Annotated in this window: 36 protein-coding genes (2 of these 36 cut by a window edge); 24 read left to right on the top strand and 12 right to left on the bottom strand. The window is 43.8% G+C overall.

Annotated features, from left to right (window positions below; translation table 11 throughout):
- From H8S64_RS08970 to H8S64_RS08930, 9 genes are all read left to right on the top strand, one after another.
- On the top strand, nucleotides 1-2,641 hold the 3' portion of the coding sequence (locus tag H8S64_RS08970) for a SusC/RagA family TonB-linked outer membrane protein (RefSeq protein WP_227215572.1). The gene continues 941 nt to the left of window position 1, outside the view; only the last 2,641 of its 3,582 coding nucleotides appear in the window; its start codon lies beyond the left edge, outside the window; the stop codon is at nucleotides 2,639-2,641.
- Between the two features lie 12 nt (nucleotides 2,642-2,653).
- Nucleotides 2,654-4,273 (top strand): RagB/SusD family nutrient uptake outer membrane protein, encoded by a 1,620-nt coding sequence (locus H8S64_RS08965; protein WP_186975788.1) that lies wholly within the window; start codon nucleotides 2,654-2,656, stop codon nucleotides 4,271-4,273.
- Nucleotides 4,274-4,288: 15 nt separating this feature from the next.
- Nucleotides 4,289-5,236, top strand: coding sequence for a hypothetical protein (locus H8S64_RS08960; protein ID WP_099293071.1), 948 nt, complete (start codon nucleotides 4,289-4,291; stop codon nucleotides 5,234-5,236).
- A gap of 136 nt (nucleotides 5,237-5,372) precedes the next feature.
- The gene (locus H8S64_RS08955) at nucleotides 5,373-7,892 is read left to right on the top strand and encodes a zinc-dependent metalloprotease (RefSeq protein ID WP_186975787.1); all 2,520 of its coding nucleotides are present in this window, start codon (nucleotides 5,373-5,375) and stop codon (nucleotides 7,890-7,892) included.
- A 25-nt stretch (nucleotides 7,893-7,917) separates the two neighbouring features.
- Nucleotides 7,918-10,308, top strand: coding sequence for a zinc-dependent metalloprotease (locus H8S64_RS08950; RefSeq protein WP_186975786.1), 2,391 nt, complete (start codon nucleotides 7,918-7,920; stop codon nucleotides 10,306-10,308).
- A 27-nt stretch (nucleotides 10,309-10,335) separates the two neighbouring features.
- On the top strand, nucleotides 10,336-11,658 hold the full coding sequence (locus H8S64_RS08945; RefSeq protein WP_186975785.1) for a TlpA family protein disulfide reductase: 1,323 nt from the start codon (nucleotides 10,336-10,338) through the stop codon (nucleotides 11,656-11,658).
- A gap of 19 nt (nucleotides 11,659-11,677) precedes the next feature.
- Nucleotides 11,678-12,847, top strand: coding sequence for a thioredoxin family protein (locus H8S64_RS08940; protein ID WP_186975784.1), 1,170 nt, complete (start codon nucleotides 11,678-11,680; stop codon nucleotides 12,845-12,847).
- Nucleotides 12,848-12,865: 18 nt separating this feature from the next.
- Nucleotides 12,866-15,190, top strand: a complete 2,325-nt coding sequence (locus H8S64_RS08935) for a S9 family peptidase (RefSeq protein WP_186975783.1) — start codon at nucleotides 12,866-12,868, stop codon at nucleotides 15,188-15,190.
- 12 nt (nucleotides 15,191-15,202) lie between these two features.
- Nucleotides 15,203-16,513 carry a redoxin family protein gene (locus H8S64_RS08930; protein ID WP_186975782.1) on the top strand — a complete coding sequence of 437 codons (1,311 nt, stop codon included), beginning with the start codon at nucleotides 15,203-15,205 and terminating at the stop codon, nucleotides 16,511-16,513.
- Between the two features lie 347 nt (nucleotides 16,514-16,860).
- Here H8S64_RS08930 and H8S64_RS08925 read toward each other — a convergent pair whose 3' ends face one another.
- The 5 genes from H8S64_RS08925 to H8S64_RS08905 all read right to left on the bottom strand — a co-directional run bounded on the left by H8S64_RS08925 (nucleotide 16,861) and on the right by H8S64_RS08905 (nucleotide 23,773).
- Nucleotides 16,861-18,171 (bottom strand): DEAD/DEAH box helicase, encoded by a 1,311-nt coding sequence (locus H8S64_RS08925; RefSeq protein ID WP_186975781.1) that lies wholly within the window; start codon nucleotides 18,169-18,171, stop codon nucleotides 16,861-16,863.
- A gap of 10 nt (nucleotides 18,172-18,181) precedes the next feature.
- Nucleotides 18,182-18,973, bottom strand: coding sequence for a patatin-like phospholipase family protein (locus H8S64_RS08920; protein ID WP_186975780.1), 792 nt, complete (start codon nucleotides 18,971-18,973; stop codon nucleotides 18,182-18,184).
- A 121-nt stretch (nucleotides 18,974-19,094) separates the two neighbouring features.
- A complete protein-coding gene (gap, locus tag H8S64_RS08915; RefSeq protein WP_118715487.1) occupies nucleotides 19,095-20,099 on the bottom strand; it encodes a type I glyceraldehyde-3-phosphate dehydrogenase in 1,005 nt (334 codons plus the stop codon).
- A 397-nt stretch (nucleotides 20,100-20,496) separates the two neighbouring features.
- Complete coding sequence (tilS, locus tag H8S64_RS08910; protein ID WP_255469484.1) at nucleotides 20,497-21,906, bottom strand: tRNA lysidine(34) synthetase TilS; 1,410 nt, start codon at nucleotides 21,904-21,906, stop codon at nucleotides 20,497-20,499.
- Between the two features lie 10 nt (nucleotides 21,907-21,916).
- Nucleotides 21,917-23,773, bottom strand: a complete 1,857-nt coding sequence (locus H8S64_RS08905) for a hypothetical protein (RefSeq protein WP_186975779.1) — start codon at nucleotides 23,771-23,773, stop codon at nucleotides 21,917-21,919.
- 279 nt (nucleotides 23,774-24,052) lie between these two features.
- Here H8S64_RS08905 and H8S64_RS08900 point away from each other — a divergent pair, with 279 nt between their 5' ends.
- The 7 genes from H8S64_RS08900 to H8S64_RS08870 all read left to right on the top strand — a co-directional run bounded on the left by H8S64_RS08900 (nucleotide 24,053) and on the right by H8S64_RS08870 (nucleotide 37,374).
- On the top strand, nucleotides 24,053-24,523 hold the full coding sequence (locus H8S64_RS08900; RefSeq protein ID WP_186975778.1) for an RNA polymerase sigma factor: 471 nt from the start codon (nucleotides 24,053-24,055) through the stop codon (nucleotides 24,521-24,523).
- Between the two features lie 93 nt (nucleotides 24,524-24,616).
- Nucleotides 24,617-27,403, top strand: a complete 2,787-nt coding sequence (locus H8S64_RS22765) for a sensor histidine kinase (RefSeq protein ID WP_186975777.1) — start codon at nucleotides 24,617-24,619, stop codon at nucleotides 27,401-27,403.
- Between the two features lie 231 nt (nucleotides 27,404-27,634).
- A complete protein-coding gene (locus tag H8S64_RS08890) occupies nucleotides 27,635-28,741 on the top strand; it encodes a FecR family protein (RefSeq protein WP_186975776.1) in 1,107 nt (368 codons plus the stop codon).
- 80 nt (nucleotides 28,742-28,821) lie between these two features.
- Entirely contained in the window at nucleotides 28,822-32,415 is a 3,594-nt protein-coding gene (locus tag H8S64_RS08885; RefSeq protein ID WP_186975775.1) for a SusC/RagA family TonB-linked outer membrane protein, read from the top strand.
- A 12-nt stretch (nucleotides 32,416-32,427) separates the two neighbouring features.
- Nucleotides 32,428-33,867, top strand: coding sequence for a RagB/SusD family nutrient uptake outer membrane protein (locus tag H8S64_RS08880; protein WP_186975774.1), 1,440 nt, complete (start codon nucleotides 32,428-32,430; stop codon nucleotides 33,865-33,867).
- A 10-nt stretch (nucleotides 33,868-33,877) separates the two neighbouring features.
- Nucleotides 33,878-34,786 (top strand): hypothetical protein, encoded by a 909-nt coding sequence (locus tag H8S64_RS08875; protein ID WP_186975773.1) that lies wholly within the window; start codon nucleotides 33,878-33,880, stop codon nucleotides 34,784-34,786.
- Nucleotides 34,787-34,818: 32 nt separating this feature from the next.
- Nucleotides 34,819-37,374: a zinc-dependent metalloprotease gene (locus H8S64_RS08870; protein ID WP_186975772.1), complete on the top strand. Its 2,556-nt coding sequence runs from the start codon at nucleotides 34,819-34,821 to the stop codon at nucleotides 37,372-37,374.
- Between the two features lie 60 nt (nucleotides 37,375-37,434).
- Here the strand turns inward: H8S64_RS08870 and H8S64_RS08865 are convergent, their stop codons facing one another.
- The 6 genes from H8S64_RS08865 to H8S64_RS08840 all read right to left on the bottom strand — a co-directional run bounded on the left by H8S64_RS08865 (nucleotide 37,435) and on the right by H8S64_RS08840 (nucleotide 47,981).
- Complete coding sequence (locus tag H8S64_RS08865) at nucleotides 37,435-40,098, bottom strand: zinc-dependent metalloprotease (RefSeq protein ID WP_186975771.1); 2,664 nt, start codon at nucleotides 40,096-40,098, stop codon at nucleotides 37,435-37,437.
- A 40-nt stretch (nucleotides 40,099-40,138) separates the two neighbouring features.
- Entirely contained in the window at nucleotides 40,139-41,023 is an 885-nt protein-coding gene (locus H8S64_RS08860; RefSeq protein ID WP_186975770.1) for a hypothetical protein, read from the bottom strand.
- Between the two features lie 15 nt (nucleotides 41,024-41,038).
- A complete protein-coding gene (locus H8S64_RS08855) occupies nucleotides 41,039-42,496 on the bottom strand; it encodes a RagB/SusD family nutrient uptake outer membrane protein (RefSeq protein ID WP_186975769.1) in 1,458 nt (485 codons plus the stop codon).
- Nucleotides 42,497-42,507: 11 nt separating this feature from the next.
- Nucleotides 42,508-46,125, bottom strand: a complete 3,618-nt coding sequence (locus tag H8S64_RS08850; protein WP_186975768.1) for a SusC/RagA family TonB-linked outer membrane protein — start codon at nucleotides 46,123-46,125, stop codon at nucleotides 42,508-42,510.
- Between the two features lie 112 nt (nucleotides 46,126-46,237).
- Nucleotides 46,238-47,305: a FecR family protein gene (locus tag H8S64_RS08845; protein ID WP_186975767.1), complete on the bottom strand. Its 1,068-nt coding sequence runs from the start codon at nucleotides 47,303-47,305 to the stop codon at nucleotides 46,238-46,240.
- An 85-nt stretch (nucleotides 47,306-47,390) separates the two neighbouring features.
- Nucleotides 47,391-47,981, bottom strand: coding sequence for an RNA polymerase sigma-70 factor (locus tag H8S64_RS08840; RefSeq protein ID WP_186975766.1), 591 nt, complete (start codon nucleotides 47,979-47,981; stop codon nucleotides 47,391-47,393).
- A gap of 498 nt (nucleotides 47,982-48,479) precedes the next feature.
- Here H8S64_RS08840 and ettA point away from each other — a divergent pair, with 498 nt between their 5' ends.
- The 8 genes from ettA to rbp all read left to right on the top strand — a co-directional run bounded on the left by ettA (nucleotide 48,480) and on the right by rbp (nucleotide 57,420).
- The gene (gene ettA, locus H8S64_RS08835) at nucleotides 48,480-50,153 is read left to right on the top strand and encodes an energy-dependent translational throttle protein EttA (protein ID WP_099293021.1); all 1,674 of its coding nucleotides are present in this window, start codon (nucleotides 48,480-48,482) and stop codon (nucleotides 50,151-50,153) included.
- Between the two features lie 12 nt (nucleotides 50,154-50,165).
- Nucleotides 50,166-50,984 carry a hypothetical protein gene (locus H8S64_RS08830; RefSeq protein WP_141560976.1) on the top strand — a complete coding sequence of 273 codons (819 nt, stop codon included), beginning with the start codon at nucleotides 50,166-50,168 and terminating at the stop codon, nucleotides 50,982-50,984.
- A gap of 454 nt (nucleotides 50,985-51,438) precedes the next feature.
- Nucleotides 51,439-52,206, top strand: coding sequence for a polysaccharide biosynthesis/export family protein (locus H8S64_RS08825; RefSeq protein ID WP_186975765.1), 768 nt, complete (start codon nucleotides 51,439-51,441; stop codon nucleotides 52,204-52,206).
- A 56-nt stretch (nucleotides 52,207-52,262) separates the two neighbouring features.
- On the top strand, nucleotides 52,263-54,581 hold the full coding sequence (locus tag H8S64_RS08820; RefSeq protein WP_186975764.1) for a GumC family protein: 2,319 nt from the start codon (nucleotides 52,263-52,265) through the stop codon (nucleotides 54,579-54,581).
- 2 nt (nucleotides 54,582-54,583) lie between these two features.
- Entirely contained in the window at nucleotides 54,584-55,267 is a 684-nt protein-coding gene (locus H8S64_RS08815) for a tyrosine-protein phosphatase (RefSeq protein ID WP_186975763.1), read from the top strand.
- A gap of 408 nt (nucleotides 55,268-55,675) precedes the next feature.
- Entirely contained in the window at nucleotides 55,676-56,503 is an 828-nt protein-coding gene (locus H8S64_RS08810) for a leucine-rich repeat domain-containing protein (protein ID WP_186975762.1), read from the top strand.
- A gap of 84 nt (nucleotides 56,504-56,587) precedes the next feature.
- The gene (locus H8S64_RS08805; protein ID WP_099293009.1) at nucleotides 56,588-56,776 is read left to right on the top strand and encodes a hypothetical protein; all 189 of its coding nucleotides are present in this window, start codon (nucleotides 56,588-56,590) and stop codon (nucleotides 56,774-56,776) included.
- A gap of 293 nt (nucleotides 56,777-57,069) precedes the next feature.
- Nucleotides 57,070-57,420, top strand: coding sequence for an RNA-binding regulator (gene rbp, locus H8S64_RS08800; RefSeq protein WP_099293007.1), 351 nt, complete (start codon nucleotides 57,070-57,072; stop codon nucleotides 57,418-57,420).
- A 241-nt stretch (nucleotides 57,421-57,661) separates the two neighbouring features.
- Here the strand turns inward: rbp and pgl are convergent, their stop codons facing one another.
- Nucleotides 57,662-57,671 carry the final stretch of a 6-phosphogluconolactonase gene (pgl, locus tag H8S64_RS08795; protein ID WP_099293005.1) on the bottom strand. It continues 692 nt past the right edge of the window, so the window shows 10 of its 702 coding nt (coding positions 693-702); its start codon lies beyond the right edge, outside the window; it ends in the stop codon at nucleotides 57,662-57,664.

The following is a 57,671-nucleotide window of genomic DNA, read 5'->3' as shown; positions in this document are numbered from 1 at the left end:
TGCTGCCACGGCTATTTACGGTACACGTGCCGCTAACGGTGTAATTGTGATTACGACGAAAAAAGGTAAAGTGGGACCTCCCTCTGTTACGTATTCTATTTCAGGAACTTTGAACCGTCGTCCCTATTATTCCGATCGGGAAATCAACTTGATGAACTCTCAAGAGCGTATTGATGTATCGCGGGAGATGTTCCACCGGGGAATGGAGTTTAAGAATGTTTCCAACTGGGTTGGGTACGAGGCGGCATATCTTGATTATAAAGCGGGAATACTATCGTTTGACCAATTCCAAGAAAAGGCGAATTATTACGAGCGGGTGAATACGGATTGGTTTGATATTTTGTGTGAAAACAGTTTTTCCAACAAACATACGTTGAGCGTGACGGGTGGTTCTCCGAATATTCGTTACTATGCTTCTGTCGGTTACAATGACGAGCGTGGGGTAATCAAAAAGGAAAAGAATCAGACTTACACGGCTAATTTGAAATTGAACGGGAATTTTGAGAAAGTGGATTTCCAGTTCGGTATTATCGGGAACGTGAATGAACGTAGGTATACTCCCACGAGTGTAACTCAATACGCGTACGAAATGAGTCGTGCCATACCGGCTTACAATCCGGACGGGTCACGGTGGTTTTATATGAGAGGATCAACTCGTGATCTTTCTTATCCTTTCAACATTGAAAATGAAATGGAAACTACCTACCAGACGATGAACACGCATTCCGTGACGTTCACGGGTAATTTGAAATACCGGGTTTTGCCTTATTTGAACGTGGAGGGAACGGCTTCTTACACTTTTGGACGCAATACACAGGAAACGGTGTACGAGGAAGATTCTTGGTATGTGGCAAAATTACGTAAAAAGGGGAGTGATGATACATCTTCCGAATGTCCGCTAGGGGGAGAATTGAAGGAGAGTAGTACGGATAGCCGGAATTGGTTGGTGCGTTTGCAATTTAATTACAATCAGATGTTTAAGGATATCCATCAATTGAATGTCGCATTGGGAGGGGAGATGTCTTCCAAACGGTATAATAGTTATGCGGCGACACACCGGGGATACTATCCGGAACGGGGGAAGACTTTTGCTTCCATTGATGGAACTTTCCTGTATAAATACGGTCAATATCGGGATTGGATGGCCAAGAATAAACCGTCGATTTCGGAAACGCTGACGAATTTAACTTCGGCTTATTTGGCGATTACCTATACGTATGATAATCGTTATACCTTGAATTTCAATACCCGTATAGACGGTTCTAACCAGTTTGGTAGCCGGAGTAACGAGAAGTTGTTGCCTATTTGGTCTATTTCTGGACGTTGGGATGTGAAAGAGGATTTGTTGAAAAACAGTAATGCAGTCAATCGTTTGGCTTTGAAGTTCTCTTACGGTCACCAAGGGAATATGTTGGATAACCAGACTTCCAAGATGATTATCGAGAAGGGAGATTTGAACAGTTGGTATAACGAGTTTTCATCCACGATAAAGTATTATCCTAATCCGGATTTGAAGTGGGAGTTGACTTCTTCTTACAATATTGATTTGGAATTCAGTTTGTGGAAGGATAAAATCAGCGGTTCTATCGGTTATTACTACAAGCACACGAAAGATGCTTTCTTGAGTAAGAGTGTATCGGAAATCAACGGGGTATCGAGTTATGTGGTGAACAAGGGAGAGATTTCAAATCAAGGAGTGGAAGTGAGTTTGAGCTTTACCCCGATTAATCAGAAGGTGGATGCTTCCGGTAAGCGGGGATTCGTGTGGCGTTTTGACCCGCAGATTGGTCAGGTGGTGAATAGTTTAATCAGTAAGGCCATCAATAATAAGGACCGGACAGTGCAGGATAAAATCAAATTCTCGGACTATTTGAGGGGCTCGGTCGAATTGAAAGGCAAGCCGTTGCAGACCTTTTACTCTTATCGTTTCAAAGGTTTGAGTTCGGTGGACGGTCGCCCGATTTTCTATGGTACGGAGGAAGAACAAGCTGATGCGTTGTACGAGAAGTATTGCAATATGACGGACGAAGAGGTTTGGGATGCGGTATTGGTGGAATCGGGAACTCGTGTGCCCACGTTGCAGGGGGGGATCAACAACTATTTCGGTTATCGCCAGTTCGGTCTTTCCATGAATTTTGCGTATAGTTTTGGAAATAAGGTGCGTTTGTTGAAATTGTGTGAAGAGAATAATATCACTCCTTATCCGGAACGGAATATGCGGAAAGAGTTTGTGAATCGTTGGCAGCGTCCGGGGGACGAGAACAAGACCAATATTCCGGGGGTGAAGGTTTCCGAGGCTTTAACTTTGCCGTGGTGGGGACAAAGCAAGTACACCAGTAATGGTAAGATGACCAAGTTTGCCGATAATGACATTTACGCGATGTATGATTTGTCGGATTTACGCGTGGTGAGCGGTAACTATTTGAAATTGCAATCCGTGACATTCCGTTACAATGTGCATGATAAATTCTGTAAAAAATTGGGAATCAATTCGGCTTACTTGAGCTTGACGGGTACTAATCTATTCACGATTACCAATAAGAAATTGAAAGGGCAGGACGTGACTCAATCGGGAGCCGCTCCGACCATAAACATGTCTTTGCGCCCGAATTATTCGTTTACGTTAAATGTAACATTTTAAATGCAGTAGGATATGAAGAGTAGAATATTATATATTTGTCTGATGAGTTGCTTGCCGGTATTGTTTACTGCTTGCGGGGATTTCCTTGAGGAGAAATCGCAGAATCTTGCCTACGTGGAGAAAGTGGCGGATTTGAACGAGTTGTTGATTGGTGAAGGATATTTAAGTGGAGGAAATTCAATAGATACCCTGAATGCCGCTAGTGTGAACAAGTGGGGTAGTATATGGAATATGAATGCGGTAACGGGTAAAATGCCTGTAAATAATTTCCCTTATATTCATTTGATGGATGATGATGCGACCGAATATTTGCTCTGTGAAAAAAGTATCGTGAACACGGAAAAGAATTATATTCGCATGAAAGCCATTAATTTACATCATTGGCAACCGGATCCTTTTTATGATTCGGAAAATGCGGAGATTAATGATGGGAATTGGCAGAATATGTGGAAACGTATTGCTGCGATGAATTCTGTTATCTATCAGGTCAATGAAATGCGCGGTAAAGAAGATGATAAAGTGTTGTGTAATAAGGTTGAAGGAGAAGCTCGTTTTTTGCGTGCGCAGTACTATTTCTATATGGCGAATTTATACGGCAAGCCTTATCGGAAGGCATCTGCTTCTATTGATCCGTGTATTCCTTTGAAGACATCGGAAGAGATTGAAGATAAATATTTCAGTCGGGCAACGTGTGAGGAGGTATATCGTCAAGTTGTGAAAGATCTGGAACAAGCTACCGTGTTGCTTCAGGGAATAGAGCAAACGACTAAGTACCGGACAAACCAGACAGCCGCTTTCGCTTTGTTGAGCCGCGTACATCTTTTTATGGAGAATTACGAGGCTGCCGTTGCGGCTGCCGACAGTGTTATCGGGAATCCGGATTATTACCTGCGGGATTTGAAGGCTTACCAGCGCGGTAGTGCCGTGTACGTGACTTCCCCCGAGGTGATTTTCACGCATGGACCGAATATCATGGCAGTGGTTCATGCTCCGGTTGTGGTGTCTGGTAGTGGTGTGAATCAACAACGAATAAGTTCTGGTTACACGACTTCGGAAGATTTGTTGGCTTGTTATGGTGAGAATGATAATGATATGCGTTTGAAAGCGTTTTTCATCGAGCGTCCGGCACCCGGAAACGGTTGGCGATGCGTGAAAACTCAATTTAATGCGGAAGAGGTTTCCGATATTATGGCTATTCGCGTGCCGGAGGTTTACTTGAACAAGGCGGAAGCGTTGGCATTGTTGGGGCGTGATGCAGAGGCTATCGAAGTGTTAAATGAATTGAGAGAAAAACGTTTGAAAGTGGCGGGAGCGGTAACGGAAAGTGGTGAAGGGTTGGTAAACTTTATCCGTGATGAGCGTAGACGGGAATTGTGTTTCGAGGGACACCGCTGGTTTGATTTGCGTCGTTATGCCGTGAACAGTGTGTATCCTTACGAGAAGGAGATTCGCCATATTTCTTACGATTTTCTGGAAGGAAGCGGTGTATACCGGGTGGGTACTTACGTGTTGAAGCCTTATTCTCAGGATGCTGCTGCTTATATGTTGCCTATCCCGAGATACGCTATCGAGTTCAACGAGGGAACGTTGACTAACGAGGTACGTCCTTCAAGAGAAATAGTTGTAGAATAATAAAATTGTACGGAGATGAGAAAATATATATGGCTTATAGGTTTGTTTGCCTTGTTGGCATGGGCTTGCGGGGACAATGATGATGATTTTAAACCTTTCGGGGGCGAGCGCAATTGGCTTGTGGTGGAGGATAGCGATGACCCGATCGACGCTCAGCGGTATAGGATATTCCGGAATACCGGAGTTCCCGTGTATTACAATGACACGATTGGTAGCGAAATGCGTTATACTTTGGCAACGGGAGAACCTTACACCTATTACGAGGTATTGCAGGTATTTTACAGTCCGGGTAGTGTGACTCCCGGTAAATTGCAGGCAAACTATACCTTGGTGCGTGATCGGGATAAGGTGAAACCTGTTCTGGATTTTTTGGAAACCGATGCTTTGCCCCGGGTTCCGGAGTCGGTGTACGTGCCGAGTATTCTTTTGGTGGATTCATTGAAAACGCCCTCGGGAGATACGATTGCTTACAAGGGATTGAATACAATCGTGTTGAGTAAGGTGAAGGATTTCGATAAAGTGGACCAAAAGTTGTACAGGGGAGTTTTCCTTGCAACTTTGGTGGCAAATACGCTGGCCATTTCCGATGGCGAGTGGCTGGAAGATTATTTTTACGCGATAACTTATCGGGTAAATCCGGGAAATAAGAGTAAAATGTATTCAACGGGGACGACTTCGATTGGAACTTATGTATATACTGCCTATTCGGGACTTACCGTTCCCGCTGCCGAGCAGACGTTGGGGGGACTGGGTTTTGTCGGGACTTATACGAAACCGACCGGAACTTCAGAAAGAATGTGGCAAATACCGAGTAAGAGCCAAGACGTAAGGCAATATTGTATAGAGATATTTGCCAGTACGGAAGCTGAATTTATTGCAAAACATGGTCAGTATCCGGTGGTGATGGAGAAATACGAGGTGATGAAGCGGAAATTGGAAACATACGGTTTTACGTTCGAATAATCTTTGAGTTTATAGTTATAGAGTGTTTTTAGTTTATAAGGTTTATAGAGTGCGTGTAAAAATGCACTTTATACTCCTTATGTCTTTCAAAAACATGAGATTTGATTGTATATATGTTTGTAAATCAATGTAATGTATGAAAAGTATGAGTATTAGTATGAGATTTTTAGCGTTATTGCTCTGTCTTGTGATGGTGGGACAGGTATCGGAAGGCGCAGAGCGGAAAAAAGACAAGAAGAAAAAGGGGCAGCCTGTTGCTGCTGTCGACAGCACGAAGGTGAAACCCAAAGGCATTCCGGCTATCAAAGATTTTATCAAAGCCAATGCCGTGAAGCATGCGGGAATGTTCAACGTGTACGAGCAAGCAGACCGTTACTTCATGGAGATTCCGGACGAATTACTGGGACGGGATGTATTCGTGTTTGTTTCCTTGATTAAAGGCTCCGCTAAAGCACAAAGAAGTAACATGGATATGATGGGATATGGTGGTGATGCGTTATACAGCAAAGTTATCCGTTTTGAAAAAGGACCGAAAGACAGAATGTATCTGCACGAGCCTCTGTTCACAACCGTGATGCCGGATACCGCGAATGCCTTGTACGGGGCTATTGAGGCTTCCAATTTGATGCCGATTGTAAACGGGTTGGATATAAAGGCTAAATCGGAAAACTCTTCTTTGATTGATATCACGGATCTGTACAAGTCCGATCACTATTATTTCTCATTGAAAGGTGCTGCCGAGATGTTGAATTTGGGAGCTTATCAGGCAGACCAGTCATACACGACTACAATCAGCAGCTACCCGAATAACATCATATTCCGTTCCGTGCGGAGTTACGCCCCGGGGAAGGCGCCGAAAGTGCGTCCGGGAATGCAGGCTCCGAAAATGGATCCGACCACGTGGGAAATGGCGGCTTCGTGGTATTTGTTGCCGGAGGAGCCGATGCGGCCCCGTTATTTCGATAACCGAGTAGGATATTTTGCTTATCCCATGATGGATTATGCGAAAAATCCGTTAAAGGCGGAAGTCATCGGAATGGTAAGCCGTTGGAGATTGGAGCCGAAACCGGAAGACATGAAGAAGTATGAGGCGGGGGAGCTGGTGGAACCGGCGAAACCAATCGTATTCTACGTGGATTACAACACGCCGAAATATCTGCAACCTTACGTGATTGCCGCTGTAAATGAATGGCAACCCGTGTTCGAGAAAGTTGGTTTCAAAAATGCCATCGTGGGTAAAATGATGCCGCGCCCGGAGGAAGACTCTACCTTCTCGCCGGAGGACGCCCGTTATTCTATTATATCTTACAAGGCTTCCCCGATTCCGAATGCTTACGGTCCGCATGTTGCCGACCCTCGTTCTGGGGAGATTATCTGTTCGCACGTGGGATTGTTCCACAATGTATTGAGTTTGGCTCAAACTTGGTATTTCGCTCAAACGGCAGGTGTGAACCCGTTGGCACGTAAGTTCCCGTATGACGAGGAATTGATGGGTACACTGGTGCAATACATCGTGGTTCACGAGATTGGGCACACGTTAGGATTGCGTCACAATTTTGCCGGTAGCTGGGTGTATTCATTGGATGAGATTCGCGACCGGGAGTTCGTGAAGAAACATGGGCACGGTTCCTCGGTGATGGACTATATGCGTTTCAATTATGCTGCGCAACCGGAAGATAATATCGACCCGGAGGATTTAATCCCGAGAATCGGTGAGTATGACGAATTCGCTATTGATTGGGGGTATCGCTATTTCCCGCGATTCAAAACGGTAAAGGAAGAGGAGAAATATTTGAAGGATTGGGTGACCGCACAACGGAAAGCCAACCCGCGATTGTTGTTCGGTACGGAAATTGACCGGGAAGACCCGCGCCTGCAAGCGGAGGATTTGAGTGATAATACGATTCAAGCCAATATTCTTGGTATCAAGAATTTGAAATATATCATGAAACATATCGAAGAGTGGACTGCCGCTGCCGACGACGAGGATTACTCCGTGCTGAAAAGCCAGTATAAGGCGGTGGTAAGGCAATACGGAATGTTTATGATGCATGCCGTGAAATACATGGGCGGGCGTTACCAAGATGCAGCCTTACGTTCCGAAAAATTGCACACCTACACTCCGGTGCCGAAGGAAACACAACAGGAGGCGATGAAGTTCTTGAAGGACTATTACTTCACGAATCAGGCTTGGTTGTTTGACAATCATGTCGGAACGGTGACTTCTGTCGGCGGGGATGTTTATAAAGAACGGTTGTTGCAATTTACGATTGGTTCTTTGCTTGCGCAAGGTCCTAATTTCGTCAAACACGAGGGATTGATTGGTGATAAGGCTTATACCTTGAAAAATATGGCAGATGACTTGTATGATGCCGTCTGGAACGATTTATACGCCTCTAAATCTACTTTGGGAACTTTCGAGCGGATGAAACAGACGACTTATTTGACCATGATATTCCAATTCTTGGATAAAGCCCCGTTGGAAAAACATCCGGAGCATATCGCGATTTTCGTTGCCCAATTGGATAAGATTTCCGCTCAGGCGAAGAAAAAATTGGCATCGGCGGGAGATGATTTGACGAAGAACCATTTGTCCGGAATCGTTCGGATGATTGATATGTGGTTGAAGGGTGAAAAAGATGCTTTGTTGAAATAAGTTGATGAATTTAAGAAAGAGTACGATGAATAGATTTTATTACATACTTCTGTTGCTTTGTTTGCCGTGGATGGCATTTGCCCAAGAGAAGGCTACACCGGCTCCGGCGGCTAAAAGCAAGGCACCCGTGACATACGAGGCTTTCTTCAAGAACGGGATGAGAAAGATAGAGGGTACGTTTCCTGTTTACCAGTCAGACAAGAAATGTTATCTGGAAATTCCTGCCGAATTGTTAGGGAAAGACTTGATGTCGAGCGGTATTATCTCGAAAGGTCCTTGGAATGGGACGGCATCTGCGAAAACGGATCTGCTGGTTTTCACCTTGGGGCGTAATGACCGCTTGGAGGTTCGGAAACAACTTTGTAGGGAGCGCGCCGAGGGGGCGATGGCGGGAGCCGTGGAGGCGTCCGCTTTGGAACCGGTGGATTATTTTTATCCTATCGCTGCTTACGGTAAGGACAAGAAAAGTTATATCATTGATATTACCGCGGACGTCAATGCCACGGGCAAATTGTTCGCTTTTCCTAACTTGCAATGGGTAAACCGTCCCACAGCCGAACGTTCGGGATTGGATAGCGTGTACGTGATTGATAACGGTATGAAGTTCATGAGTTTGCATACGCAGACGGACTATATGCCTCCCATGATGCCCGGGCAAATGGGATATGACAAGCACAATTCCGTGATAATCGAGTGGACGTTGCAGGCGTTGCCCGAGCGTCAGGTGTGCGACCGGGAGGCAGATGCCCGTGTAGGGTATCTCTCTCTTTCTTTTAACGATTTTGATAGGAACCCGTATAAAGCGGAAGCGGTGTACGTTGTGCGTCGTTGGAATCTGGAAATCAGACCGGAAGACACGGAAAGATACAAACGGGGTGAATTGGTGGAACCGAAGATGCCGATTGCCGTTTATTTTGACCGTTCTGTTGACCCGGCTTTGCGGGTTGCCGTGGTTCGGGCTATTGAAGAGTGGAACGGTTGCTTCGAACAAGCAGGGTTCAAGAATGTGTTGCAAGTGAGAGAGGGAGAGCCGGAGGCTTATTTCGCTTATCATCAGATTAGTTTTTCGCGGGCATTGTTCACGAGAAAAGTAAATACGGTAACCAATCCTCGCACGGGAGAGATATTGTGTGCCAATATCAGTATCGGAAATTCTGATATACGGGATTATCTGTTGCGTGCTTTCGTCGGGTTGGGAGCGTATGAACCCGCCGTGTTCACGGATTCCTTGCCCGTGGTGCAGGGGGAGGTTGCTCGTTACGTGACTTCTAAATACTTGGGTGAAATATTGGGCTTGGTACCTAATATGGCAGGAAGCATGGCATACACGACAGCACAATTGCGGGATGCCGTTTGGGTGAAGGAGCATGGTATTTCGGCTTCCGTGACCGATGGATGCGGGGTGAATTATGCCGTGCAACCGGGGGATAATATTCCGTTGCGGGATTTGTTCTCCAAGGCTTCCGATTATGACCGTTGGGCTATTGAGTGGGGGTATCGTCAATATCCCGGCTTGGATGTCCAAGCGGAAAAGAAAGCATTGAAGGCTTTGGCGGGAAAGGCGAAAGATAATACTGCGTTGTGTTTTATGCCTGAAGGTCGGAAAGGTTATAAGACCAACAAGTTCGATTTGGCGCAGGATAAACTGGTGGCTGCCGAAATGGGTATCAAGAATCTGAAATTGCTGTTGCCTGCCATGGAAAGTATTGCGGAGCGTTTGGACAGAGATGATTCTTGGCAAACGTACGGTGACTTGACTATGATGATTTATGCGGCATACATGAATCATGTGGCGCTGGCATTGGATTATATCGGTAGTGTTACCCCGGAAGCTATCATTGCCGGGTATAACGAGCAACCGTTGAATTTTGCTTCCAAGGCACAGCAGGAGGAGGCGATGCGTTTTATCGGGAAATACGTGTTCGCGGGAGCTCCTGCATGGATGAACAATCCTTTGATGGAACAAGTGTCCGGGTTTACAGGAAGAGAACTGATGACGAATGTCTTGGAGAGGGTATTCGGTAAATTGAATAATCCCGAAGTACTCGCGTATTTGTTGTTGACCGAAAGAAAATTAGGTAACAAGGGATACACTTACGGGGACATGATGAACATGATTGACCGGGATGTATTTTTGAATTTCAGCGCGGGCAGGAAAGTGACTTCCTACGCGGCTTTAATGCAGACGGAATACTTGAAGAGCTTTATGAAGTTGTACACGGGAGCTAAGGTTGAAAAGTATCCGGGTGACCTTTCTTATTATTTGATAGAGAGAATGAGTCAATTGTTGAAATCAATAGAGCGATTGGGACGCACGCACGGTGATGCCGCTACCCGCCAACATTACCGTGGTTTGGGTATCTATTTGAAACGGGCGTTGTTGCCGAAAGAACAACCGGGAATACCGATGAAATAAGTTGTATTCTTTCTTGAATTGAAAGTTATGAAGAATATTATACTGACTTTATTTTTGGCGTTGTTTTTTATCGCTTGCACTAAGGATGAAAAGACAACGATTCGGTTCGATATCCGGGATTATGACGGGACTTACCCCCGGATTAATATTGGTTTTAAGTATCAAGAAATAAGAATTGATTCTGCCACCGGGAAAGGATACATCGAGTTGGAGCTACAAGAGCCTGCTTATGCGAAAATTACCGTGCGGCAACACGATTCGAAGTTGTGTTTTCTTGAGCCGGGAAACGAATTGACCTTGACGTATAGCCAGAAAAAAGGAGAGAAAGAAATCGTGTACAGGGGAACCTTGGGTGAGGAAAATCAATTCTTGAATCAAGTGAAGTTTTATGACGTGGTGCGCGTTGATTATAAAAATCCCAATATACAGGTAATTGCCCGGAGAGCGGATTCGGTATTGGCTGTCAACAAAGCGAAACTGGAAAAAACCTCCTATTCAGCCACGTTTAAAGCGTGGGAAGGAAAGCGTTTGCAAGTGGAAACGTGGTTTCCCGTATTGCGTACGCGGGAATTGGATACTGCCGTGTATTTACAGACTATACGTCAATGTTTCGTGGAGGATTCGACTTATTTGTCTTTACCGAATTACCGGGAGTTCTTGGAGCAATACCTCCGGACGTTGGTGCGGTTGGGGCACGGAACGAAGTCAACCTTGGAAGGGGAGGATTTGGCGGATGCCCGCTTGAAAATGATTTTCGATAATTTCCAAGAACCGGCTATCGTGGGCTACTTGGTGGATGCCACCTTGTTTCACTTTGCCGAGCGGGGTATCGAGCGTTATGAAAAGATTTATAATCAGCACGTGAAAGATGCGGCTCGTCTGGCACTTTATGCCGAGGCATGCAAGAAGGCAGACCGGATTGCTCCCGGGCAACCTTGTCCCGATTTCAGTTTTGCGGACAACACGGGGAAGATGGTGACTTTAGCTGACTTGAAAGGGAAATTCGTCTATATCGATATGTGGGCAACGTGGTGCGGACCGTGTAAAGGAGAGATGCCCAGCCTGTTGGAATTGGAGAAGCGTTTCGAGGGGAAAGATATTCTATTCGTGAGTCTTTCCATCGACAAGAATAAAGATATTGAATTGTGGAAACAGACCATCGAGAACATGGGATTGGGCGGTATCCAGTTGCACTTGGGAGAGAATTGGGATTGGTTGAAGATATTTATGCCGGCTTCGATGTCTGTACCCCGTTTCGTCTTGTTAGACCGGGAGGGGAAATTCATTGATGCCAATATGACTCGTCCTTCCGATAAAGCGACGGCAGAGAGATTGGAAGCATTATTATAAACCGATAAAATCAATGTATATGAAAAAGATTTTATGGATGCTGTTATTAGCGGTAAGTTGCACGGGATTCGTTCGTGCGCAAGAGAGTGAAGGGATTCAATTTTTTCACGGGACTTGGGAAGAAGCCTTGCAACAGGCGAAGAAAGAGGGAAAGATGATATTCATCGATTGCTATGCCGATTGGTGTGGACCGTGTGCCAATATGGTGAAGACCATTTTCCCGTTGAAAGAGGTGGGCGATTATTTCAATCGTCATTTTATCAACTTGAAATGCAACATGGAGAAAGGGGAAGAGGGTATAGCATTGAAAAAACGTTTTGATGTGGTTGCCTATCCGACGTTCCTGTTTGTCACGAGTGAAGGATACGTGGCTCATCGGAGCTTGGGGGCAATGAAAGCGGATGCTTTTATCGCTCGGGCTGAAAAGGCGGTAGCTATCGGTCACAACGGTTACGAGGAACGCTTTGCCAAGGGTGAGCGGGACGAGGCTTTTCTGAAAGAATATGTGAATGAAATGCTTGCCTTGCATAGTGCTGATGGCGTGGAAAATCTGTTGAACACACTTTACAAGGAACAAGGAAGTAAGGTGCTGCGGGATAAAGATTACTGGGATGCTTTTGTTTGTTGTGCGGCGGATATCAATGCTCCTTTGTCACTCGCTTTCGTGAAAGAATACAAGAAATTATATAAGGTACATGGAGAATATGCGGTACTTCAAAAAATCCGTAACCTGTACGCTAGTATAGGGTGCGCGTTGACGCTGTACGATACTCAAGGGCGGAAAGAGGTGGTAAACGAGGAGAGAAAACAAGCCTATTTCGACCTGATGAAAGAACGTAAATTGCCGGATTACAAAGTGTTGCAACAGGAGGTGGATTATATCATCCTGCTTCGTGCCGGTAAATATGAAGAGGCTTACGCGTTGGGCGAGCAGAGTCTGGCAAAGGCGGATGCCCGTGAATTATGTAATTGGGCGACCTTGGGCGAACGCATGGTACGAAAAAATAAAGCGATACGCGAGAAAATGGCCGTTTGGGTAAAGCGGGCTTTGGAATTACAGCCTAATGCCGAGATTGAAGAGGAGGGAAAAAGCGTATTACACGATTTGGAAACATCGGATATGCCGTTTAACGGTGGGAAAGGTAGTAAAGGAAGAAGTACAATACCCATGCGGGGATATCGTCGATAGAATCTAAAATCATTGAAAATGAGGTTATACAATCTATTGATAGGCTCGTTTTGCTTTCTGTTGTCCGGCACGGTACTCGGGCAACAGAAAGCAAATTATAAACTGGCGGACAAGTACTTGGTTTCCAAGATGGGAGGCGTCGTTTTCTCCCGGGAGGTGAAACCGAATTACCTGCCGGATAGCGAGCAATTCTGGTACTCGTACAAAACGAGTCGGGGAAATAATTATTACATCGTGAACCCGAAAAGCAAGAAACAACAATTGTTGTTCGACAGCGAGGATATGGCTGCCCGGGTCAGTGAAATCACGAACAAGACATTTAACACGAGAGATTTGAATATCACGCCGAACTTTGCCGAGGATGGTAAGAGTTTTTCTTTCATGGTTCAAGGCGTCACTATCAAGTATGACCGGGCAACGGGACAATGTTCCGAGCTTCCTCGTCCCGAGGTGAAAGCGACTGATAGAAAGGTGTACAATCGCTTGGCATTGATGTATTCATATGCCCCGGACAGCTCGTACGCGGTGTTTTCCCGGGGACATAACATCTGGTTGCGGAAAGGCGATGAACCGGATTCCTTGGCTCGGCGTATCACGGATGACGGGATGGAGAATTTCTCTTACTCGGACAATGAAGTGGGGGAGGGCGTGGATATTTTCACCACGAAAGCCCGTTGGCTGAAAGGTACTCGCCGTTTGTTCGTGATACGGGAAGACAACCGGGGTATTGGTACTTTGCTTGTGGTTTCTTCCGCGGGGGGAGGACGCCCTCGTCTTGTGACACCTGTCAGCGGTAGCGGAAAATACACGATGCCGGGTGACAAGAAGGTGACACAATACGAGCTTTCCTTGATAGATGCGGAAACGGGAAAGGTCACGAAAGTAGCTCTAGAGAAGTGGAAAGACCAGAAAGTGAAATTATTATACGTTTCCAAAGATAGCCGCTACCTGTACATGCAGCGCACACGCCGGACGTGCGACGAGTTGGATATTTGCAAGGTGAACACGCAAACGGGAGAGGTAACCGTGGTGCTGAACGAGGTGTGCAAACCTTATTTCAGCGACCGCTGTCAATCGATTACCTTCCTGAACGGTGACCGGGAATTTATCTGGTGGTCGGAGCGTACCGGGTGGGGACACTATTACTTGTACTCTGCTGACGGACAGTACCGCGGGGCAATTACTTCCGGCAACTGGATGGCGGAGAAAATCGTCCGCCTCGACACGAATCGCCGGGAGCTTTATGTCACGGGACACGGGCGGGAGAAAGACATGAATCCTTATTACGCTTGTCTTTATAAAGCCGCTTTAGACGGAAACGGTCGGGTGGAGCTGTTGACACCGGAGGACGCTAACCATAACGTGGTCATGAGTCCGTCCGGGAATTACTTCGTGGACAATTATTCAAGGGTGGATTTGGCACCTCGTTCCGTGTTGCGGGATAAAAACGGTAAATTGATTTGCGATTTGGCGGAAGCGGATTTGAGTGCGCTCTATGCCATGGGATGGAAAATGCCGGAGCGATTCACGGTGAAAGCCGCCGATGGCGTGACGGACCTTTACGGGGTGATGTGGAAGCCTTTCGATTTTGATTCCACCCGTCAGTACCCGATTATCTCGTACGTTTATCCCGGTCCCCAGCAGGAGGCAATGGATTTGAATTTCACGGCAACGGGTAATCACAACGCGGCATTGGCGCAAGTCGGTTTCATCGTCGTGAACATGGGACACCGGGGGGGAAGTCCCCTGCGGGACAAGTATTACCGTACTTACGGGTACGGGAATCTTCGGGATTACGCGTTGGCAGACGACAAGCACGGGTTGGAGCAACTGGCTGCCCGCTACTCGTTTATTGATATCAATCGGGTGGGCATATTCGGTCATTCCGGCGGTGGCTTTATGTCCGCCGCGGCGATTTGCACTTATCCCGAGTTTTACAAGGCGGCGGTAGCCTCTTCCGGTAATCACGACAACAACATGTACAATCAGGCGTGGGGAGAAACTTTCCACGGGGTAACCCAGACCGTGAAAGGGAAAGATACCGTGTTTACTTGTAAAGTACCGACCAACATGGAATTGGTCAAAAATCTGAAAGGGCATCTCTTGGTGGTAACGGGGGACGAGGACGACAACGTGCATCCCGGTCATACCTTGCGTCTGGTAGATGCTTTATTGAAAGCCGGAAAGAATTTCGATATGTACGTCTTGCCCGGGCAGAAACACTTGTACCGGGGAGCGGCGGACCTCTTCTGGCGCCGTAAAATATGGTTCCATTTTGCGAAACACCTTTTGGGGGATTACTCTTCCGAGAATTTTACCGAGATGGACGGGTATAACCAGTAAAATAGCAACGAGATGATTAATAAAACTGTTTTTATGTTTGTGTTTACGATGCTTCTGGTGGGATGTCAATCCCGCCGGACCGTCGTATCCTTCACTTCTCCGGACATGGAATTGCCGGAAACATTATTAAGTATTGGAAATCAGGAATGGAAGGCGGTGCGTGATACCGCGAATACCATTCGGTTCGAGTTGGAGGATGTGCCCTCGGGGTACGCGTTGCTGCGATTCGGGCGCACCGGTAAAATGATATTCGTGGAACGGGGGCAAGATTTGACCGTCCGTTTTACCCGTCATGTGCAACCCGGAGTTTCCCGTTATTCATTCGAGGGCGGGTGTGCACGGGAAAATCAGTATATGGAAGAACAGACAAGACCTAATATGCGTGTTATGAATGACTTGTCTGAAGATGACGAGGTTATTCGCTTGTTGGACGACACGGTACGTCAGCGGGTGGAGGCTTTACGGGCTCTTGCCCTTTCTCCCGATTTTACCCGGTTGGAGAGCGAGCGTCAGCGTTATAATGTCCTGCGTTCCTTTTCTGTTTACAAGAAATGGGGGAATGCTCTTTATCCTTATTTGAAAGAGCAATTAAAGGAAAACCCGGATCTTCTCGTGACCGAGGATTATCAAGCCTTTTTATTGGATGGTTTGTATGCTATCGGTGGTGAAGGACAAACTACCCCCTACGGCTATGCTAAAGGACAGTTGGAATATATCGTGCAAAATATTCAAGATACGGCGGTAGCCGATTTTGCGCTAAATTCCGTTTTATCGAGATACATGGAAAGAAGAGGGGTGGAATCGATAGACGGGTTAATGGACATGTTCCGGCAGAAGGTACATTCTCCCCGGGTAAGGCAAGCCGTCGAGGAGTTATACGTGAAATGGAATCGGGTGGCGAAAGGACAATCCATACCCGAGTTTACTTTTCTGGATATTGATGATAAGGAAGTTGCGCTATCAGAATTCAAGGGCAAGTACGTGTATATCGATTGTTGGGCAACGTGGTGCGGTCCTTGCAAGCAACAATTGCCGGCATTGAAACAGTTGGAACACAAGTATAAAGGAAAAGACATCGTTTTTGTCAGCATATCCAGCGATAGCGATAGTAATAAATGGAAAAACATGGTGAAAGAACAAAAGCTCGGTGGTGTACAGCTCATCAAGACAGTTCCCACGTATTCCGAGTTTTCCGACCTTTTCATGATAAACGCCATTCCTCGCTTTATTATCCTTGATAAAGAGGGTAAAGTGTTTGACGCGAACGTTACCCGACCTTCCGACCCCGCCACGGTGGAATTGTTGGACGGCTTGTTGTTGTAAGAATAACGGTTATATGGAAGGAGCATTTCTGCTGAAATAGGCTCCTTCACTCGTTTTTCTCTCGTTGTTCAGACGCTGTTGAGATACTGCCGATAGAGTGAACAACGGTAGTGTGAGAATTGTAGGACATTACACGGGGAGGTATCAAACCTAAATGGTTACGCTATTCTAGAGTTACTCTTGCTTAACCTTAAAAGTACAACACTTTCGCCTCACGAACGTATCATAAACGCACGTCGTCGTCCATGATACGTTCATGCTTCGAAGATGATACGTTCATGGTCTGGGGAAGCGTGGGAGAAGGTTCCCTGTAAAGGGTGCGCGGGAGTAGCCCGATGGCGTCTTCTTTATCTCGCGATGTCGATTTTGGTCTTCATGTTTTTGATTTTTTCGTTTCGGACGCGGGAGAGTAGTTGACGGATATTGCCTCGCCGTACGGCGACAAAGGCGTGATAATCTTTGACTTCGATTTTACCGATGTCCTCTTTTTTAAGTTGTCCTTTCTGGCAGAGGAAACCCACGATATCCATTTTGTTCACTTTGTCTTTTTTGCCTTTCCCGATGTACAGGGTTGTCCAGCGGGGAGTTGCGGGGGAAGAGTTTTTCCTTGTCAGGGAGAATGTTTCCGGTGCTTCCGTCAGGTATTCCGGTAGTTCGTCTTCGTCGTCAAACAGGAGGAAGGCGGTACCGGAGGCGTTCATGCGTGCCGTTCTGCCGTTGCGATGTATGAAAGCGTCCTCTTTTTTGGGCAGGTGGTAGTGGATAATGTATTTTATTTCCGGGATATCCAAGCCGCGGGATGCCAAATCGGTGGATATGAATATGTTCGTGCTTCCGTTGCGGAATTTGCATAGAGCCCGTTCCCGTTCGTCCTGTTCCATTCCCCCGTGAAAGAATTGATTGTCCACTTCCCGCTCCCACAAGTAATCGCTGACTTCCTCTGCCCGTTCCCGGAAGTTACAAAATATAAGAACGGGTGCTTCGTCCAGTTCGCAGAGTAATTTGTATAGCGTGTCGAGTTTGCTCTCTCCTCGCGAATAGACTGATTTGACAGTCAAATCGGGAGCCGCGTTATGTTGGAAATCTAACGTGCAAGGAGAAACGACTCCCGTGAAAGCCGGAATGTCGACCACGTTTGTGGCGGAAGTGAGAACCCGTTTATGAAGATTCGGGAGGTATGAGAATATACGTTCCATTTCACCGAGGAAACCGAACTCCAACGATTTGTCAAATTCATCCAGTATGATGGTGGAAACGGTACTGATATTTATTGTTCCGTGTTCGATGTGGTCGAGAATACGCCCCGGGGTTCCGATAAGTAAAGCGGGAGCGTGGGCAAGACTTCTGGTTTCCACGTTGATGTCATGACCGCCATAGCAACAAACCACTCTTAGACCGCTTTTTAAGGAGCGGAAAACGTTTTCTATCTGCATGGCGAGTTCCCGTGCCGGGGTGAGAATCAAGGCTTGTATATCGTTTTTTTCAGTGTCTAATGACTCTATCAAGGGGAGTAGAAACGCGAGCGTTTTACCCGAGCCGGTAGGAGAGAGCAGGATGATATTATCTGATTGCTTGTAGGCTCTCAAGGATGCTTCCTGCATCTCGTTCAAAGAGGTGATTCCGATATTTTCGAGCGCTAAGCGTAAATCGTAAATCATAAATCGTAAATTAGTTTATTTTCAATTTCTTCTTGACTCTTGGACGGTCGAAGACTATTTTGGCTTGTTTGTAGCCTTCTTCCATGATGTCCTCGACGTTGTTGAGGTCGAACATGCTGAAACGGCTGATATGCCGGGGAACGATGACGATATCACAGAGTTGGGTGTCGATACTCATGTTAGACAGGATACCCATGTGAAACGAACGTTCGGCAAGATGCACGATGCTTTTGATATGGTTGCTGGGTTCCAACGGGTCGATATGCACCCCGATGACGATGTCGCAAAGGTCACGAATAGGGCGTACGGGAAAATTCATGAAAACACCCCCGTCGGAATACTGGTGGTTGTCAATATTGACGGGTACGAACACGATAGGTATGGAACAGGATGCCAATACACGGGGTACAAGCTCGCCGCTGTTGAAGTGCGTGGGTATTCCCAAGTTCATGTTCGTGGCCGTGACGACCAGCGGTATTTGCAGGTCTTCAAATGTTTTTGCTTGAATAAATTCGGATAATCGTTTTCCCATTCCGTTCATGTTCATTATCCCGGTTTTAGACACGAGAGGACGGGCAAAGTCGAGAAGTTTTTTCCCCTTGAAAAAATCCACGCCTTCCTCTGCCGTGTGCCCGGAAGCGAACATGACGCCCGCTATTGCTCCCGCGCTGGTTCCGGATATGATGTCCGGTTTGATTCCTAACTCCTGCATTGCCTTGAATACTCCCAGATGGGCGAATCCTCGGGCTCCTCCTCCGCTTAATGCCAAACCGATATGGAATGGACGTTTTTCTTGATTCATTGAGTTTGTAAAGTTTATAAGGTTTATAAAGTTCATAAGGTGATGGGATTCCATAAACTTTATAAACCTTATGAACCTTATAAACTTTATGAACTAAAAAAGGGGCGATAGCCCCTTTTTATTATTTTACAGTAGCCATGTGAGCGATTAACTCGAGTACTTTGTTCGAGTAACCCCATTCGTTGTCGTACCAAGATACGAGTTTCACGAAATTGGAGTTCAATGCGATACCTGCTTTCGCGTCGAAAATAGAAGTGCGGGCATCTCCCAAGAAATCTGATGATACTACTTCTTCTTCGGTGTAACCGAGGATTCCTTTCAATTCGTTTTCAGAAGCCTCTTTCATCGCAGCTTTGATTTCGTCGTAGGTAGCTGCTTTTTCCAGACGGCAGGTCAGGTCAACCACGGATACGTCCAACGTCGGAACGCGGAATGACATACCGGTTAATTTGCCGTTCAATTCCGGGATTACTTTTCCCACGGCTTTCGCTGCCCCGGTAGAAGACGGGATGATGTTTCCTGCAGCCGCGCGTCCGCCTCTCCAGTCTTTCATGGAAGGACCGTCAACTGTTTTTTGGGTAGCGGTCGTGGCGTGTACGGTAGTCATCAAACCTTCAACGATGCCGAATTTGTCATGAAGTACTTTAGCCAACGGAGCCAAGCAGTTCGTGGTACAAGAAGCGTTGGAAACGATAGCTTGTCCCGCGTATGACTTGTTGTTTACTCCCATGACGAACATCGGGGTGTCGTCTTTTGACGGGGCGGACATAACCACGCGTTTAGCACCTGCTTTCAAGTGAGCTTCCGCTTTTTCTTTCGTTAAGAAAAGTCCGGTAGACTCTACCACGTATTCCGCGCCTACTTCATTCCATTTCAAATCTTCCGGGTTTCTTTCAGCCGTAACGCGGATAGCGTGGCCGTTCACCACGAGTTTGCCGTCTTTAGCTTCAACGGTTCCGTTGAAACGACCGTGCATGGTGTCATATTTCAACATATAAACCATGTAATCAACGTCGATTAGGTCATTAATACCCACGATTTCAATATCGTTTCTCGTCATTGCAGCACGGAAAACCAGACGACCGATGCGTCCGAATCCGTTGATACCAACTTTAATTTTTGACATTTTTCTTTTATTATTTGATTAATAATGATGTTAACTCTCTCGTTTAATGTCGTAAACTCACACAAAAGTATGGATAAAAAAATGAAAAACAAAAATCTTTTGGATTAGTTATACGCGAACGTTTTTTTTGTGAAAAAAGTTTGCGCAAACGTTTTAGATTTGTATCTTTGTCCCTGCAATGAAAGGAAATGTTTTTTGCTTTTATAAGTGTAGTAAATTTATTGTTAGTGTGTTAAAAAAAAAGAGGCTTATGCCTCTTTTTTTTAGTTTATAAGGTTTGTAAAGTTCATAAGGTTCATAAGGTTTTGTGTCTACGGCAGCGTGGGCTGCCGTTAAACTCTGTCCGAAGGACACCTGTTACTTTATAAACTTTATGAACCTTATAAACTTTATGAACTCATTTGGTATCCCTTTTTACAGTCAATACCCTTTTCGTCGCGGGAGAGACTTTGTACCGGTCGTCGATGCGGTGGCCTACTACCCAGATAATGTCTTTGCCGGATTGGAGGATGAGGCATTCTTTTTTCTGTTTGGCACTGAATTTTAGGTCAGTGAAGAGGTCACTCAGTTTTTTCTTGCTGCGTTTCATGCCGAGAGGACAGAACCAATCGCCTGTCGACCAGTGGCGTAAGACTAGGGGATACGTGATTTTGTCGAGGTCGAAGCATCCGATTTCGGAATCTTGCGGGACTTGGAATGAATTGTCAATCTCTTGTTCCCCGAGCGTGAAAGTGTAATCGTCGAGGTGATATTCCCCGCTGTCTGCCAGAAGCGTGCGTTCTTCTTCTTTTTCCAGAATGTTGAAAAGCCGCCAGTACACTCTGCCTTTCGTGAGCAGGTATTCTCCCGCTTCGAATTGCTTGCCGGGGATGGCTTCGTTGCTATGGAGTATATCTTCTATTTGGGTGGCGTTGAACCCGTAAGGTCTTAGAAATTCGAACAGGAACGTGTAGGGGGCGGGCGATGCCATTGTCTTTTGGATGTCAATAAGTATTTCGCCGTTTTCTTCACTGACGATGTTTGCTTTCAGGCAGTCGATGCCGTACTTGTAGATTTGTTCCACCTCTTTCAGCGTGTTGCAATTTTCCTGCACGGTGTTGAGGAAGGAAGGATTGATTTCCTTGCAGACGGGAATAATCAGGTGGCGGATTTTATTCCGCACGTAATCGAGGGAATTGTTCGTCGAGTCGGTACGGTAACCGAGCTGGTTTTGCTCTATGTACGCAATAATCTCTTCCCGCGAGCGGGACAGGAGAGGACGCAGTATTTTATCCTTGACGGGACGAATACCCGTTAATCCTTTTATTCCGGTTCCGCGGCATATATTAATGAAGAGTGTTTCTGCCAAATCGTCGGCATGGTGTCCCACGACGATGTAATCCATTTTTTTCTTCAGCCGCATTTCCTCGAACCACGCGTAGCGTAATTCGCGTGCCGCCATTTCTATGCTGATGCCTTTTTTCTGGGCGTATTCCCGCGTTTCAAAACGTTTCACGCTCATGGGAATCCCGTAAGTTTCACAAAAGCGTTTCACGAATTGCTCGTCCATATTGGACTCCTTGCCCCGGAGATTGAAATTGCAGTGCAAGGCGTGTATTCTTAAATTCAAGTACTTGAACGCGTGAAGCAGTGTGATGGAATCGGCACCACCGCTGACGGTGATGATGAATCCCGCTTTTTCATCAATATCATGTTCCTTCAGGAATTTTTTTATCGTGTCCAACATAACCTTTCCATTTAATGATTCCCCTAAAATTAGCCATTTTTCCCGACATTCAAATAACGAGGGCGGATTTTTTTCTTGCATGGCAAGTTTTTTACCAGAAACGTTGTTTGCCGTCCTGTATGGTGAAAACGCGTTCTTCTTTGCCAGTTGTGTGGTTTTGAAGCCAATAGACCGCATTGGAAGGAACCGCGTCAAACTCGATTTCATATCCCTCGGCTATTTTGCTGCCAAGCGATTGCCAACCGTCCCGGTCAAAGTAAAAAAGTTCGTATTCGTTGCCGGGATAGATGCCGTTCGCGTCGTTCCGGGGCAAGTAATGCATTTCCGAGATACTGACGGGTTCGCCGAAATCAATCATGAATTGTCGGGAAAGACGCCCGTAACTGAGGGCGTTACCGTCAAAGATGTTGTCTGTCCTTGAACTTTCGCCGATCGGATCGATGCCTTTTCCCCGGATGACATTCCCCTTGTTATCCTTGAAGGTCCACTCGGAGAGTTCTGCCATTTTCGTGTGGTCGAACAGCCAGTAACGGTATTTTTGTGTCGTGTCCACGGGAACGATTACCGGGTACATGTTAGGGTTTCGGTCTACGCGATACACGAGTCGGGAAGTTTTGAACGAGGCATCGTTGGAACATCTGAAATTAGCCCCGACGAGCGCGTTCCCATGATATACCTTATTACTGTGTAACGGGTATTTTCGGGTGAGTTTTACGGTCTGCAAGTGTGCTTTGTCCGGTTGTAAAGAGGTGGTTGTGCCATTTGCGCGGAGAATGAAAGGATAAGAAAAGTTCTTCTGGCGCTCGTTTTCAAAATAGACGGGGAAATAAATGATGTTTCGCCCGAGGTCACGGAAGACCGCCTTATTTCGTTTTACTTTACTCCAATCGACGATACGCAGTTGGCGATTGTTGAAAATGGCGAGATAGGCGTGGTGTATCGAATGGCAGCGACCGGGAATATCCGCTTTCACGGTCACGTCGGATGTCGCTTGATATTTACGGGTAACATCCCGGTTAAACGGGTCGCGGAAAAAAGGTGGAATGTATTCATCCCCTTCGGGTTTCGGAATTTCATTCACGGCGTAAGTGCGACGGAATACTTTCGGGGCGTTTTTGGTTTCCAGTTGCCCGTGCAATATATCCAGTTTCTTGGGATCGATGACTACCGTCCACTCGTGAAAACCGTTCATGTCCGCCCAGCAAGGCACGTGGTCAATGGCAGCGGGAATACCCGCCATGCGGAATGCCAGTAATTCCAGTCGGCTGGTAAATACACATTCCGAGATAGTGAATGGAATGTTTGCCACGGAACCCGTGTTGGTTTTGTAGGACAAGGTATGGTCGCTGACTTGTTTGCTGATGTTGTAGACGGAGAATTTGCGGTCGTCGAAGTATTGTATAGCTTCCCGTATGTATTTTTCCTGTTCCGGGGCAAGTGAATCCCGCCAGTAATCCAACGTTTCGTTGCCGATACGATAGGGAAGAAGGTATTCCAGAAAGTCCTCGAAAGATATTCCTTCCAGCCACGGGCGGGTAGTCCATTGTTCGAATGCTTTGTCTATATTATATATAAGGTAATCCGCTTGCACGTGCTTGATGTCCGCTTCTATTTGTAGTTGCTGCCGTGAACGTGAGTAACGGGCGGGTTGCATGAGAATCACTTTTTTCAACAGGTAATCTTGTATCGTAGTGTCGACTATTTGCTTGAAATCCTGAAGAAATTGCCCGCTATAAGAGAAATGTTCCGGCATGTTTTCTATAAGAAATAGGGCTGCTTGCAGTTTTAGACTGTCTTCGGGATTTTGGGAATAGTGTTTCAGTACTTTTTCCAGTTCCGCCCGGTTGGCTTCACTGGCTTGCAAAGCATACTCCAAACGCGGGGATGTATCCCGGCAAGAACAAAATATGATACAAGAAAGAGTTGTAATCAAGCAGATATATTTCATTATCAAAACGGTTTTCTTAATTATGAGGCAAAAGTAGGTATAATTTGAGGAATATCATTAAAGGTTCGTTTATTGACGCTCAAAAATAGTAATAATCACACACAAATACCAAAATTAGTGTTTTTTTATTTCTTGCTTATTATCATGGTAATACGGGAATAATTACAACGATACGGATAATCTTGGATTCTCTCGAAACAGACTATTAATAAACGAAGGTTTATTTCCATTCCGCTGCTAGATGGCGGAAGGCTTGAAATTCACGTGGGATCGGTACATATGACAGAGGATAGAGATAAGATAATTGCACGGTTATATTGCAAATTGAAACCAGAATTGCGTGTTTACGCTGCCCGATATTGTCCGGAAGAGGCGGAGGATATCGTTCATCAGGCATTCGTGAACGGGTATGACCGTATTATGGCCGAACGGAATGAGGCGGAACAGCGTTCGTATCTTTATTCCACGGTGAAGAACCTGTGCCTTAATTTCCTGCGTAACGTTCGTCCCGTTTACACGGAAACACCACCGGAGTTGATGACCGAGTTCGCAGTTATCGATACGCATGACTATATGTACGAGTTGATCGCCCGTTTACCCAAGAAAGAACGGCGGATTCTTGAATTGGCCTTACAGGGATATTCCACGAAAGAGATTGCAGAACAGATTGATATGGAGTACAACACGGTACGGCATTATAAAAAGGAAGCCTACGCTAAAATTCGTCAGGCATTGAAAAATGAAATTTGATTTTATTTTTGTCCGAAAAGAGATTGCTGCTTGATATTTTGCTATTTTTGTGACGTTAGGTGTTTGTTTACTAAGAATTAAAAATGATATAAAGTGGATAGCAAGGATCGGTTTAGTGATGCTCGTGTCCCCGAGTTGATGAAGAAAGCCCGGATGGGTTGGTGGGAGGCGGATTTTAAAAGACAGTGCTACGTGTGTTCCGAGTTCATTCGTGATTTGTTTGGCTTGGGAGAAGACGGCGTTATCAGTTTCGAGGATTTTCGGGGTTTCATTCGGGAGGATTACCGTTTGCGCACGGTAAATGAATTTGTTTTCGGTAAAACTCAGAACGTGTATGATCAAGTGTACCCGGTGGAAGTTCATGGTGAAATTATCTGGCTTCGGGTTAAACTGTGTTCCAAGGAGGTGGATGAAGAGGGATTCATGAGAACTTTTGGCTTCATGGAATGTCTGGATGTACCGGAAAGTATGGACACGAGTACCACTGCCTTGCAACGGGTGAATAACCTGTTTGTGCAGCAAAACAGCATATCCCGTTCTTTATTATCCTTGTTGCGTTCGGACGACCTGAGCGGTGTCGTGAACAAGATTCTGGGAGATATCATGCAATATTACCCGGAGGGATGTACCTATATCATAGAGTACGATTGGGAAAAGAAAACACAGACTTGCAGTTACGAGGCGGGAAGTTACAAGTCTTTCAAGAAAAAAGATTACATGGAGGATTTCCCCATGTGTGAAATACCTTGGTGGACGGAGCAACTGGCACAAAAAGCATCCCCTATTATTTTGACAAACTTGGACGAATTGCCGGAAGAAGCTACAGCTGAGAAAACGCGTCTCATGGAACAAGGGGTGAAATCTTGCATGGTTGTCCCGATGATATCCAGAAACGGGGTGTCCGGGTACGCGGGTGTGGATATATTGGATAAACCCCACGTGTGGAGAAACGAGGATTACCAGTGGTTTGCCTCTTTGGTAAATATCGTGGGTATTTGCATGGAGTTCCGGAAGTCCGAGATTAAAGCTCAGGTGGAGAAAGAATACTTGGATAATCTATATCGCCATATGCCGGTGGGATACGTGCGGATGCGAATGGTGTACGATGAACAAGGGCGGGTGAAAGATTATCGCTTTATAGACTCTAATAATATGGCCCGTTACTTGTACAATCTCAAGGACGAGCGATGGATCGGCAGACTGGCAAGTGAAGTGGACGAAGAAGATATACAAGAGCATATAACTGACTTGGAAAGCGTGGTGAAAGGAGAAGGTCCGAGAGAGATAAATTACTACCGGTCGGGAGTCGATAAATATTTTCATTCCGTGATGTATTCTCCTTGCAAGGATGAAGTGGTGCTGATGTTCTCCGACATGACAGATACTTTCAAGGCTCACGAGGCGTTGGACCGGAGTGAACGGTTATTACGGAACATATACAAGAATATTCCCGTGGCTATCGAATTGTACAATAGAAACGGGATTCTCGAGGACGTGAATGACAAAGACTTGGAAATATTCGGTTTGGACTCGAAAGAAGCTGTTCTAGGCATTAACCTGTTTAAAAATCCGATGATTCCCGAGGAGGTAAAAGATAAATTGAGGAGAAGGGAAAGTGCCGATTTTTCGATAGATTACGACTTTTCCAAAATTGGTGAAATGTATCAAACTTCCAAGACTGGTATCCTCAATTTATTGACACGGATAACCACGCTTTACGATGCCGCAGGTAACTTGACAAATTATCTTTTGATTAGCGTGGATCGGACAGAAGCGACAAAAGCGTATAACCAGATTAAAGAATTTAAAGATTTCTTCACGTTGGTCGGTGATTATGCCAAAGTGGGATACGCTCATTTCAACGTGTTGACAAGAGAGGGGTATGCGTTGGATAGCTGGTACCGGAACGTGGGAGAGGAACGAGGAACCCCGTTACAGCAGATTATTCGGGTACACGGTCATTTCCACCCGGAAGATCGTGCCGTGGTACTTGATTTCTGGGATAAGGTGATACGGGGCGAAATGTCGTACATCCGTAAAGATGTCAGGATATTAAGGGAAGACGGCAGTTACACGTGGACTTGCGTGAACGTGCTTGTGCGGGATTATCGTCCACAAGACGGTATGATCGAGATGATATGCATCAATTACGATATCACGGATTTGAAGGAAACCGAGATGAAATTGATTAAGGCAAGGGATCGGGCGGAAGAGTCTGATCGGTTGAAATCTGCTTTCCTCGCGAATATGAGTCACGAGATTCGTACCCCGTTGAATGCAATCGTCGGGTTCTCCAATTTGTTGGCTTACGCGCAGGATGAGTCGGAAAAGCAACAGTATATCAGTATCGTGGAGGAGAACAATGAACTGCTCCTGCAATTGATTTCCGATATATTGGATTTGTCCAAGATAGAAGCGGGTACTTTCGAGATGGTGTGCGGTGATATCGAGATAAATCCCTTGTGCGAGGACGTGGTGGCTTCCCTGCAAGTCAAGGTTCCGGCGGGTGTTGTACTCCGTTTTGAGCCTTGTCCGGAGAATTGTCATATATATAGTGATAAGAATCGTATTCACCAGATTATATCCAATTTCGTGAATAATGCTTTTAAGTTCACCTCTTCGGGCGAGATCGTGGTCAGTTGCCGGAGGATAGGCAAAGAGATTGAATTTGCCGTTCGGGATACGGGAATTGGTATTGAACCGGAAAAACAGAAAAACATATTCGATCGTTTCGTGAAGTTGAATACCTTTGTTCACGGCACGGGATTGGGACTTTCTATTTGCAAGAGTATTGTCGAGCAATTGGGCGGTCGCATCGGGGTGGAATCGGAACCGGGCAAAGGTTCCCGTTTCTGGTTTACTCATGCGGTAAGTCAATAAAAATGCGTACTTTTTAGAAAATCTAGTATCCCCGCGGAAAGCCGGGAGCAAGTAGCTATGTCTGCTATGATACTGACTTGCCCGTGTTTACCTGTTATATGCCAAGGGGAACGCTTCCCGTTTAATCTTTTCGTTTTCTCGTGTTATTAGTTAATGTGTGTTAAAATTGGCGTTTTTGTTCATACATTTTTCTTTCTGATGTGTATCATGTTTAGAAAGACGAAATAGATAATGGAAGAACTGAAGAAATTAATAACAAAAGATATTTTTGATTGCCTGTCTGGGGAAGATGCCCGGCGGTTGGAGGAGATACGGGCAAGATTGAATATCAGCGACAAGGACTACCGGCAGATGAAAGCAAGAGCAACAAGCCGGGAATTACACGAGCGAATCATGAACGTGAGGAAACGTCCTCGGCGGTTCATGGTAGTGGCACGTTACGCGGCGATTTTGATATTGCCGTTGGCGATAGCCGTGTATTTCCTGTTAGATAAAGAGAAACAATCTCCCGCGGTAGTTGTGGCACAAGTTGAAAAAACTTTACCGGCACCGGAGCGCAAGCAACCCCGGTTGATTCTGGATGACGGGAAAGTGGTGAATCTGGGGCGTGAAGTCAAGGAGGAACAAATCACGCTTCATGCCGTGAACCGGGGAAACGAATTGGCATACGAGAAGAATCAAGTAGTGGAAGAAGAGGAAACGCTCGTTTACAATACCGTGGAAGTACCTAAAGGCGGTGAATACCATGTTTCTTTGGCTGACGGTACAAGAGTGTGGTTTAACGAGGAAACACGGTTAAGGTTCCCGGTAACCTTTGCCGGGGCAACCCGTGATATTTATCTGGAGAGGGGCGAGATTTACTTGGAGGTGGAGAAGGACGACCGGCATCCTTTTATTGTTCACACGGGAAATGGTGATATCCGGGTGTTGGGTACACATTTTAACGTGAAGGCTTCGTCCGGTCGGGTGATTGAAACAACGCTGGTGGAAGGACGGGTGGAAGTGAGCCGTGACGGGACGAGCGTGATATTGAAACCTTTCCAGCAAGCGGTAGCCGGGGACGTGATAAACGTGGTGGATGTCATGGATATGGATGCCATTATCTCGTGGAAAGACAATATGTTTTATTTCCGGGACGTGGAGTTGGAGCAGATATTGGATAAGTTGGCGAATTGGTACGGTTTCAACGTGTTTTACGAGAATCCGGACGCCAAGCGGGAGAAATATTTCGTGAGCATTGACAAATACGCCCAAGTCGATAAGATTTTGGATGTGATTTCAGAAGTCGGTAACGTGAAATTTAAAATAAACGAGAAAACAGTGATTGTGTATAAATAAAGGAAAAGCGAGTGCTACCAACACCCGCTCTGTCCCAATGCCCGAAGAGGCATTAATGTTAAATTCTAATTTACAAATGTATGAAAAAAATGTCTGATTTCTGGGGAAGTCATGTCAAAAAAATTCCCCTCCAAGGTTTGTTATGTCTTTTAGTCTTGTGTTTTAGCTTTCCGCTTTTTGCACAGCAAACGGGAAAAGCGATAGACATTAACGTGAAAGATGCAACCGTGAAAGAAATCTTGGAAATTATCAAGAAGCATGATTATCGTTTGGTGTATTCCACGGCAGTGATTGATGCCTGCAAGAAGAAGGTGACGATGAACTTGAAAAAAGCCACCGTTTCACAAGTGCTTGACGAGGCTTTCAAGGATACGGAGCTGTCTTACAAGGTGGAAGGGAATCTGATCACGATCAAAGAGGTGCAGAAAGATAAGTCAATCGTGGCGAAAGGTGTCGTGAAGGACGAGCAGGGACAACCTGTTCCCGGAGTTTCCGTGATTATCAAGGGAACCGTGACGGGTACCGCTACTGATGCAAATGGTAATTTTCAGATTAAAGTTTCCGAGAATAGCGTGTTGCTTTTCTCTTTCGTCGGGATGGAGGCAAAATCTGTGCTAGTCGAGTCAGATGCCCCGATAACGGTGGTGCTGAAGGAGGTTGTGAATGAGATGGATGAGGTGGTTATTACCGGATTCCAAACGGTGAAAAAGAGAGAATCGACTTCATCTATTGTTACACTGAAAGCAGAAGATTTTATTGAACCAGTCGGAACTTCGATAGATCAAATGTTGCAAGGTAAAGTTCCGGGGATGTCCGTGATGCAGATGACTTCCACCGTGGGAGCAGCACCTAAGATTCGTATCCGCGGTTCTTCGACTATTATTGGAAATCGCGAGCCAGTGTGGGTGTTGGATGGTGTGGTTTTACAGGATCCTGTACCATTGGATGCTTCAGAATTGAACAGTATGGATCAAGTAAACTTAATAGGTAATGCCATTTCTGGATTAAATCCGGAAGATATTGATCGAATTGATGTGTTAAAGGATGCTTCGGCTACTGCTCTTTATGGTACGAAAGCAGCTAACGGTGTTATAGTAATTACCACGAAAAGAGGAAAGCCGGGGCCTCCAGCCGTGCGTTACAGTACTTCAATGAGTTTTATTGAAAGACCGAGTTATGATAATTTATTTTTGATGAATTCTAAGGAAAGAATGGAGGTTTCCGAAGAAATTTATAATAGAGGTTTAGAATTTGATGGTTTTTCTCCTACCAATGCAGGTTTCGAGGGAGCTTTGTATCAATGGCTTAATCGAAAGATTGATCAGAATCAATTTTCTAAAGAAGTGCAAAAAATGAAAGAAATGAATACGGATTGGTTCGATTTGTTGTTCCGTAATTCGTTCAGTCATCAGCACACGTTGTCTGTTTCTGGAGCAAGTGAACGGGTCGATTTTTATTTTTCTGCCGGGTATTCCAATCAACAAGGAGCTCCGCTGCAGGAACAGGCGGAGCGTTTCAGTTTTATGTCTAATTTAGGGTTTAGAATATCGGATCGCTTCCATGCTACGGTTATGTTGGGTGCCAGTATTTCAACGACAGACCGTCCTACTGTAGATTTGTTCCAATATGCCTATAATACTTCTCGGGCTATTCCGGCATATAATGAGAATGGAAGTTTGTTTTTCTATGATTACGAGAAAGGGTATAATAATGTCCCTTTACTTTATAATGTGTTCAACGAATTGCAATATTCCGGATCGCAAGATAAAGCCAGAAGTATCAATACGAATATCACGTTAGATTATAAATTTGCTTCTTGGTTGTCTGCTAATGCCGTGTTGTCTTATAATACCGGTACCACGGACAGTGAAGATTGGTATGATGAACGTACCCATAGGGTTTCAACTTATCGTAAATTACCTTATGGGTACGATAAAAATCTGTTAGGCGAAAATTTGGAAAATTATAAAGATAAAGAGTGCCTGATTCCTTATGGCGGTATATTGAATACAAGCAATAATGGTGCGGATTCTTTTACAGCCCGTGTTTCTTTCAGTATGAATAAATTGTTTAATGATACGCATAGTCTGTCTTTTATGGCAGGTCTGGATATGCAATCTCAAAAAGCAAAAGGTTATATAAAAGAAGAATGGGGTTATTTACCGGGACGTGGGAAGAAGTTTGTGGCCATAGAAAAAATGGATGATTGGAGAAATGCTTCTCAAGCAATGATAGAGATGAAACCTAGGCTTACGGATGCCACGAATAATAATATTGCTTATTACGGTTCTTTTTCTTATGCATATAAAGGTAAATACGTGATGAGTGCCAATATCCGTGGTGAAGGTTCCAATAAATTAGGAGAACAAGCTCGTTTCTTACCAATATGGTCTGTATCGGGTCGTTGGAATATTACGGATGAATACTTTATGGAACCTGTGTTAGATGTGCTTTCCAATATCGCAATCCGCTCTTCTTTTGGTATTCAAGCAAACGTGACAGATGCTCATAATCCCAATATGATTATCTCTTTGGGGTCTTTTGACTCGAATTCAGAGGAGTATACGGCATCTCTTAATTCCTTGCCGAACGAGGGGTTGAAATGGGAAAAGACAAATTCTTTTAATATTGGGGTTGATTTTGATTTGTTTAAGGGAAAGCTTTCCGGTTCTTTTGAGTATTGGGATAAAAAAAGTAAGGATCAATTATTGTACTTGGAGGTGACAAGTACGAACGGGGCAAAATCAGTAACAATTAACGGGGGAGATTTAAAAAATAAAGGATGGGATTTATCTTTATCTGCTACTCCGATTAAAACTAGAGATTTCGAATGGCGCTTAACATTCAACACTAGTAAAGCGTATAATGAGGTGGCGACTACCGCTACTCAAAGTGTGACTTATGCAGAATATTTAAGCGGTACGCTAGTAAGAGACGGCTATGCGTTAAATTCATTCTATTCTTATCGTTTCGGGGGATTGGACGAAAATGGAATTCCGACTTACTTGGGATTGGAAGATCATGATGCGGAGGGGAATGTAACTATTACAACTCAAGAACAAGCACTAAAATCGGCTCTAGCATATAGTGGAAAACGTGAAGCGGATCTTACGGGAGGTTTAACCATGGGATTTCGTTACAGGAGTTTAAGTCTTAATACGATATTTGCGTTATCCATTGGTTCTAAGATTCGTTTGAATGATTTGTACCAAGGGAGTAATTTTAAATTACCTTATCCCGGTCAGAATATGGGGTCTGATTTCGTGAAACGTTGGAGGAAGCCAGGTGATGAAAAACACACGAATATTCCCGCTTTGACGGATGAATTCTATTCGGTATCCAAAATGTATAGAAATAGTGACAATCCAATAAATAAGACTGATATAATGAATAGTGTGTCGTCGAATTATTGGCAAATGTATAATAATGCGGATATGCGTGTGGTTTCTGGAAACTTTTTACGTTGTCGTTCCATATCGTTGTCCTATTCATTTAATAGTGATTTAGCTCGAAAACTGTATTTGAAATCATTATCGATGAGTTTAGCCGTGAGCAATCCGTTTGTGATTAAACCGAAAGGATTACAAGGACGTGATCCGGAACAAGTGACAATGGGGTCGGGGACAATTCCTCCTAGACAAACGTATTCGTTTACAATGAGTGTAACCTTTTAACCAAAATCAGAGATGAAGCAAGTAATATATATAATTTCTTTATACTTTATGTGTACTTCTTGTAGTGATTTTCTTGACTACAAGGATAATGATAAAGTAATCCCGGGTGAATTAGATCAATATAGTGAATTGATTGCGGGAGAATTAACACAAAAATATGTGGGTGCGTCATGTCATAATCTCTGGATTATGAGTGATGATTTTGGAACGTTCGTTCCTTCATGGATAGGAGATCGAACGACAGATAATCGTGAAACCTATCAGAGTTGGTATGGGTGGGCAAAAGAATCCCAGATTACCCCTAAAGGAGATGAAAAGATTGATCCCGCTTGGGAACATTTTTATCATAAGGTGTTAATGTGTAATATTATAGAACGAGATGTTGATGAGTTTGAAAATGATCCGGAAGGAGTAAAATTGCGTTTGTTGGGAGAGGTACAGGCTCTTCGGGCGATGTCTTACTGGTATCTGGTAAATATGTACGGGGAGCCTTATCGTAGTGCAGAACAAGCAAAAACAGCAATGGGGGTGCCTATTAATAAGGAGACAAGTATTAAAGATAAGCTGTATACGAGATCTACATTGCAGGAGGTTTATGAGTTGATGGAAGTAGATCTGAAAAATGCTTTGCAAAATTTAGAGAAAGGTGAACAAAAGCATACTATTTTTCGTGCGAATAAAGATGTCATTCGTTTGTTTTTGTCGCGTATTTATTTGGAACAGAGAAAATATGATGATGTGATTACTGTATGTAATGATGCCTTAAAAGAAACAACTCGAACTATTATTTCCGTGGAGGAGATGTTGACTTATAATTCCAGTACTAATCCTATGTTGAATAAAAATAATAACAGTCTGATTTTTTCTTGGCTAAATCGGGATGCTTACCCCGGAATGTCTGTCTCTGAATATAGTAGTGGTAGATATTGCGTGTCAGAGGATTTAGTTGCTTTGTTTGCGAGTAATGATATACGTAAATACTCGAATGTTTCTTGGGATGGGAATAAACAGCATATTCAAAAATATAGATCTCAAGAATCCGGATGTGAAGATATGAATTACCGGGTTGAAGAGTTTTATTTTAATCGGGCTGAGGCGTATATAGAGAAAGGTGAATGGGAACTGGGAATGAAAGATATAAATGAAGTGTATTCTAGACGCTTGGAGGAAGAGGTTGGGCATTTGGATGCTACGAATGTGGATGATGCCAGAACGCATTTGCGTAATGAAAAACGTAAAGAGTTTTGTTTTGAAGATATGCGTTGGTTTGATATTCGGCGTTGGGGATTGGAGGTAGAACATAGATTTTATAACTTCAGCATGGACGGAACTTATTTTACTTATATTTTAGAAGCGGAAAGTCCGAATTACGTGTTACCGTTGCCTTTAGATATTCAACGTCGTAATTTTGAAATAGAACAACCGAAACGAGTTGAAACCAAAACTAAATAAAAGGATAGTCATGAAAAAAATATTAATGTTTTTATTGTGCGGGCTGTTGTTTATCGGATGTTTTGATGATGAAACAATTCATGCCGATTATGTGGCATACGGGAGAGTTTACGATACGACGTCAACGGATCCGGTTGTGAAATATATTTCTCAATATTATTACAAGTATAACAAAATAATAATTTTGGATCCGCTCCCCGGCGATTATATGTTTAATTTCCAGTCGAAGCATGACGTGAATATGGTTCAGCCTCCGCAAGATCAAGAGTCGCTTTTAAAAAGATTGCAATTTTTGGAAGAAATGTTTCTTAATGGATATAGTGATGAGGTTAAAAATGATATGTTTCCGAATATAATTATTTTGGCTGACTCAATCAAGAATCTTAATACGGATAAAGAGGTGGATATATATACGACAACATATTATATCGCTTTTTTGGTGAATGACGGGATGTTGAACAAGAGCGAGAAAGAAAAAGAAATCCTCTCGAGAAATTGGAATAAAACTTTTTTGGATTATTGTACTAAAAAGATAGATTGGAAGGTGCCGGAGGAGTTTTATCTTTACCCGACAGATGATGAATTTAACAAGAAAGAGAATTGGTGGCTCCCTATTCCGGATGCAACAAAAAAAGATACTGCAGATATTAATCTAGTTTGGGAAAGAGGCTATCCAACGGGGAATTGGACTTATTACTTTGCTCCCTATCCTGTAGAGGAATGGGGGTACGCTTCGTCTTCCAGTAAATCGGGTTATTTGGAGAAATTCTTTGAATTTTTGTTTACTACACCGCAGGAGACGATAGATAAAGCAATTGCGGATCATGCAAAATTGAAAAAGCCACATGATGTACTAGATCAGGCTTTGAAAGATGATTTCGGGATTGATTATCGTACGATGATGTATAAGGCAAAGTAATTGTAATTTTTAATGATTAATTGATTGTATATATGAATAAAGTATTGTATATTGTTATTTTACTGTGTTTTAGTGTTGCTAGTGTGAATGCTGCCAGTGGAGAGTGGGGAAAGAAGAAGAAAAAGAAGGCGGCAAAGGAGCAGGTGGAGTCGAAAGACTCCACTTCGAAAGCCACGTCAACGAGTGAGTATGAAAAATTCATGAAGGATGCCGAGGTGAAAGAGGGGATGTTTAACGTGATCAAGAAGAAGGATAAGATTTATCTGGAGATTCCGAAGGCTATCATGAACCGGGATTTCTTGATCAGTTCTCGTGTTTCTTCGACGAGTCGCACGTGGCAGATTGATCCGGGAACCATTAATAGGGATCCGCTATTGATTACTTTTTCGTGTGATGAGAATAAGGTGTATATTCATTTCCCGCATTTGAGGTACGAGTGCAAGGAGGATTCGGAGATGTACGAGGCATACAAAAGACATAGTAACCCGCCGATTTGGAAGGCCTTTAAAATAGAGGTATTATCCAAGGATTCCAGTAGCTGCGTGATTGATGCAACTTCGTTGTTCTTGTCTTCTATCGCAGAATTTTCCCCGTTTCCGGATCTTCCGGCAGAAGTGCGTGCGTTTGTGCCATTCGGGGGTACGTTCCAGAGTGATCGTTCCAGAATCGAGGAGTTTAAGGCATTCGAGGATAATGTTATCGTGAAGAGTATGATGACTTACACGACAGACAAGGAAGGTCCCTTGACCACAATCGAGGCTCGTAATATTGTTATTTTGCCGGAGAAGCCGATGACTCCCCGTTATTCGGATGAGCGTGTCGGATTTTTTGAGGAAACCCGTTTTTTGTTTGACGAGAATCAGGATCAGTTGCAACGTTACGGGATTATCAATCGTTGGGATTTGCAACCCAAGGATATGGAAAAATATTTGGCGGGAGAGTTGGTTGAACCGGTAAAACCGATCGTGTGGTACGTGGATCCGGCTATCCCGGAAAAGTGGAGAAAATACGTGAAGTTGGGTATCGCGGATTGGAATATCGCTTTCGAGGCTATCGGGTTTAAGAACGCGATCGTGGTGAAAGATTACCCGACGGATGATCCTAATTTTGATCCGGATGATATTCATTATAATTGCTATCGTTTCGTGGCTTCCGCGAGAGAAAATTCCATGGGCCCCTCTTGGATAGATCCCCGTTCGGGAGAGATTTTGTGTGGAGATGTGATTTCGTGGTATGGGGTGGTGACTTTGTTGAACAAGTGGCGGATGATTCAGACTGCGGCGGTAGATCCTTCCGTGCGTTGTCCGGTGATGACCGACGAGAACATGGGGGAAGCAATGCGTTACGTGGCGGCACACGAGATCGGGCACACGCTTGGGTTGATGCATAATTTCGGGGCATCGGCAGCCTATCCGGTGGAGAAGCTAAGAGATCCCGAATTCACTCAAAAATACGGTACGACTCCTTCCATCATGGACTACGCCCGCTTCAATTACGTGGCACAACCCGGTGACATGGAGAAAGGGGTGAAATTAACGCCGCCGTTAGTGGGTGAGTATGATATGTTTGCTATTAAATATGGCTATCAAGTATTGGCGAACGTGGAGAGTCCGGATGACGAGAAAGCGACTTTGCGGGCATGGATTAAAGAGCAAATCGGTAACAAAATGTGTTTCTACGGGCAACAGGTTTTCCAGTTTAATTTTGACCCGCGTTCTCAAGCCGAGGATTTGAGTGATGATGTGATCAAGGCGAATACTTACGGATTGAAGAATCTGAAGTATGTTACGGCTAATTTCGTGGATTGGATGGCCGTGAATGATGAGGGATATGCGGCTGTTGAGGGTACCTACAAGGAAATTATAGGGCAATTTTTCCGCTTTATGAACCATGCTATGGTAAACGTGGGAGGGATGTACGTTAACCCTAAAGGGTTTGATGATAATAACGTGCAATTGTATCAATACGTGCCTAAAAATAAACAGGTGGAGGCTTTGACGTTCGTGTTGAAGAATTTGAACGATTTGCCTAACTGGATCGTGAATGATAAAGTTACGGCTATAGTGGGCCCCACGGCAAAGCCGTACGTGCAACAAACGCAATTCTTTAGTGAAATGTTGACTCGCGAGTTCCTTGGACGCCTTCAGTTGAACGAGATCGACGGGAAGAACGTGTTCACGATAGATGATTATTTGAATATTATCTATGACTACATGTTCTCTCGCAAGGGAGGAAGTTTACGGTTGTGTGACATGGCTTTTCAAAATTCTTTCGTGGATAATTTGAAAGAGTTTATGGATAAAGGAGAGTTTAAAAGTGCGGGTAGTGGCAAGGCTTTGACGGATTACGCTATGGAAACGACTTGTAGTTGCCACGCGTATTGTGAATCTCATGGTTTTAATCCGGTGGATCCTTTGAGTGAGATTGTTTTGAGCCCGAGAATTGACAGAACAAACAAGCGTCCGGTGGTGATGAAGTATTTACGCAAAGCTTACCAGACGGCTAAAGCGAGATCGAATACGGGAAATGATAAGACCCGTGAACATTATCGTTTATTGGTCTTGAAATTGAATTATCTGTTTGATTGATCCGTGTGAATATGTGTGATAGAAAGGGCAAACGCGTGAAAATGCGTTTGCCCTTTGAGATTAATTTTTCAACATATTCTCGACACGAAGTAATAAAAGTTCATAATGTGCTTTATCATCCCTGTGAGCGGAAGCAAGTTTACTTTTCACTAAAGCTTGAGTCTTTTTTAGGATCTTGGTTTGATAAGCCGGAATTTCACTAATCACGTTTATTTTTACTTCATCTTGAAACATGGGAGCCATTTCCCCGAATTTTTTAAGACAAATGGCGGCAACACTTCCCTTGCCGTATTGTTCCTCGATGTCCATCAACCGTGCACGGGTGAAAGGGAAATTGAGTTCGGGAGCTAACCCATACGCTTCTATCTCTTCCATGGATGGTAAAGAAGACACGTTCGCCGTTTTGTCTGTGAAAAAGGAATTTCCTTTTTTACTTTTCTCCACCTCTTTAAGAGCGGCATCAATAATAGCACGCTGAAGTATTTTGTCTTCCAATGTCAATTTGCGCCCTTGAATCGTCGCGGCAAATACTCCTGCATACAAATCATCGTAATATTCTCTGATTGTGTACGCGTCTTTCTCTTTGGCAATGTGGGAAGCCAGTGTAACATTTTGCGGAATGGTTGTCAACAGACTTTTGGATATAGCTAAAGCTATTTTCGACGAGCTATTCGTGTGCAAGTCGAAGTTTTCAGTCAATTCCGGGGCATTAATCCATGTACAATTCCGAAGTTCGCGCAAAATCCAATTCAAGGAATTTTTTTGCACGGAACGAGGCAAAGGCTGTGCCGGTTTCATCGTACCGGCGCCTTCTTTTACCTGTGATAAATGAATCCCGCCAATCTGGTACATCACGTTACCCAAATAACGGAAATACTGGTTAAGAATTTCTTCGTACATTCCGCTTCGGTGACGGGTATCCCCCTTCTCGTCAATCCATTCGTTCATGTGAGAAAGGATATATTTCAGATTTTTTATTCCGTAAGTCCCGGCTTTAACTGGATCGTCGCCCAAATCTTCCTCGAGGCTGCTAGGATCGTAACGTCCGTCGATTTGCTGACGTCCATAACGAAAACGGGGATCATTTGCTTTCTCGTCAATCCACCGTCCGGCAATCTCTACTTCTTCCCACATATTCGTGGCCTCCGGAATAGGCGTGTACAACCACTTGATCACGTATTCGTCATAAACGCCCAAAGCCGGTGGGGTTAATTTTACCCCTTTATCCCCCGGCTGCGCCACGTAATTGTATCGGGCGTAGTCCATGATGGAAGGAGTCGTTCCGTATTTTTGAGTGAATGAAGCGGAACGTAAAGAATCTACCGGATAGGCACTTGAGGCAGCCATGTTATGCATTAATCCTAATGTATGTCCTATCTCGTGAGCGATCACGTATTCAATGGATTCGTCCATGATCTCCTTCGGCATCTTCTTTGCCCTTACCCGCGGGTCGATTTGTGCCGTTTGGATAAAACGCCACTGGTTGTTCAATTTCACGATATCATTATACACGATCACGGAAGCATTTAAAATCTCTCCGGTGGTGGGGTCTACCCAACTCGGACCCATCGCATTGGGTGTAGGGCAAGGAGAATAACGGATACACGAGTATTTTAGATTATCCGGGTCAAAGGTTGTATCATTAACAGGGAAATCATGCACTTGCATTACATTTTTGAACCCGATCTTCTCGAATGCGGGGTTCCACCTTAAAACAGCTTTACGAATGGCCGGTTTCCATTCTTCGGGGAATGTATTATCCACGTACCAGACAATCGGCTTCACCGGTTCAACCAGTTCTCCTCTTTTCCACGCTTCCATATCGGAAGGCTCCAGACGCCAACGGTTAGCTAGCGCGTATCCCCGTAAACCATCTTCCTTCTGAGCCAGATCAATTTTAAAGAATCCTAATAAATTATGCCCGTATGTAGGGAATACCCCGATGCGGGAATCTTGGATTCTGGGCTTCATTTTTCCTTCCGGTAACAAGATCATGGAAATGGTAGAACAGCTTGCTATGTCACCGAGCGAGAAACTCATCATCATGAAATTGATGGAAAGATCGAGATTTTGATATAATTCAATTGAAGCGTTGTCATCAAATACTTTCATCTTGCCGAAGTAAGGTTTTCCGGTCTTACCTTTCGAAATGCTAATACCTTCAGCCCTTGAAAATGGAGATACGTCATCATTCTTGAATAAATCGGTCGCGTTAAATATGACCGCCGTACTATCGGCATTATACGCTTCCATGGGAAAACGCTTGTATTCCATGTCCATGTAATTTTTTTCCAGAGCCTGAAGCATATTCTTGTCATTCGATGTACAAACGGCAAGCATGTTCGGGAAACTGAATACGACGGTTGAATCCTGTAAATCCACACGTAAGTGTAAAGGGTTATTCGTTTTGTATCCGACGTTCGCGAATTGCGGGTTACCGACCTTGGAAAGAGTACTACCCAAAAGAACTTCTTTCCCCATGTTCTTTACAGGATATTCCATGTAAATTTTTTCTCCCTCCCGGTGAAAAGTAAGAAATTCTCCTTTTATTGTTTGTAAACCGGATTTCTTCATGAATTTGTCATACTTACTCTGCGGTTTCTCCTCTTTTTTCTCCACTTGTTCCGTGGATTTCGATTTTTTCTTTTTCCGTTCTGCCCCGTTCGCGAAAAGGCAAGATGCTCCTAGAGCTACTATTAGTAGCACAACATACAGTTTTCTCATTATTAAAGATTTATTTAAAATATAATTGTGTGTTTTACTTTTATTTTTCCGTGTATCTTAATTTCTTGTAATCGATACCCATCTCTTTCAGTGCTTTGGTCAAGAGATCGTATTTAATTTGCATGACTTCATATTTTTTTAATAGGACTTGGAGTTCGTCATCGGGCGTGTCGATCAAGAAACTTATCCAGTAGCCGATATCTTCTCCTTTGTACGGAAACACGGGAATAATATCATAGAATAAAAACATGCGGGGAAATCCTAATTCATAACGAGCTTCCTCTTCATATAAATATTCCAGTTTTTCATCCTGTATAAGTTGACCGTACAGAAGTAAGGACTCTCCGTATTGATAAAATTCATCGGGGATATTGATTCCCTTATCATACATCCCGATATATCTCCATAATGTTTCGTGTAACTTTGAACTGGCTACGGCTTTTTCATTAAAACTCATTTGTCCCAAATCTTGAATAGAAAAAATGCAGAAGTAACGCCCTATACAAGATAAAACTTCTGTTTCAAGAAGAGCCGGATCGGCGATGGCATCATCGGCAAGAATAATACTATACGGGAAATGTTTACGAATAAATTCTTCGGGATACGCATCTAGTACTAATTTTTGCATCATTTCAATCCCTTTCCATAAATGCTCTTGCTCCTGCTTCGGGTAATTGAATTCAAGGGATTCATTTTTTGAACTGAAATTGTACAAGTAATCAGATGAATCCGGATCTGTTATAAAAAAACGGTTGTATTTGTAGTAATATCGTGACACGAAATTCAATACCTTGTCAGTAGAATTTGTATCATACATCTGTACCCTTTTGTAAGGAATTTCTTCGGCAACAATAGGAGCTTCTTCGTAACAATTATAGAAACTGATACCAAGTATGATGATTAATAAGAATTGATAATATTTCATCGTATTCTGTTTTAATTATTTGCTAACTAAGGTTTCAACCCGTTCAAAGTTCTCAATTTCAAAATTCTTGTCTTGAACGTCCAGTGGAAGACTTAAAATGTAATTCGGATTTCCGGCTGTAAGGATATAGGTGTCTGCGGCCAAGGGGGCATTTAGGTCTTGGAATTTATGAGTTATCTCTATTTTCCAACGGCGAATATCGAACCACCTGCAATCCTCGAAACAAAATTCCATTCTCTTTTCCTCCCGCATAATTTTTCTAGCTTCTTCCGGATCATTCGTGTTTTTTTCATAGTCACCTTTTATACGTGAACGGCGAATACTATTTATATCCCTCATCGCTTGTTCGATATTCTCCGTTCCACCTAATTCAATGCAGGCTTCAGCCCGGTTTAGATAAGCTTCTTCTATTCGATAACACCAATCATTGCAACTTCTCGTGAAAGTATAATATTTCTTGGGATAATAGGGTTTGTATTTATCAAAAAATGCTGTAGCCCGAATATCTTCAGCATTATCTTTTTTTACGTATAAATTGCGTAAATCTTGGCTGACTTCCCAATGACCTGCTTCAGAAGTTGATGTTGAAAGAGGACTATTATCACGTCTTCCCCATGAAAATAAAATACTTTTGTTGGAATTATTGTACAAAGTTATTCCATTGGCGATATATTTTGACATGTTTTCCAACGTTTCAATCGTTGCACCGCTTTCTGTTATTAGGGTTGAAGACATCTTCTTGGCATCCTCCCACCTTTTCTGCTGCAAATAAATTCTGGACAGAAAAAGGTAAGCCGCGTTCACGTTAGGTCGGAATATGGAATTTTCTTGATCGCCTGCTTTCAATAAATTGATTGCTTGTAGCAGATCTTTTTCAATCAAGTCGTATACCTCCTGCAATTTTGCCCTTGTATATACTTTTTTCTCGATACTGATTGCCGTGTTAATAGGAACTCCCAACGCTTTCTTGGCTTGTTCTTTATTTTCGTATGGCTCACCGTATATATTTACTAGGTAATAATATGCCAATGCGCGCATGAATGTCAGTTCTCCTAATAGACGTGTTCTTACCCGGTCGTGATCTTCCTCGAATTGGCTGACATCATTTTCCAGAATGTTGCATCTCAGGATTTTATTATAGAAAAACGCCCAGTTATTATCATTTCTTTCTCGTTGTTCCATATCTAACTGGTTGTTTTTTGCCCACGTGAAATAACCGAAAAATTCGCTTCGGCTATCCCTTCTACTGGATGATCCTTCTATGGGTAAGACAACACTCATGATGTCATCCGTCATAAAATCCAACGCCTTCATCTCGCTTCCGCTTGTTTTCTTTATTATTTCTCCATATACCAGTTCGTCAAAGTGTTTTAACTCGCGGGGTATTATTTTATCTTGATCCTTGTATTCAAGGAAATCACTACATCCCATCCAAAGGAAACACAGCGATAATATGTAATATAGTTTATTCATGTTACTTTTATTTAGAAGGTTACATTCAAACTAAAACTGAAATTCTTTTGCGGTGGTATCGAGCCACTACCTAAGGTTACTTGTTCGGGATCCCGTCCTTTTAATCCTTTAGCTTTGATGACAAATGGATTGGAGACAGAGAAACTTAATGATGCTCCTCTCAAAAATAAATGTTTTAAAGTGGAGGCAGGGACATAATAAGATAACGAGAGTGAGCGACAACGTACAAAATTTCCGGATACGACACGTAAGTCACTGTTATTGTAAAAATCATACACGTTATCTCCAATCGTTGCAGCTCCCCCATTGTGGTAATATAATCCGGGGGGAGTTAGTCTTTCGTCGGTCAACCTCGGAATATCAGTATGTTTTTCATCTCCCGGCTTTCTCCAACGAGTTACAAATTCATCAGACATATTTTCACTGGGACCGGGAAGACGACTATTATCCACGTATAGGTCATTTAAACGGACTTTTGAACCGAATTGCATAGCAAAGGAGGCATTTAATGTAAAATTGTAAAGCATAATACTTGTACTCAAACCGCCTGAAAATAGCGGTTCCCGTCTACCACTATAAACCAAAGCACTATTTAAGGCTTCTTCTTGGGATGAAATGATGACATTGCCTTCTTCGTCTTTGGCATATATTCCCAAGAAAGTTGCTTCCCCTCTTTCGTTCAGTCCGCCGTAACGATAAGAATAAAAACTATTTAATGAACGTCCGTTTTTGACAAGAGAACCATCTAGGTATTGGCTAACAATATATTTATCCATTTCTCCCGAGTTGGTCACTTTGTTATAACTTCTACTTGTATTCAAACTTAAATTCCAGCTAAACTTTTCCAAGCGAATCGGAGTGGCGGATATGGAGAAATCCCAACCGGAATTGATTATATTTCCGTCATTGATGGTGACGCTGGTACCCCCGTTGGTTGATTCTATCGTAGTGGAGAGCAATTGGTCTTTTCCTTTCTTGTTATAGTATTCAAAAGTTGCATTTAATTTTTTATTGAAGAAAGAGAAATCTGTACCAATGTTGTAGGATCTTGTTTTTTCCCACCGGAGCCCTCTGTTGGGAAGAGAATTTATGGTACTTTCGTAGTATTGGGATACGGGGTCCATACTTCCGACATTAGCTACCATATTCGGGTTATGAGCTTCGGTTACATTCCCCTGCAGTCCATAAGAGGCATGAATATTTAGTCCTTCCATCCATGTGACATTTTGCATGAAATCCTCGTCGGCAATATTCCATCTACCGGAAACTGACCAAATAGGTAAAAAACGGGCAGATTTATCTTGTCCTAATTTATTGCTGGCATCTCCTCTTATATTTGCGTTAAAAATATACCGGTCGTCATAGCAATAAGAGAAGGATGCAAAATAGGACATTTCATTCTTTTTGCTATCTGAAATTGTGGGGCGGCTATTTTCCAATAGAGTTCCGTAAGCAAGCCATATGCGAGGATTGATTTCGACGCTTTTTTTGCCGCGTTCCGGCAAATAACCTAATAAGGTGGAGGTATGTCCTTCGCTATGTGCGCTGCGCATATCTAATCCTCCCATAAGGCTAAAATCGTGAACGTCATTGAAAGTCTTTTGGAATGATGCGGTAAAACGTGCGGAATAATTGGTATTCTTGTTATCAGAGTTATCCAATTTTCCCCCGAAAGGCAATTCACAACTCGTCGCAAAATTGGGTTCTTTTGCAGGGTCGATTACCGGATAACCGTAGACAAGTCTTCTCAAAGATGATATGGCGTAACTCTCTTCGGTTGCCACATCCTCGCTTGAATTTGAACTGACATTATAAGAACATAAAGCACTTAAACTTAACCATGAAGCTACTTTGTAGCTGAAATTGAATCTTGTATTCAAGCTCAATAATTTGTTTGTTCCGCTCGTGGAATTCAGTTCGTTGAAGATATTGTAAATCAAATTAGGAGTCTTGTAGGGAGTATTCTCGTATCCTGTATCAATTTCATAGAAATTATAGTATCCATCCTCGTCATAGGGAGCAATAGCTCTGGAAGTCGTGTAAGCATATTGAAAGAGGTCTACTGCGGGGCGATTGGTTTCTCCATGAGAGGCACTAAGACCAAAACCGGCATTCATTTTATCATTTATCTTGATGTCGAGATTTGTGTTAAAATTAAACCGTTCAGCGTTTTCTTTCAAAGATGATCCTCTTTCGTTAGAATATCCCACGGAGAAGTAGTAGTTGATTGCTTCATTTGCCCCGGAAACGGATAACGTGTGATTATGGCTAAATGCATTTCGGAATAGATATTTAAACCAATCAGTATTTTGTTCTTTCATTTTCTTTACTTCTTTCTGAAATTGGCTATAGCTAATTTTATTCCCGTACAATTGAACTAAAAGTCCCTCGTATCCCACGGAACCAGTTATTCCGTCATCAACAAACTGTAATCCCTTCTCGACCATCTCTTCGGAAACTTCGATTCTTTCTTTAGAATTCATCAAGTGCATTTGGTTTACTGTCGGACGATGCGTGAACCCCATAGACATACTATACTGGATGGCAGGTTTTCCAAACTTACCCCTCTTGGTGGTAATCATGATTACGCCATTGGCAGCTTTACTTCCGTACAAGGCGGTAGCGGAAGCATCTTTTAATACGTCAATTTGTTCAATATCTTCCGGGTTTATACCCGAGATGGCATTACCTATCAAATTTACTTGATCCATGCTATTCAGTTCTTCCGGCTTAAGGGGAACCGGGTCTTCCAGCACAATACCATCCAGTACCCAAAGAGGTTCGCGGCTTCCCACGATAGTGGAAGATCCACGTATGCGGATTTTCGGGGCGGCACCCACGGTTGAACTCATCTGTAAAACTGCCATGCCGGGAATTTTACCTTGTAACATTTTATCTAATGTTGTTGTAAGAGGCTCCATGATATCCTCCATTTTTACCGTATAGACGGATGACGTCAGCTTCCGTTTGTCGATGTTCTCGTAACCCGTGCGAACGATGACTTCGTCGAGTTCGTTGACGGAGGCTTTCATCGTGACCGTTACGAAGTCGCTTTTGGGGGTGACTTGTTGGGTTTCCATGCCGACGAACGAGAAGATTAGGAGGGTGGCTTCCGGTTTCTCGGGGGAGACGATGGTGAATTCACCTTTGGCGTTGGTAGAGACACCGGTAGTTGTGCCTTTGATGAGGACGGTTACTCCCGGCAGGGGTTCCCCGTTCTCGTCTTTCACGATACCCCGGATTGGGTTTTGTTGGTCAGGAGTGGTTTTCGCGGGGCTGATGATGATGGTTTTCCCGTTGAACCTGTACGTGAATTCCTTTTGAAGAACGAGATTTAGTACTTCAATCAATCCCATTTTCAAGCGGGGAAGTTGTACCATTTTCTTTACCTCGAGTTCATTCTCGCTGTAAAAGACGTCGTACTTCAATTGTTTCGTGATGGCGTCGAAGACTTGTTCAATCATCATTTGCTGTTTCGAGAATTTGACGCTGTCCTGTTCCGGGGTTGTGGCGGCATTCGAGTTGGAGATGCCTGCCAGTAACCAGAAAATGGTACATGCACAGAGCAAAGCTCCTTTTTTTAACCTTTCTTGTAGGTTAAAGGTGTGATCATACGCTTTTTTTTTCATAAATTTGTTCGTTAAAGTGATAATTAATCCTGTACAGCTATTTGCCGTAGCTTTCACAGGTTTTGGTTTTTACAATAAAGGGGGTGCTTTTTTGCCGATAGCACTCCTTTTTTTAGTCTGTTCTACTTACTGTAATTGTCTTGTCTTGAATATTAAAGTGAATATTAGTTGTTTCTTCCAGATAACGTAACAATTGCTCCAAGGGTTGATGTTTGTCGATAGTTCCCCGGAAGGTCATGTCCTTGATCTCCTCGTTCCGGTAAATCATTTTGAAGTCATACCACCGTTCGAGTTTTTTCACGATGTCCTCGAACCGGTAGCCTTTAAAATAGAATTTGCCGTCAATCCATGAGGTGTATAGTTCCGTGTCCACGGTTCTCGTTTCCACGATGTTCGTTTCTTTATGGACGGTCAGTTGTTCAGACGGGTGCAGGATGTCGTTCCGGTCTTGTTGAGTGACCATGACTTTGCCTTCCACGAGTGTCGTGATCCACTTCGAGTCGTCGTTATAGGCACTGACGTTGAATTTTGTTCCCAGAACGGTAATATCCTTGCCCCCGGCGTGAACCGTGAAAGGTGCGGTTGAATCCTTTGCCACTTGGAAAAAGGCTTCTCCTTCCAGATATACTTCCCGGCTGTGGGACGAGAACTGCACGGGAAAGCGGAGCTTGGATTCCGAGTTGATATTCACGCTTGAACCATCGGGGAGTTTCAAGTAGAAATCGGCACCTTTCGGTACGTGCAGTTCGTTGTAACGGAGTTCAATTTCTCCGTTTAGAGAGTCGATACTGTTCCGGTATTGCAATTGTCCGTTCACGCTGTCGCGGGTAAAAGACATGCCCAGTTTTTCGACCTTGATTGTTTTTTGTTTTTTGCTTAGTCTGATTTCTTCCCCGTTTGCCAATACTAATCTTACTTGGGAACATTCGTTTTTTCCCGGTTGCAGGGAGGCAGTTTTTGTTATTTTGGTTTCCGTCGTGTTGTTATACATTAGGTATACGGTAATACCGATCATAAGCAGGGCACATGCCGCGTATTTTATAATGCGAAGTGCTATGAAGCGGTTCGATTTGTTTATGCTTCTGTCTTTTACTTGTTTCCATGCTTTTCCCATGTTGTAGTGGTCGTCTTTCATGGAGTTGGCAGCCCTGTGTATGATGAATTTCTTATTTTTATCCATTTTGGCTATTGATTTACTATAAAGGGCATCAAGAGTCGGAAATGGGTGATTCTGAAAATGACTTTTTTTGAAAAAAATGCGTTTTTTATTTTTGAATCTTTCGACAGTATGCAATAAATACTAGCAACTGGCTGGTATTCTTGAAATAACATCGGATGATGCGATAGGCTTTCGTGATATGTGTTTTCACGGTATTGACGGAGATATTCAGTTCTTCCGCGATTTGTTTGTAGCTTTTTTCGTCGACACAACTCATTAGAAAGATATTGCGACATTGTTGCGGAAGCGAGGCAAGTGCTTTTTTCATCTTTTCTATTTCAATGACTTCTTCTTCCGTGTATTCTGTTTGTTGGAGATTTGCAATGAATTCAGCCAATAGGGGGGAATGCCGTTGTTCCATTAACTGGCGTTTTAAAACTTTTAGAGCGCCATGACGAACGGATGAATACAAATAATGTTTTAATGAAACCTTTATGTCTATACACGAGCGATTGTTCCATAAGTACACGAATACGTCTTGAACGATATCTTCCGCTTTGTCGTGTTCGGCAACAATGCCTTGGCAATAATTGCATAAAGTTTGATAATTCCTTTTGAATAATTCTTCAAAGGCAGCCGTGTTTCCTTCGAGGACATCTTCGCTGTTTATATCATCCCAATCTGTATAATCATCCATAAACGCCGATTTCTTCATATTGTTCACCCGAAAATATTACTATTCGGGATGTGAATTTACAAATATATAATGATTTTAATATTTTGGGTAAACATTCTCTTGTTTTTTTAACCACAAATAATCCATCATGTGGCTAAACAGCCATATTTTGAAATGTTGCGGTTTGTTTTTGTCTAAATTATTGTTAATTATATATATTATAAATTATGATAGGGGATGTTGATGCTTTTTTTTGAAACAAATAATGAATGTGGTGTATCTTGTTGAAAATTAGTTGTTTCTTGTGTGTTGGACAGCTATTTGGTGAGGCGTTTTTTTACTTTTTCAAGTGTTGTTTTTGGAAATTTCCGGATAATAATGCAACAATTTTTATTTTGATCTCGTATAAGGTGTTAAGTATATTTTTTTAATTTGAATATATAATATACCTTTGTATCCATTTTAAAGATAATTAGTTGTGTGTTAGATGTGAAACATAATATAGCGTAGTTTATTGATATGGCAGACGAGAAGATTATTTTTTCCATGATGGGCGTAAGTAAGACTATACCGCCACAAAGAAAGATTATAAAGGATATTTATTTATCCTTTTTTTACGGGGCGAAGATTGGCGTAATCGGTTTGAACGGTTCGGGTAAGTCAACTTTGTTGAAGATTATCGCCGGGTTAGACCCGAATTACGAGGGTAAGGTGATTTGGTCGAAGGAACATTCTATTGGTTATTTACCCCAAGAACCTCAGCTTGACGACACGAAGACCGTGAAGGAGGTTGTGCAGGAGGGGGTGCAGCAAGTGATGGATTTGTTGAAGGAATACGAGGACGTCAACATGAAGTTTGCCGAGCCGATGAGTGACGACGAGATGGATAAGTTGATGGCTCGTCAAGGGGAACTGACCGAGTTGATTGAACACCACGGCGGTTGGGAGATCGACCAGAAGTTGGAGCGGGCTATGGACGCTTTGCGTTGTCCGGAGCCGGATGCCTTGGTGAAAAACCTGTCGGGTGGAGAAAGACGACGGGTGGCATTGTGCCGTTTGTTGTTGCAGGAACCCGATATTTTGTTGCTCGACGAGCCGACGAACCACTTGGACGCGGAGTCGGTAGAATGGTTGGAGCAGCATCTGCACCAGTATGCCGGTACTGTGATTTGTGTCACGCACGATCGTTATTTCTTGGATAACGTGGCGGGTTGGATTTTGGAGTTAGACCGGGGAGAGGGAATTCCATGGGAAGGTAACTATTCCTCTTGGTTGGAACAGAAAACGAAACGTTTGGAGCAGGAGGAGAAGCAGGCAAGCAAACGGAGAAAGACTCTGGAAAGGGAGTTGGAATGGGTGCGTATGGCGCCGAAAGCCCGTCAGGCAAAGAGTAAAGCCCGTTTGAAGGCTTACGACCGGATGATGGACGAGGATGTGAAAGAGAAAGAAGATAAACTTGAAATATTTATACCGAACGGTCCCCGCTTGGGCAACAAGGTGATCGAGGCGGCACACGTGGCTAAGGCTTACGGTGATAAAGTGCTGTTTGATGATCTGGAATTCCAGTTGCCGCCTGCCGGTATTGTCGGGGTGATCGGGCCTAACGGTGCGGGAAAGACTACTTTGTTCCGCCTGATAATGGGTGTAGAGACTCCGGATAAAGGGGATTTTGAGGTGGGACCGACGGTGAAAATCGCTTACGTGGACCAGCAGCATAAGGCTATTGATCCCGATAAAAGCGTTTATCAGGTGATTTCCGGGGGAAGCGATATGATTAATCTTGGTGGACGGGAGGTAAATGCCCGGGCTTATGTGTCCAAGTTTAATTTCTCCGGGACAGATCAGGAAAAGAAGTGCGGGGTTTTGTCCGGTGGTGAACGGAATCGCTTGCATTTGGCTTTGGCGTTGAAAGAGGATGCCAACGTGTTGTTGCTTGATGAGCCCACGAATGATATTGACGTGAACACGTTGAGGGCATTGGAGGAAGGTCTGGAAAACTTCGCGGGGTGTGCCGTGGTCGTTTCGCATGATCGTTGGTTCTTGGATCGCATTGCCACGCATATTCTGGCGTTCGAGGGCGATTCGAAGGTAGTTTATTTCGAGGGAAGTTACTCTGAATACGAGGAAAGTAAGAAGAAGCGATTGGGGGATGTGACCCCGAAGCGTATACGATATAAAAAATTAATCGGATAAGATAACAAGACCGTGCCAAAGAAAAAAGAAAAAAAGATTGTAGATAACGGCTTTGTGCCGGGTATCTACAATTATTGCGACAGATGGTGTGAACGATGTAAATTTCAGCTTCGATGCATGAGTTACACGATGGGAAAGAAGTTGAAGGAAAAGACGAGGGTAAATTTAGGGGAGGAGATGCCTGACGACGACGAATCCGCGTTAGCCCGTCTAAAGAATATTTTTGATTCGACATTTGACGTGTTACGGGAATTGGCGGACGAGCGAGGAGTGGGAATAGAGGATATTTATTCGGCGGAGAAGGTAGACCGTGGATTCTGGGGAGAAGATTACGAGGATTTGGAGGATCAGGATGAGGAAGTGGCAAGGCAGGTGGAGAGTGAGGATATGATGAAATGTGAGCAAATCTATCATTCTTTGGCAGATAAGTGTCAAGAGGAGATTTACCAGTATTTTGAAACGGAAAAAAAGAAAGAGGGTGAGTTTCCGCGGACGCGTGAGGTGGAGGATGCTTTATTGGAGGTGAACTGGTACATGGATTTGATTCGTTCCAAGATGAAACGGGCCCTTTGCGGGTACTTCCTTTACGCGGATAAAATAAACGCCACGCAGGAAGAGGAGGATTACAACGGTTCGGCGAAAGTGACGTTATTAGCCGTTGAGATATCTTGTACAGCATGGACGGTGATACGGGATAACATATCTGACTTTGAGAGGGAGGCATCCCGTATGATTGTATTGTTGGAACAGTTAGAAAATGATATAGAGGCTTTTTTCCCTAATGCCCGTACTTTCAAGAGGCCGGGATTTGATACTTGTGATGTAGTTTGAGAGAAAATATAGTTACGTGTGCCGTTTCCATTCAAATCGGATATTAGAGTTGAGTGGGAACGGTATTATTTTTGTGAATATTTTCAAATATGTGTGTTGAATTTCTTGAAATAAAGAGCATTTTTTGTTGTGATGTTCGTTTGTAAATGTGCCGTCATAGCTTGTTTTGTTAAAAGATATACACTTTTGGTTGATGAAAATGAATATATAAAATATGGAATATAGTTCGTAGTGTATTTAAAAAAATATATATTTGTAGCTCAATAATTGAACGATTATTAACTGTCTAAAATCACTATTCGTTATATATCCTTACTTAACTATTAGTGTTCTAGTAATCATTGAATTGTAAATAATAACTCTTGTTTTATTTGCCGCACAAATCCTCATTTGTTTAACATTCAAAAAACGTTGGTTTAATGATAGTGGAATGTTACATAAAAGAAGGAGTTATATGTTTGTGAATAAGTGGTTTGTAGTGGTAGCGAGTATGGTCGTTTGTTTTTCATGCAGTTCCAGCAAGGAGATTGTCTATTTGCAGGATGTGAAGGAAAATGAGCGACTTGAATCGGACTTCGAGTACAAGACTGTCATTCACGTTGATGATTTATTGTCAATCGTGGTTTCTTGTGATGACACGGAGGCGGCATTGCCTTTCAATACTCCTATGATTGGCTTGGGGCGGGACGTGACGTCGACCAACCAACAGGTTGCTCCCGGTTATCTCGTGGATAAAGAGGGGTATATTGATTTTCCCGTGCTGGGGAAATTGCGTGTGGACGGTATTTCCCGTGTAGAATTGTCGGAAATGCTGAAGATGAAATTAGCGATGTACTTGAAAAATCCGATAGTGACGATACATTTCCAGAATTTCAAGGTGACTGTTTTGGGCGAAGTCCGGAGTCCGGGCAGTTACAGAGTGACCAGTGAGCGAGTATCTATATTCGATGCGCTGGGCATGGCGGGGGATTTACAGATTAATGCCAAGAGAAAAAACGTGCTGATTATGCGCGAGAACGGGAAAGAGAAGACTTTTGCCCGTTTGGATTTGACTTCGGCGAATCTTGTTTATTCCCCGTTTTTTTATTTGCAGCAGAATGATGTGGTTTACGTGGAGCCTAGCAGGGGGCGTATCGCGGGAGGTAATGCGGGAACTTTTTTGCCTTACGTTTTGTCCAGTGTGTCGACATTAGTGACGGTACTCGCGTTGATACTTAGATAGGTGAAAGGTTTTCTCCGGGTTGGTTGTATTTTTTAGTTTTAATGAAACGAGAGTGTATGAACGTGAATGGTAATGAGGTCTATGTGCCTGAACAGGAAGAAACGATTGATTTAAGGATGTTGTTTTACAAGATTATCGCGCGGTGGCGGTGGTTTCTCGTGTCTGTGCCTTTGTGCGTGGGGGCAGTATTGATTTACTGCATGATGCAGGAACCCGTGTATAACGTGACGAGTAAAGTGATGATCAGCGACACGAAGAAAGGGGAGTTAGGCACTAGCATGATGATGAAGGAAATGGGATTTTTCCAAGGGGATAAATACGTGGAAAATGAATTGATAGAGTTGCAGTCCAAGAATTTAATGCGGGAGACGGTATGTGATTTGGAGTTGAATATTTGTTACAGTCGTGAAAGTGTCTTGAGGGGGACAGAGTTATACAAGGATTCTCCTGTAAACGTGTTGGTCGATCGTCCCGAGTTGATAAAAGACACTTGTTTTTTCGTGACGTTGACGAGTGATACGACGATTTCTGTGACAGCCTCGGACGGGAAAGTTGTGCATGAGGGGCGTTTTTCGGAACGGATTCCGGTTGGTGATTACGCTATATCCGTGGAGAGGAGTGAGGTGTACTCCGCGGAGAAGGTGGAACGGGTGCGGGTGGATTTGTATTCCTACGATTCGGCAACGAAGAATTTTTACAAGAAACTGGAGGTGTCACCTTTGGACAAGAACACGAACGCGCTTCTTTTGTCGGTTAAAGATGTCGTGCCGCAACGGGGAAAGGAGCTGATCCGGGCACTGATAGATCGTTACAACGAAAACGGGGTGGCGGACAAACAGGTTGTTTCCGCCAAGACGGTGGAGTTTATCAATGCCCGACTTGAAGTGATTAACCGGGAATTGGGCACGATAGAGGATGATGCCGAGCGTTTCAAGCGAACGAATAAGTTGACCAATCTTGCTTCTGATGCCGAGTTCGTGATGGAGCGTAAGAAATTGACGGGGACGGAATTGTTGAAGTTGCAGACCGAGTTCGATGTAGCGCGTAGCATCCGGGAGTTATTGGAAAAAAGGGAAGGGAACGAGTTCGGTTTGCTCCCCGAGAATCTGGGTATCTCGGACGAGGGGATGAATAGCGGCATATCCCGTTACAACGAAATGGTGTTGCGAAGAAATAAACTTTTGCTTAGTGCCCGGAAAGATAATCCTATCGTGACGGGATTGGATATGCAATTACGAGAGATGAAGGAGAGTATTCGCGAGGCGGTGGGTAACGTGGAGAACGGTTTGGAAATAAAGATAAACACGTTAGAGCGGGAGAACCTTTCCGTTGACAAGCGATTGACTTCCGTGCCCGCACAGGAAAAACAGTATCGGGCGATAGCCCGGCAGCAAGAGTTGAAAGAGAATCTTTTTCTTTTCTTGATGCAAAAACGGGAGGAGGCGGAGATCGCTAAACTGGTGTATGTTCCGACGGCGAAGATTATTGAAGACCCCGACGCGGGAGAAGGACCGGTATCTCCCCGTAAGGCCATGTTGTTGCTGGTCGGTTTGATGCTGGGGATTGGGCTTCCCGCGGGAATCGTGTTGGTGAGGGATATGTTGGATAATAAGGTGAGGAGTATTGAAGATATCGAGAGAAATGTCAAGGTTCCTTTGTTGGGTTCATTCCCGGAGGTGACCGGGGAGAAATTAATCGCCCGGGAAGATTTCGTGCAATCGGAATCCATGCATCTGATTCGGGAAAAGCTGAATTATATGTTGCGGCAAAAGGTTTGTCCGGTGGTTATGGTTACTTCGACCATTCCCGGTGAAGGAAAGTCTTTGATCGCGGCACATTTGTCAAACGCTTACGCGAAGACGGGTAAAAAGGTGTTGTTGATGGGGTGTGATTTGCGTAATCCCAGTTTGCATAAGTTTCTGGGAGAGAATAATACCAAAGGTTTATCCGCTTACTTGGCAGGGATAGAGGGCGACTTGGCAAGCTTGATTTGTCCGGTGGAAGAACATCTGGATGTTTTGTTCGGTGGCGCGGTACCGCCCAATCCGGTTCAATTGCTTGCCGGGGAACGGATGGGAGCATTATTGGAAAATATGAAGCAGCGGTATGATTGTATCATACTGGATACTCCCCCGGTAGGGATGCTTGCTGAAGGGTTTGCCTTGGGCAAGTGGGCGGATGCCTGCGTGTACGTGGTGCGGGCGAATATGTTAAAAAAGGAGGCGTTAAGGTTGGTCGCCGCGATAAACGGTGAAGGACGTCTGCCCGATATGGGAATCGTGCTGAATGATTTACGTGCGGATGCGGGAGGATACGGTTACGGGTATGGCTACGGTTATGGTTACGGGTATAACAAAGAAAATGTAAACGAATAGATATGTTGTTCCTCAAGCGTCACCGGAAATTTGTTTTTGACTACAAGCGGGATGTACACTCGCACGTTTTGCCTGCTTTGGATGACGGTGTACGTACCATGGATGAAGCAATTTTGATTATTCGTCGAATGGTGGCGGCGGGTTTGTGTTGTTTGACTTGTACTCCGCATGTGGCGTTTCCTGCGTTGATGAATAGCCGCGGGGATATCGGGAGTATGTTCGTGTTATTGAAGTCGCGTCTTGTACAAGAGGGAATAGATATAGCCGTGGATATGGGAGCTGAATATCGTATGGGTGAGTTTATGTTGGGGTTATTGGAACAAAACGAGATTATTGCTTCTGCCGCGGGGGAGGTGCTGGTTGAGCATAGTTTCGTGGCTCCATCGGTACATGCGGAGGAAATTATTTTCAGACTGCGGGGTAGTGGGTACGTGCCTGTGATGGCACATCCGGAGCGTTATTCTTTTTACGCGGGTGACATAGTAAAGCATTGTGAACACTTGAAGTTACTAGGGTGTAAGATTCAAGTAAACTTACTCTCGTTTGCCGGATATTACGGGAAAGAAGCACTAACGGGTGCTCGGAAATTATACGGTACGGGGTTGGTGGATTATTACGCCGGGGATATTCACAATTTGCGGCAGGAGATGTTGTTGGAAAAACTAATAGGGGGAGCCTTTTTTTAATTTCTTTTTTCGAATATTACTTTTTTGAATGTTTGGGCTCCTCCTACTTCTCGTGTATCGGTCGAGGAATTTTGATTGTCTGTTGACGCTTGATTTTCACACGATAAAGTGTTATCGGTTAAGAATAAAATTTTGTAATTCTTGGAAATTCTGACTATAAATAAACGATCGTTTATTTATTTGCAAAAATATTAATAATTCTGATAATCGACAATGTTAATTGATTATTTTTTACTCCTAGTAAATAATAAGTTACAAAATTATCCATTCTCACAACACATGTTTGTTGACAATCGTAATAAACGATGGTTTATTTATTCGCTCACGGTCGGTTCGGGAGCTGGTTGCATTTATTTCTCAATGTCCAGTGAGTGTTGTTAAGATATTGAAAATGAAAACGATAAAATAATGATAAGGAAGTGTACATTAATAACAGGGATTCTGGTATTGTTGATGATATTACGCGTGAACGCGAACGAAAGTACAGCGGATGTTATTTCTACGGATGCCGCGGTGTTGTACACGGGTGAGGAAAGTTTTTTGATTCCGGACACGGTATTCCGGAAATTTTGTATTGAACTGGGATGTGCCGATGAAAAAGGGTACATTATTCCGGCAGAGGCCGCGAAAGTCACGTGGCTTAGTGTAGGTAGAAAGAATATCGTGTCGCTGGAAGGCATCAAGTATTTCACTTCACTGGAAAAGTTGACTTGTTATTACACTCCTCTTGCTTCGCTGGATGTATCGGGATGTAGCTCGCTAAAAGAATTGTACTGTAATCATAACGCCTCGCTTGTTTCCTTGAACGTGAACGGGTGTACGTCATTGGAGAAGTTGTATTGTTACAATACTCCGCTCGTGGAGCTGAATGTGTCGGGATGTAAGTCTTTGGTTTGCCTAAGGTGCCACGATAATACTTCCCTCGTGACGTTGTACGTGAAGGGATGTGCGGCGTTGAAAGAACTATATTGCCATAACGATCACCTCTCGGGGTTGGACTTGTCCGGGTGCACTTCGTTGAGGACTTTGTATTGTTATGGCAATTTTATTACTCGTTTGGATGCGACTGTTATGCCTGAGGGGAAGGGGTTCCGGCTTTTCTGCGGTAATCAGACCTCGGACGGTGTGACCGGACAATCTTTGGAATTGACATTGACTCCCAAGCAAAAAGAACGTTGGGATGACTACATGATATCCAACGGGAGTAATGTTCGGGTGAACGTTGCCGTGAGATGAAACATGTTTTCTCTTTTTTTCGTTTATAAGGTAGGTTATCCATGGGGTAACTCGTGAGATTTATCAACTTAAAACGGAGGTATTATGAAGGAGAAAGAGAAAAATGATCGGGAGAATGAAGGGAAGAAAGTGAATCGGCACGCGGAGAAGAATATCCCTTCCAAGCAGGACAAGAGTTGGGTAGGAGAAAACCAGATGCCACAACGACAATTTGACAAGACCGAATTAGAGAGAGAGAAAGGCGACGGTTTAAAGAGAAAATGCAAAAAATAAATCGTTTTATCGTCTTTATCAGGTTGGGCTAAAATAGGTCTGTAAAGTCGATAAAGGATTGAATTACGGTGTTTTATCCGAAAATATTTGTACTTGATTGACTTTATAGACTTTTTTTTCTTGTAGTATTGTTTGTTTGAATAATTATTGTAAATTTGCAGTGATATTTGAGTTTTGATTTGATTACAGAGTGTTTGCCTTTCATCGTATTTTAAATGTATCGTTAAGCAGACTTTCCTTAGGCAATTATTCAACCTCAAAAGCATTTATTAATTATTTTAAAGTTTGTATTAATGAACATTTACATTTCAAATCTAAGTTACGAAGTGAGTGACAGTGACTTAAAAGAATTATTCGAGGAATACGGTGAAGTTTCTTCAGCAAAAGTAATCATGGACAGAGAGACCGGACGTTCAAGAGGTTTTGGTTTCGTGGAAATGTCTGACGATGTACAAGGACAAAAAGCTATCGACGAGTTGAACCAAGCTGAATATGACGGCAAGGTAATCAGCGTGAACGTGGCTAAACCGAGAACGGACAGACCTGCCGGAAATCGCGGTGGTTTTAACCGTGGCGGTGGTGGCGGACGTGATCGTCGCAGCGGAAACGGTGGCGGCGGACGTAGCTTCGAGAGAAGATACTAATTTGTCATTGGGACAAGATATATTAATAAACGGTAGCGGAAGTTACCGTTTATTTTTTGTGGAAATAGTAGTGTTCCTCCCTGTTTCCGTTGATATTCTGTTGAGGAACTATTCAAGAAAGAATTCAATGCGGGTATAGTATCAAATCAAAAACGTTTCAAAGACGCTCGTGAACGTCTTTGAAACGTCTTTGTATCGAAGGTGAAACGTCTTTGTTCCCTTATTACCCCCTATTCTCTTCCTATATACTT

It is taken from the genome of Butyricimonas hominis (assembly GCF_014287455.1).
In the GTDB taxonomy this organism is placed as follows: Bacteria; Bacteroidota; Bacteroidia; order Bacteroidales; family Marinifilaceae; genus Butyricimonas; species Butyricimonas muris.
The sequence above is the reverse complement of the archived record's forward strand: the minus strand, read 5'-3'. Positions and strand labels throughout refer to the sequence as shown.

Coding starts and splice junctions, on each gene's coding strand:
- H8S64_RS08960 (WP_099293071.1), top strand. CDS start 4,289: ATGAGAAAATATATATGGCTTATAGGTTTGTTTGCCTTGTTGGCATGG.
- H8S64_RS08885 (WP_186975775.1), top strand. CDS start 28,822: ATGAAAAAAATGTCTGATTTCTGGGGAAGTCATGTCAAAAAAATTCCC.
- H8S64_RS08840 (WP_186975766.1), bottom strand. CDS start 47,981: ATGGATGATTATACAGATTGGGATGATATAAACAGCGAAGATGTCCTC.
- H8S64_RS08810 (WP_186975762.1), top strand. CDS start 55,676: ATGATAAGGAAGTGTACATTAATAACAGGGATTCTGGTATTGTTGATG.
- ettA (WP_099293021.1), top strand. CDS start 48,480: ATGGCAGACGAGAAGATTATTTTTTCCATGATGGGCGTAAGTAAGACT.
- H8S64_RS08905 (WP_186975779.1), bottom strand. CDS start 23,773: ATGAAATATATCTGCTTGATTACAACTCTTTCTTGTATCATATTTTGT.
- H8S64_RS08875 (WP_186975773.1), top strand. CDS start 33,878: ATGAAAAAAATATTAATGTTTTTATTGTGCGGGCTGTTGTTTATCGGA.
- H8S64_RS08850 (WP_186975768.1), bottom strand. CDS start 46,125: ATGAAAAAAAAAGCGTATGATCACACCTTTAACCTACAAGAAAGGTTA.
- H8S64_RS08855 (WP_186975769.1), bottom strand. CDS start 42,496: ATGAATAAACTATATTACATATTATCGCTGTGTTTCCTTTGGATGGGA.
- H8S64_RS08950 (WP_186975786.1), top strand. CDS start 7,918: ATGAATAGATTTTATTACATACTTCTGTTGCTTTGTTTGCCGTGGATG.
- H8S64_RS08880 (WP_186975774.1), top strand. CDS start 32,428: ATGAAGCAAGTAATATATATAATTTCTTTATACTTTATGTGTACTTCT.
- tilS (WP_255469484.1), bottom strand. CDS start 21,906: ATGCAAGAAAAAAATCCGCCCTCGTTATTTGAATGTCGGGAAAAATGG.
- H8S64_RS08930 (WP_186975782.1), top strand. CDS start 15,203: ATGATTAATAAAACTGTTTTTATGTTTGTGTTTACGATGCTTCTGGTG.
- H8S64_RS08805 (WP_099293009.1), top strand. CDS start 56,588: ATGAAGGAGAAAGAGAAAAATGATCGGGAGAATGAAGGGAAGAAAGTG.
- H8S64_RS08940 (WP_186975784.1), top strand. CDS start 11,678: ATGAAAAAGATTTTATGGATGCTGTTATTAGCGGTAAGTTGCACGGGA.
- H8S64_RS08890 (WP_186975776.1), top strand. CDS start 27,635: ATGGAAGAACTGAAGAAATTAATAACAAAAGATATTTTTGATTGCCTG.
- rbp (WP_099293007.1), top strand. CDS start 57,070: ATGAACATTTACATTTCAAATCTAAGTTACGAAGTGAGTGACAGTGAC.
- H8S64_RS08820 (WP_186975764.1), top strand. CDS start 52,263: ATGAACGTGAATGGTAATGAGGTCTATGTGCCTGAACAGGAAGAAACG.
- H8S64_RS08900 (WP_186975778.1), top strand. CDS start 24,053: ATGACAGAGGATAGAGATAAGATAATTGCACGGTTATATTGCAAATTG.
- H8S64_RS08815 (WP_186975763.1), top strand. CDS start 54,584: ATGTTGTTCCTCAAGCGTCACCGGAAATTTGTTTTTGACTACAAGCGG.
- gap (WP_118715487.1), bottom strand. CDS start 20,099: ATGTCAAAAATTAAAGTTGGTATCAACGGATTCGGACGCATCGGTCGT.
- H8S64_RS08845 (WP_186975767.1), bottom strand. CDS start 47,305: ATGGATAAAAATAAGAAATTCATCATACACAGGGCTGCCAACTCCATG.
- H8S64_RS08865 (WP_186975771.1), bottom strand. CDS start 40,098: ATGAGAAAACTGTATGTTGTGCTACTAATAGTAGCTCTAGGAGCATCT.
- H8S64_RS08920 (WP_186975780.1), bottom strand. CDS start 18,973: ATGAATCAAGAAAAACGTCCATTCCATATCGGTTTGGCATTAAGCGGA.
- H8S64_RS08955 (WP_186975787.1), top strand. CDS start 5,373: ATGAAAAGTATGAGTATTAGTATGAGATTTTTAGCGTTATTGCTCTGT.
- H8S64_RS08860 (WP_186975770.1), bottom strand. CDS start 41,023: ATGAAATATTATCAATTCTTATTAATCATCATACTTGGTATCAGTTTC.
- H8S64_RS08945 (WP_186975785.1), top strand. CDS start 10,336: ATGAAGAATATTATACTGACTTTATTTTTGGCGTTGTTTTTTATCGCT.
- H8S64_RS08965 (WP_186975788.1), top strand. CDS start 2,654: ATGAAGAGTAGAATATTATATATTTGTCTGATGAGTTGCTTGCCGGTA.
- H8S64_RS08935 (WP_186975783.1), top strand. CDS start 12,866: ATGAGGTTATACAATCTATTGATAGGCTCGTTTTGCTTTCTGTTGTCC.
- H8S64_RS08870 (WP_186975772.1), top strand. CDS start 34,819: ATGAATAAAGTATTGTATATTGTTATTTTACTGTGTTTTAGTGTTGCT.
- H8S64_RS08925 (WP_186975781.1), bottom strand. CDS start 18,171: ATGATTTACGATTTACGCTTAGCGCTCGAAAATATCGGAATCACCTCT.
- H8S64_RS08825 (WP_186975765.1), top strand. CDS start 51,439: ATGTTTGTGAATAAGTGGTTTGTAGTGGTAGCGAGTATGGTCGTTTGT.